Annotated in this window: 55 protein-coding genes (2 of these 55 running past the window's edge); 18 read left to right on the top strand and 37 right to left on the bottom strand. The window is 70.0% G+C overall.

What is annotated here, in order from left to right; all coding sequences use genetic code 11:
• Positions 1 to 281 carry the start of a LysR family transcriptional regulator gene (locus AB8M46_RS15600; protein ID WP_394360557.1) on the bottom strand. 652 nt of this gene lie to the left of the window's left edge, so only the first 281 of its 933 coding nucleotides appear in the window; the start codon lies at positions 279 to 281; its stop codon lies off the left edge, out of view.
• Between the two features lie 101 nt (positions 282 to 382).
• Here AB8M46_RS15600 and AB8M46_RS15595 point away from each other — a divergent pair, with 101 nt between their 5' ends.
• Positions 383 to 1,324: a DMT family transporter gene (locus tag AB8M46_RS15595; protein ID WP_125732239.1), complete on the top strand. Its 942-nt coding sequence runs from the start codon at positions 383 to 385 to the stop codon at positions 1,322 to 1,324.
• Positions 1,321 to 1,665: a hypothetical protein gene (locus tag AB8M46_RS15590; protein ID WP_037332532.1), complete on the top strand. Its 345-nt coding sequence runs from the start codon at positions 1,321 to 1,323 to the stop codon at positions 1,663 to 1,665. Before AB8M46_RS15595 ends, AB8M46_RS15590 begins: the two co-directional genes overlap by 4 nt.
• 77 nt (positions 1,666 to 1,742) lie before the next feature.
• On the opposite strand, the gene AB8M46_RS15585 is transcribed toward AB8M46_RS15590, so the two are convergent.
• The 3 genes from AB8M46_RS15585 to AB8M46_RS15575 are packed head-to-tail and all read right to left on the bottom strand — an operon-like array spanning position 1,743 to position 4,188.
• A complete protein-coding gene (locus AB8M46_RS15585) occupies positions 1,743 to 2,117 on the bottom strand; it encodes a DUF4345 domain-containing protein (protein ID WP_037332534.1) in 375 nt (124 codons plus the stop codon).
• Complete coding sequence (locus AB8M46_RS15580) at positions 2,118 to 2,825, bottom strand: response regulator transcription factor (RefSeq protein WP_085939730.1); 708 nt, start codon at positions 2,823 to 2,825, stop codon at positions 2,118 to 2,120. It abuts the gene before it with no gap.
• Positions 2,826 to 2,832: 7 nt separating this feature from the next.
• Entirely contained in the window at positions 2,833 to 4,188 is a 1,356-nt protein-coding gene (locus tag AB8M46_RS15575) for a PspC domain-containing protein (protein ID WP_378420482.1), read from the bottom strand.
• Between the two features lie 111 nt (positions 4,189 to 4,299).
• Here AB8M46_RS15575 and AB8M46_RS15570 point away from each other — a divergent pair, with 111 nt between their 5' ends.
• Together AB8M46_RS15570 and AB8M46_RS15565 are read left to right on the top strand one after the other, a co-directional pair.
• Entirely contained in the window at positions 4,300 to 5,571 is a 1,272-nt protein-coding gene (locus AB8M46_RS15570) for a PspC domain-containing protein (RefSeq protein WP_394360556.1), read from the top strand.
• Positions 5,564 to 5,806 (top strand): hypothetical protein, encoded by a 243-nt coding sequence (locus tag AB8M46_RS15565; protein WP_125732231.1) that lies wholly within the window; start codon positions 5,564 to 5,566, stop codon positions 5,804 to 5,806. The genes AB8M46_RS15570 and AB8M46_RS15565 overlap by 8 nt, the downstream gene beginning before the upstream one ends.
• Before the next feature lie 294 nt (positions 5,807 to 6,100).
• On the opposite strand, the gene guaA is transcribed toward AB8M46_RS15565, so the two are convergent.
• Positions 6,101 to 7,657 (bottom strand): glutamine-hydrolyzing GMP synthase, encoded by a 1,557-nt coding sequence (gene guaA / locus AB8M46_RS15560; protein WP_394360555.1) that lies wholly within the window; start codon positions 7,655 to 7,657, stop codon positions 6,101 to 6,103.
• 126 nt (positions 7,658 to 7,783) lie between these two features.
• On the opposite strand from guaA, the gene AB8M46_RS15555 reads away from it, so the two are divergent.
• Genes AB8M46_RS15555 through AB8M46_RS15545 form a run of 3 tightly spaced genes read left to right on the top strand, consistent with a single transcriptional unit; the run spans position 7,784 to position 10,864 of the window.
• A complete protein-coding gene (locus AB8M46_RS15555; RefSeq protein WP_037332540.1) occupies positions 7,784 to 8,320 on the top strand; it encodes a DinB family protein in 537 nt (178 codons plus the stop codon).
• A gap of 44 nt (positions 8,321 to 8,364) precedes the next feature.
• Complete coding sequence (locus AB8M46_RS15550; RefSeq protein WP_394360554.1) at positions 8,365 to 9,399, top strand: zinc-dependent alcohol dehydrogenase family protein; 1,035 nt, start codon at positions 8,365 to 8,367, stop codon at positions 9,397 to 9,399.
• Positions 9,400 to 9,418: 19 nt separating this feature from the next.
• Positions 9,419 to 10,864: an aldehyde dehydrogenase family protein gene (locus tag AB8M46_RS15545; protein ID WP_394360553.1), complete on the top strand. Its 1,446-nt coding sequence runs from the start codon at positions 9,419 to 9,421 to the stop codon at positions 10,862 to 10,864.
• On the opposite strand, the gene AB8M46_RS15540 is transcribed toward AB8M46_RS15545, so the two are convergent.
• Genes AB8M46_RS15540 through AB8M46_RS15525 form a run of 4 tightly spaced genes read right to left on the bottom strand, consistent with a single transcriptional unit; the run spans position 10,861 to position 15,191 of the window.
• Positions 10,861 to 12,300 (bottom strand): FAD-binding oxidoreductase, encoded by a 1,440-nt coding sequence (locus tag AB8M46_RS15540; RefSeq protein WP_394360552.1) that lies wholly within the window; start codon positions 12,298 to 12,300, stop codon positions 10,861 to 10,863. The two genes, AB8M46_RS15545 and AB8M46_RS15540, sit on opposite strands and share 4 nt — an antisense overlap.
• Before the next feature lie 37 nt (positions 12,301 to 12,337).
• Positions 12,338 to 13,132 carry an ABC transporter ATP-binding protein gene (locus tag AB8M46_RS15535; protein ID WP_394360551.1) on the bottom strand — a complete coding sequence of 265 codons (795 nt, stop codon included), beginning with the start codon at positions 13,130 to 13,132 and terminating at the stop codon, positions 12,338 to 12,340.
• Entirely contained in the window at positions 13,129 to 14,187 is a 1,059-nt protein-coding gene (locus tag AB8M46_RS15530) for an iron chelate uptake ABC transporter family permease subunit (RefSeq protein ID WP_125732221.1), read from the bottom strand. Before AB8M46_RS15530 ends, AB8M46_RS15535 begins: the two co-directional genes overlap by 4 nt.
• Complete coding sequence (locus tag AB8M46_RS15525; RefSeq protein WP_394360550.1) at positions 14,184 to 15,191, bottom strand: FecCD family ABC transporter permease; 1,008 nt, start codon at positions 15,189 to 15,191, stop codon at positions 14,184 to 14,186. Before AB8M46_RS15525 ends, AB8M46_RS15530 begins: the two co-directional genes overlap by 4 nt.
• A gap of 53 nt (positions 15,192 to 15,244) precedes the next feature.
• On the opposite strand from AB8M46_RS15525, the gene AB8M46_RS15520 reads away from it, so the two are divergent.
• Positions 15,245 to 16,228 (top strand): ABC transporter substrate-binding protein, encoded by a 984-nt coding sequence (locus AB8M46_RS15520; RefSeq protein ID WP_394360549.1) that lies wholly within the window; start codon positions 15,245 to 15,247, stop codon positions 16,226 to 16,228.
• Between the two features lie 19 nt (positions 16,229 to 16,247).
• On the opposite strand, the gene AB8M46_RS15515 is transcribed toward AB8M46_RS15520, so the two are convergent.
• Both AB8M46_RS15515 and AB8M46_RS15510 read right to left on the bottom strand, forming a co-directional pair.
• Positions 16,248 to 16,970: a maleylpyruvate isomerase N-terminal domain-containing protein gene (locus tag AB8M46_RS15515; protein WP_037332548.1), complete on the bottom strand. Its 723-nt coding sequence runs from the start codon at positions 16,968 to 16,970 to the stop codon at positions 16,248 to 16,250.
• Between the two features lie 9 nt (positions 16,971 to 16,979).
• Positions 16,980 to 18,686 (bottom strand): GMC oxidoreductase, encoded by a 1,707-nt coding sequence (locus AB8M46_RS15510; protein ID WP_394360548.1) that lies wholly within the window; start codon positions 18,684 to 18,686, stop codon positions 16,980 to 16,982.
• A 77-nt stretch (positions 18,687 to 18,763) separates the two neighbouring features.
• On the opposite strand from AB8M46_RS15510, the gene AB8M46_RS15505 reads away from it, so the two are divergent.
• A complete protein-coding gene (locus AB8M46_RS15505) occupies positions 18,764 to 19,327 on the top strand; it encodes a DinB family protein (RefSeq protein ID WP_394360547.1) in 564 nt (187 codons plus the stop codon).
• 120 nt (positions 19,328 to 19,447) lie between these two features.
• Here the strand turns inward: AB8M46_RS15505 and AB8M46_RS15500 are convergent, their stop codons facing one another.
• The 3 genes from AB8M46_RS15500 to guaB form a co-directional block, all read right to left on the bottom strand.
• Positions 19,448 to 20,581 (bottom strand): GuaB3 family IMP dehydrogenase-related protein, encoded by a 1,134-nt coding sequence (locus tag AB8M46_RS15500; protein WP_034304399.1) that lies wholly within the window; start codon positions 20,579 to 20,581, stop codon positions 19,448 to 19,450.
• 151 nt (positions 20,582 to 20,732) lie between these two features.
• Positions 20,733 to 21,203, bottom strand: coding sequence for a DUF3574 domain-containing protein (locus AB8M46_RS15495; protein WP_350591984.1), 471 nt, complete (start codon positions 21,201 to 21,203; stop codon positions 20,733 to 20,735).
• A gap of 81 nt (positions 21,204 to 21,284) precedes the next feature.
• Positions 21,285 to 22,796 (bottom strand): IMP dehydrogenase, encoded by a 1,512-nt coding sequence (gene guaB / locus AB8M46_RS15490; protein ID WP_016331163.1) that lies wholly within the window; start codon positions 22,794 to 22,796, stop codon positions 21,285 to 21,287.
• A 135-nt stretch (positions 22,797 to 22,931) separates the two neighbouring features.
• Here guaB and AB8M46_RS15485 point away from each other — a divergent pair, with 135 nt between their 5' ends.
• Complete coding sequence (locus AB8M46_RS15485) at positions 22,932 to 23,318, top strand: DUF5319 domain-containing protein (protein WP_005166667.1); 387 nt, start codon at positions 22,932 to 22,934, stop codon at positions 23,316 to 23,318.
• A gap of 86 nt (positions 23,319 to 23,404) precedes the next feature.
• On the opposite strand, the gene AB8M46_RS15480 is transcribed toward AB8M46_RS15485, so the two are convergent.
• From AB8M46_RS15480 to AB8M46_RS15460, 5 genes are all read right to left on the bottom strand, one after another.
• Positions 23,405 to 24,352 carry an anti-sigma-D factor RsdA gene (locus AB8M46_RS15480; protein WP_378420509.1) on the bottom strand — a complete coding sequence of 316 codons (948 nt, stop codon included), beginning with the start codon at positions 24,350 to 24,352 and terminating at the stop codon, positions 23,405 to 23,407.
• A complete protein-coding gene (locus AB8M46_RS15475; RefSeq protein ID WP_026467317.1) occupies positions 24,353 to 24,925 on the bottom strand; it encodes a sigma-70 family RNA polymerase sigma factor in 573 nt (190 codons plus the stop codon).
• 381 nt (positions 24,926 to 25,306) lie between these two features.
• Entirely contained in the window at positions 25,307 to 25,903 is a 597-nt protein-coding gene (locus AB8M46_RS15470) for a response regulator transcription factor (RefSeq protein ID WP_003073605.1), read from the bottom strand.
• 140 nt (positions 25,904 to 26,043) lie between these two features.
• On the bottom strand, positions 26,044 to 26,883 hold the full coding sequence (locus AB8M46_RS15465) for a hypothetical protein (RefSeq protein WP_394360546.1): 840 nt from the start codon (positions 26,881 to 26,883) through the stop codon (positions 26,044 to 26,046).
• A 9-nt stretch (positions 26,884 to 26,892) separates the two neighbouring features.
• Positions 26,893 to 27,807, bottom strand: coding sequence for a MerR family transcriptional regulator (locus AB8M46_RS15460; RefSeq protein WP_394360896.1), 915 nt, complete (start codon positions 27,805 to 27,807; stop codon positions 26,893 to 26,895).
• A 230-nt stretch (positions 27,808 to 28,037) separates the two neighbouring features.
• Between AB8M46_RS15460 and AB8M46_RS15455 the strand changes: the two genes are divergently transcribed.
• Entirely contained in the window at positions 28,038 to 28,358 is a 321-nt protein-coding gene (locus tag AB8M46_RS15455; protein ID WP_007031108.1) for a WhiB family transcriptional regulator, read from the top strand.
• A gap of 316 nt (positions 28,359 to 28,674) precedes the next feature.
• Here AB8M46_RS15455 and groL read toward each other — a convergent pair whose 3' ends face one another.
• The 3 genes from groL to AB8M46_RS15440 all read right to left on the bottom strand — a co-directional run bounded on the left by groL (position 28,675) and on the right by AB8M46_RS15440 (position 31,540).
• Positions 28,675 to 30,288: a chaperonin GroEL gene (groL, locus tag AB8M46_RS15450; RefSeq protein ID WP_037332565.1), complete on the bottom strand. Its 1,614-nt coding sequence runs from the start codon at positions 30,286 to 30,288 to the stop codon at positions 28,675 to 28,677.
• Positions 30,289 to 30,388: 100 nt separating this feature from the next.
• Positions 30,389 to 30,682, bottom strand: a complete 294-nt coding sequence (gene groES, locus AB8M46_RS15445) for a co-chaperone GroES (RefSeq protein ID WP_007031106.1) — start codon at positions 30,680 to 30,682, stop codon at positions 30,389 to 30,391.
• A gap of 207 nt (positions 30,683 to 30,889) precedes the next feature.
• Positions 30,890 to 31,540, bottom strand: coding sequence for an HAD family hydrolase (locus AB8M46_RS15440; protein WP_394360545.1), 651 nt, complete (start codon positions 31,538 to 31,540; stop codon positions 30,890 to 30,892).
• A gap of 142 nt (positions 31,541 to 31,682) precedes the next feature.
• Here AB8M46_RS15440 and AB8M46_RS15435 point away from each other — a divergent pair, with 142 nt between their 5' ends.
• On the top strand, positions 31,683 to 33,578 hold the full coding sequence (locus tag AB8M46_RS15435) for an N-acetylmuramoyl-L-alanine amidase (protein WP_394360544.1): 1,896 nt from the start codon (positions 31,683 to 31,685) through the stop codon (positions 33,576 to 33,578).
• A gap of 14 nt (positions 33,579 to 33,592) precedes the next feature.
• Here the strand turns inward: AB8M46_RS15435 and AB8M46_RS15430 are convergent, their stop codons facing one another.
• Both AB8M46_RS15430 and xrtP read right to left on the bottom strand, forming a co-directional pair.
• Positions 33,593 to 34,981, bottom strand: a complete 1,389-nt coding sequence (locus AB8M46_RS15430) for a glycosyltransferase (RefSeq protein ID WP_394360543.1) — start codon at positions 34,979 to 34,981, stop codon at positions 33,593 to 33,595.
• Complete coding sequence (xrtP, locus tag AB8M46_RS15425) at positions 34,981 to 35,484, bottom strand: exosortase P (RefSeq protein WP_378420519.1); 504 nt, start codon at positions 35,482 to 35,484, stop codon at positions 34,981 to 34,983. The genes AB8M46_RS15430 and xrtP overlap by 1 nt, the downstream gene beginning before the upstream one ends.
• A 430-nt stretch (positions 35,485 to 35,914) precedes the next feature.
• On the opposite strand from xrtP, the gene AB8M46_RS15420 reads away from it, so the two are divergent.
• From AB8M46_RS15420 to wecB, 3 genes are all read left to right on the top strand, one after another.
• Positions 35,915 to 36,691 carry a choice-of-anchor P family protein gene (locus AB8M46_RS15420; protein ID WP_037332577.1) on the top strand — a complete coding sequence of 259 codons (777 nt, stop codon included), beginning with the start codon at positions 35,915 to 35,917 and terminating at the stop codon, positions 36,689 to 36,691.
• A gap of 21 nt (positions 36,692 to 36,712) precedes the next feature.
• Positions 36,713 to 36,892 carry an LPXTG cell wall anchor domain-containing protein gene (locus AB8M46_RS15415; protein WP_007031099.1) on the top strand — a complete coding sequence of 60 codons (180 nt, stop codon included), beginning with the start codon at positions 36,713 to 36,715 and terminating at the stop codon, positions 36,890 to 36,892.
• 105 nt (positions 36,893 to 36,997) lie between these two features.
• On the top strand, positions 36,998 to 38,149 hold the full coding sequence (wecB, locus tag AB8M46_RS15410; RefSeq protein WP_037332583.1) for a non-hydrolyzing UDP-N-acetylglucosamine 2-epimerase: 1,152 nt from the start codon (positions 36,998 to 37,000) through the stop codon (positions 38,147 to 38,149).
• On the opposite strand, the gene tsaD is transcribed toward wecB, so the two are convergent.
• Genes tsaD through tsaB form a run of 3 tightly spaced genes read right to left on the bottom strand, consistent with a single transcriptional unit; the run spans position 38,146 to position 40,321 of the window.
• Complete coding sequence (tsaD, locus tag AB8M46_RS15405; RefSeq protein WP_037332589.1) at positions 38,146 to 39,192, bottom strand: tRNA (adenosine(37)-N6)-threonylcarbamoyltransferase complex transferase subunit TsaD; 1,047 nt, start codon at positions 39,190 to 39,192, stop codon at positions 38,146 to 38,148. The genes wecB and tsaD overlap by 4 nt on opposite strands.
• A complete protein-coding gene (rimI, locus tag AB8M46_RS15400) occupies positions 39,192 to 39,671 on the bottom strand; it encodes a ribosomal protein S18-alanine N-acetyltransferase (RefSeq protein WP_394360542.1) in 480 nt (159 codons plus the stop codon). The genes tsaD and rimI overlap by 1 nt, the downstream gene beginning before the upstream one ends.
• Entirely contained in the window at positions 39,668 to 40,321 is a 654-nt protein-coding gene (gene tsaB / locus AB8M46_RS15395; protein WP_394360541.1) for a tRNA (adenosine(37)-N6)-threonylcarbamoyltransferase complex dimerization subunit type 1 TsaB, read from the bottom strand. Before tsaB ends, rimI begins: the two co-directional genes overlap by 4 nt.
• Positions 40,322 to 40,720: 399 nt before the next feature.
• Between tsaB and AB8M46_RS15390 the strand changes: the two genes are divergently transcribed.
• Positions 40,721 to 42,142: an acyl-CoA synthetase gene (locus AB8M46_RS15390; RefSeq protein WP_394360540.1), complete on the top strand. Its 1,422-nt coding sequence runs from the start codon at positions 40,721 to 40,723 to the stop codon at positions 42,140 to 42,142.
• Positions 42,139 to 43,470, top strand: a complete 1,332-nt coding sequence (locus AB8M46_RS15385) for a carboxyl transferase domain-containing protein (RefSeq protein ID WP_394360539.1) — start codon at positions 42,139 to 42,141, stop codon at positions 43,468 to 43,470. Before AB8M46_RS15390 ends, AB8M46_RS15385 begins: the two co-directional genes overlap by 4 nt.
• Before the next feature lie 73 nt (positions 43,471 to 43,543).
• On the opposite strand, the gene tsaE is transcribed toward AB8M46_RS15385, so the two are convergent.
• From tsaE to glmS, 8 genes are all read right to left on the bottom strand, one after another.
• The gene (gene tsaE / locus AB8M46_RS15380) at positions 43,544 to 44,008 is read right to left on the bottom strand and encodes a tRNA (adenosine(37)-N6)-threonylcarbamoyltransferase complex ATPase subunit type 1 TsaE (RefSeq protein WP_199754875.1); all 465 of its coding nucleotides are present in this window, start codon (positions 44,006 to 44,008) and stop codon (positions 43,544 to 43,546) included.
• Positions 44,008 to 45,105, bottom strand: a complete 1,098-nt coding sequence (locus AB8M46_RS15375; RefSeq protein WP_394360538.1) for an alpha/beta fold hydrolase — start codon at positions 45,103 to 45,105, stop codon at positions 44,008 to 44,010. Before AB8M46_RS15375 ends, tsaE begins: the two co-directional genes overlap by 1 nt.
• Positions 45,102 to 46,232 carry an alanine racemase gene (gene alr / locus AB8M46_RS15370; RefSeq protein ID WP_394360537.1) on the bottom strand — a complete coding sequence of 377 codons (1,131 nt, stop codon included), beginning with the start codon at positions 46,230 to 46,232 and terminating at the stop codon, positions 45,102 to 45,104. The genes AB8M46_RS15375 and alr overlap by 4 nt, the downstream gene beginning before the upstream one ends.
• Before the next feature lie 28 nt (positions 46,233 to 46,260).
• On the bottom strand, positions 46,261 to 47,352 hold the full coding sequence (locus tag AB8M46_RS15365) for an ABC transporter ATP-binding protein (protein WP_394360536.1): 1,092 nt from the start codon (positions 47,350 to 47,352) through the stop codon (positions 46,261 to 46,263).
• A gap of 4 nt (positions 47,353 to 47,356) precedes the next feature.
• Positions 47,357 to 48,784 carry a xylulokinase gene (gene xylB, locus AB8M46_RS15360; RefSeq protein WP_394360535.1) on the bottom strand — a complete coding sequence of 476 codons (1,428 nt, stop codon included), beginning with the start codon at positions 48,782 to 48,784 and terminating at the stop codon, positions 47,357 to 47,359.
• On the bottom strand, positions 48,774 to 49,589 hold the full coding sequence (locus AB8M46_RS15355) for a DeoR/GlpR family DNA-binding transcription regulator (RefSeq protein WP_378420534.1): 816 nt from the start codon (positions 49,587 to 49,589) through the stop codon (positions 48,774 to 48,776). Before AB8M46_RS15355 ends, xylB begins: the two co-directional genes overlap by 11 nt.
• 266 nt (positions 49,590 to 49,855) lie before the next feature.
• The gene (locus tag AB8M46_RS15350; RefSeq protein WP_394360534.1) at positions 49,856 to 51,295 is read right to left on the bottom strand and encodes an NAD(P)H-hydrate dehydratase; all 1,440 of its coding nucleotides are present in this window, start codon (positions 51,293 to 51,295) and stop codon (positions 49,856 to 49,858) included.
• A 14-nt stretch (positions 51,296 to 51,309) separates the two neighbouring features.
• Entirely contained in the window at positions 51,310 to 53,172 is a 1,863-nt protein-coding gene (gene glmS, locus AB8M46_RS15345; RefSeq protein WP_034305013.1) for a glutamine--fructose-6-phosphate transaminase (isomerizing), read from the bottom strand.
• Positions 53,173 to 53,301: 129 nt separating this feature from the next.
• On the opposite strand from glmS, the gene AB8M46_RS15340 reads away from it, so the two are divergent.
• The gene (locus tag AB8M46_RS15340; protein WP_394360533.1) at positions 53,302 to 54,126 is read left to right on the top strand and encodes a dienelactone hydrolase family protein; all 825 of its coding nucleotides are present in this window, start codon (positions 53,302 to 53,304) and stop codon (positions 54,124 to 54,126) included.
• 50 nt (positions 54,127 to 54,176) lie between these two features.
• Here AB8M46_RS15340 and AB8M46_RS15335 read toward each other — a convergent pair whose 3' ends face one another.
• Positions 54,177 to 54,713 (bottom strand): hypothetical protein, encoded by a 537-nt coding sequence (locus AB8M46_RS15335; RefSeq protein WP_037332627.1) that lies wholly within the window; start codon positions 54,711 to 54,713, stop codon positions 54,177 to 54,179.
• Between the two features lie 29 nt (positions 54,714 to 54,742).
• On the bottom strand, positions 54,743 to 56,356 hold the 3' portion of the coding sequence (locus tag AB8M46_RS15330) for a hypothetical protein (protein WP_394360532.1). It continues 792 nt past the right edge of the window; the window shows 1,614 of its 2,406 coding nt (coding positions 793–2,406); its start codon lies off the right edge, out of view; the stop codon is at positions 54,743 to 54,745.

The raw sequence follows: 56,356 nt of genomic DNA, 5'->3' as shown, positions 1-56,356 counted from the left end.
AGCCTGCCCGTGCGGCCTTCCTTGAGTTCGGTGAGCGCGGCTTCGGCCTTGGCGAGCTGCGTGCTCAGCGTTTCCGCGTGTTCGGACAGCAGCGAACCGGCGGGCGTCGGGCGCACGCCGCGGCCGACGCGTTCGAGCAGTTCGACGCCCGCTTCCCTTTCCAGGGTGGACAATTGCTGGCTGATCGCGGATGGTGTGTAGCCGAGGTTCCGGGCGGCGGCGGTGATCGAGCCGCTGCTGATCACGGCTCGGAGGACCTGCATGCGGCGGACGTCCAGCATGCTCCGATCGTACAGTTCTTCTTAAGGCTCCCTGCAGTTATTTTCGCTTGTCCTTACGCGTCGGTCCGGCGAAGCTGGGCCAGGCACTAAGGAGGACTGGGGTGGGCGAGACGAAGACCCTGCTGCGGATCGGCGCGCTGGCGCTCATGTGGGGATCGAGTTTCTTCTGGATCAAGCTGGGGCTCGGCGCGTTCACGCCGGTGCAGCTGGTGCTGGCGCGGGTGGCGCTCGGTGCGGCGGTGCTGATCGGGCTCTGCTATCTCGGCCGGGACAGGCTGCCGTCGGGGCGGCGGATCTGGGGACATCTGGCCGTCGCGGCGTTCTTCCACAACGCGCTGCCGTTCCTGCTGTTCGCGTGGGGTGAGCTGACCGTCGATTCGGGGATCACCGGCGTGCTGAACTCGACGACGCCGCTGTGGGTGCTGCTGGCCGCTCCGATGATGGGCGCGCGGACGAGGATGACCGCGGTGCGGGTCACCGGGCTGGTCGTCGGGCTCGCCGGGATCCTGCTGATCTTCGCGCCGTGGGAGGCGTCCGGCCTGCTCAGCTGGGGTGCCCTGGCGTGCCTCGCGGCGGCCGCTAGCTACGGTTTCGCGTTCGTCTACGAGGGCAAGTACCTCACCGGCACCGGTGACTCGCCGATGTCGCTGGCCGGCGGGCAGATGCTGCTGGCGACCGGGTTCCTGCTGCTCGCGATGCCGATGGGCGGCTTCGAACCGGTGCGTCTGAGCGCCGGTGCGATCGTCGCGGTGGTGATCCTGGGGATAGGGTCGACCGGGATCGCGTTCGCGCTGAACTACCAGCTCCTCGCGAGCGAGGGCGCCGTGGCGGCGTCGATCGTCGGCTACCTGCTGCCGGTGGTCTCGGTGCTGCTCGGGGCGGTGTTCCTGGCCGAGCCGCTGAACCTGCGGGTGATCGCGGGGATGGTCGTCGTGCTGGGCGGGGTCGCGCTGACCCGGCTCCGCCCGAGGGAGCAAGGGACCTTTGCTACCACTCCGCAGGTCGAGCCCCCTTTGGCCGCCGTCGACAAGGTCGCGCCATGACGGACACGACGACGCTGTGGCGCCCCACCGGACCCGTCGAGCTCGACCTCGTCCGCGAATCGGGCTGGCGCGAGTGGCCGCCGAGACTGCCGGAGCAGCCCATCTTCTACCCGGTGCTGAACGAGGACTACGCGATCAAGATCGCCCGTGACTGGAACGTGCGCCACGACGGCGCGGGCTTCGTGACACGGTTCGAGGTCGAGACGTCGTTCGTCGAGCGGTACCCCGTCCAGCAGGCGGGCGGGAAGACGATCCTGGAGCTCTGGGTCCCGGCCGAAGACCTCGCCGAGTTCAACACGCACATCGTGGGGAAGATCGAGGTCACCCACGAATTCCGCTGACCTGCGTTTCGCGGGCTGATCGCGACGCGGTGGGGCCTGGGGGCTCGCCGGATCGCGTTTAGCCCGCGAAACGCAGGTCAGGGCGTCAGGGCCGCGAGGACGAGCAGAGCGGCGAGGACGATCTCGACCCAGAAGTAGAGCCAGCTCGGGTAGAACCGCTCGGGCCGTTCCGCGAACCGCGCGACCAGCCGCCCGAAGGCCATCCCGGCGAGCGCGACGGCCACCGCGATCGCGACACCCCGCTGGATCCCGCCGACGTCGAAAGCCGCGAACCCGAGCAGCACCGCGACAGCCACCCCGAAGCCGCCGTAGACGGCCCGCACCTCGGTCCGCGCCGTCGCCGACTCCAGCGAGATGCCGAACGGCCGGATCAGCCGCTTCGGCGCGGCGAGCCCGAGCAGGCCCATGCCCAGGAAGAACACGGCCACCAGGCCGAGGAGAACAGGCGCCACCTAGACGAGACGCCGGTCGGAAGCCCAGCGCGAAAGCTCGTACCGGTTCGAGAGCTGCGTCTTCCGCAGGACGCTCGACACGTGGGTCTCGACGGTCTTCACCGAGATGAACAGCTCCGACGCGATCTCCTTGTACGCGTACCCGCGCGCGAGCAGCCGCAGCACGTCACGCTCCCGCGGGGTCAGCAGGTCGAGATCCGGGTCGCTGATCGGCGCGGAACCCGGCCGGTCGGCGAACGCGTCGAGCACGAACCCGGCCAGCCGCGGCGAGAACACCGCGTCCCCGTCCGAGACCCGCACGACGGCGCGCACGAGCTCCTTCGACGAGATCGTCTTCGTGACGTACCCCCGCGCCCCCGCGCGGATCACGGCGATCACGTCCTCCGCGGCGTCGGAGACCGACAACGCGAGGAACACGACGTCCGGCAGTTCCGGCCGGACCCGGCGCAGCACCTCGGCGCCGCCACCGTCCGGCATATGCACGTCGAGCAGCACGACCTGCGGTTTCGTCCGGGCGATACCCGCGACCGCCTCGGCGACCGAGCCCGCCTCACCGACCACACGGACGTCGTCGGTGATCGAGTCCAGTTCGGTGCGCACACCCGCCCGGAAGAGCGCGTGGTCGTCGACGAGGAAGACCTTGACCGGCTCCCGCGTCTGCTGGTTCTCCGTCACGATGCTCCCTCGCTCGCCCTGTCCCGTGAGCATAGCGACCTCACGCCGCGCCCTTCCCCGCCTTGACCGGCATCTCCAGCTGGACCTCGGTTCCTTCACCCGGTGCGGTACGCAGTTTCAGCTTCCCGCCGTGCCGTTCCATCCGCCCCCGGATGGAATCGGCGAGACCGTGCCGGTCGCTCGGCACGACGTCGGGGTCGAACCCCTTGCCCCGGTCGCGCACGAACACCGTGACCGCCGTCGGCTCGACCTCGGCGTACACGCTGACCTCGTCGACGCCCGCGTGCTTGGCGGCGTTCACGATCGCTTCGCGCGCCGCCTGGACCAGCGCGGTCAGCGGCTCGTTCAGCGTCGCCTCCCCCACGACGACCTGCTGCACCGAGATCGCGAACGCGTCTTCGACCTCGCCGCACGCGGCCGCGAGCACTTCGGACAGCTGACCGCTGACGGCCTCTTCCTCGGTCTTCTTGCTCTTGCCGTACCCCGACGGCCCGTACAGCCAGCCGCGCAGCTCGCGTTCCTGACCGCGCGCGAGCCTGGCGACCTCGCGCGGCGATTCCGCCTGTTTCTGGATCAGCGCGAGGGTCTGGAGGACCGAGTCGTGCAGATGCGCGGCGATCTCGGCGCGTTCGTCGGTGCGGATGCGAGCGGTGCGCTCGTCGGAGAGGTCGCGGACCAGTCGCAGCCAGAACGGGACGGTCAGCACGGCGACGCCGAACAGCGTCGCGATCACGGCGACCAGCGCGAACTTGACCTGGTCGATGCTGCCGCTTTCCAGGACGACGACGCCGATGCCGGTCATCACCAGCGCGACACCGGCGACCAGGCGGATCGCGGCCGACCAGCCCCCGCCGCCGAGGAACGCCGTGGCGACCCCGCCCTTGGCACTGATGCGCCAGCGCCGCCGCTGCGACTCGTCGGCCTCGCGCCAGACGACGGCCGCACCGATCATCGCCAGCGCCAGCGGGATGGCGACCCAGCCGCTGATCAGACCGGTCAGCGTGCCACTGGCGACGGCGAGGCCGACACCCAGCGCGATGAGCCCGAAGGCCTGCTGCTTCTCCTTCGGCGCGGACTTCTCCGGCTCGACCTCGCCGGATCGCTGCTGGACGAACACCCAGAGCAGGCCGTACGCGAGCAGGCCCGCGCCGTTCAGGGCGGCCAGCAACGCGAACGCGATCCGGACCCAGAGCACCTTGACGCCGAGGTGGTCGGCGAGACCTCCGGCGACACCCGCGATGGCGCGGCCGGAACGGCGGCGATACATCTTAGGCGGCTCGAACGGTGCCGGGGACAGGCTGCCGGGAACGGGCACCGGAGGGCGCTCGATGATCGTCGGCTTCACCTGTCCGGCGAGCTCGTCGGTGACGGATTCCTGCACGTTCTCCATGGTCACACGGAGTGGGGTACTGATCCATCGGGGAAACCCCTGACTCTTCCCGCTGGGGGAAACCTCAGGGGAGTTCCCGGATGTGGCGAGGGCCCACCGGGGCGCATTCTTTGTGGCATGAGTGGGAGTGAGACACAGTTTCCGAAGCGCGGCCCCGCAGCCGGCTTCGAGGAGACCGTCAAGGATTTCTGGCGGAGCAGGCCGGTCCGGCCGGTGCACGGCCGCAAGTTCGCCGGCGTCGCCGCGGGCATCGGCTACCGGTACGGCATCGACCCGACCGTGGTCCGGGTCGCGCTGGTCGCCGCGACGGTGTTCGGCGGGTTCGGCGTCTTCGTCTATCTGCTGGGCTGGCTGTTCCTGCCGCAGGAAGGCGACCGCGTTTCCGCGTTCGAGGGCCTGATCGGCCGGGGGCGCGCGTCGAGTTCTCCGGCGTTCGCGGTGCTGCTGCTGATCCTGCTGTTCCCCGGTCTCACCTGGACCTTGAGCGGCGGCTGGATGACCGACGGCACCGGGCTGATCGGTTTCGCGCTGATGGCCGTCGCGCTGTACCTCCTGCACCGCAACCGCGGTCAGTTCAACCGGCCGTCGATGCCCGCTCCGGCCCAGCCCGCCGCCGCGTTCTCGATGGCGTCGGCGTCGGCCGCCTCCGCTTCGACGGCGACCGAGGGCGGCTGGGACCCGCTCGCGGCCGACCCGTCCGCTTGGGATCTGCCGAACGCCTCGCCGTCCGGTGGCATGCCGCCGCAGACCCCTCCGCCGCCGCCCGCGCCGCCGATGCCCCGCCGCCGCAAGTCGAAGATCGGCGCCGCGACCTTCGGGATCGCCGTGCTGGTCGGCGGCGTCGGCACCGTCCTCGGCCTGGACGGCGAGCCGTGGTTCACCATGCAGCACGTCGTCGGGCTCACCCTGGGTGTGGTCGGTATCGGACTGGTGGCCGGTTCGTTCGTGCGGGGCGGTCGCGGGCTGATCGGGCTCGCGGTGCCGCTGGCGATCGCCGGGATGGCGCTGACCACGGTGCCGTTCGAGAGCTTCTCCGTGAAGGGCGGCGTCGGCGACCTGACGGCGACCCCTGTCCAGGTGTCCGAGGTGCTGCCGGAATACCACCGCTCGGCGGGGAACGTCGATGTCGACCTGACCAAGCTGCCGGCGGGCGCTTCGGTGACCACGAAGGTCTCCAGCGGTGCGGGCAACTCGACGGTGCTCGTGCCGGCTGGAGCCGAAGTGAAGGTCTCCTGCGAGACGGGCGCGGGCGACGTCGACTGCCTCGGCCAGTCCCGCTCGGGGGTCGGCGAGGACAGCATCGACTTCACTTCGGCGGGTGACAACGGGCAGAAGATCACTCTGCAGGTCAAGAACGGTGTCGGGAACGTGGAGGTGCGTCGTGGCTGAGTACGACTACGACAACTACGACAGCACGCAGACCCAGGCGACTCAGCCGGCGAAGCGCGGGGTGGACGTCATCACCCTGATCGTCGGGATCGCGACGCTGCTGGTGTCGGGCTACGTCCTCTCGGACGGCTCCACGTGGCTCCCGCAGTTCGACTTCCGGTGGGTCATGGCGGGCGGGGCGATCTTCGTCGGCGTCCTGCTGCTCGCCGCTTCGCTGCGCAAGAGCCGCCGCTAGCGGCGCCGCTGACGCTCCACCCCACTCCGAAGGCCCCGGCCCCTCGCCGGGGCCTTCGCCTTGCTCCGCCCCTCCCGCGCCGACCTGCGTTTCGCGGGCTAAACGCGATCCGACGTCGCCACGGTGCCCACCCCCGCCGACCTGCGTTTCGCCCCCTAATCGCGATCCGGGCCGCGGCGGGTGCCCCAGACCCCAGAACGCAGTTCGCGGGCTAAACGCGATCCGGTCGCCCGGGTGCCCCCAGGACGGACAGATCGCGTTTAGCCCGCGAAACGCAGGTCGGGGCGGGCGCGGTCACTCCCACTCGATGGTGCCCGGCGGCTTGGACGTGACGTCCAGGACCACCCGGTTCACCTCGGCGACCTCGTTCGTGATGCGGGTCGAGATCCGCTCCAGGACCTCGTACGGCAGCCGCGTCCAGTCCGCGGTCATCGCGTCCTCGGACGACACCGGCCGCAGCACGATCGGGTGCCCGTAGGTCCGCCCGTCACCCTGGACACCGACGCTGCGGACGTCGGCCAGCAGCACCACCGGGCACTGCCAGATCTCGCCGTCGAGCCCGGCCGCGGTGAGCTCCTCGCGCGCGATGGCGTCCGCCGCGCGCAACGTCTCGAGCCGCTCGGCGTCGACGGCGCCGACGATCCGGATGCCGAGCCCCGGGCCGGGGAATGGCTGCCGCTGCACGATCGTCTCCGGCAGCCCGAGCTCCAGCCCGACGCGCCGCACCTCGTCCTTGAACAGCAGGCGCAGCGGCTCGACGAGCTCGAACTGCAGGTCGTCGGGCAGCCCGCCGACGTTGTGGTGGCTCTTGATGTTCGCCGCGCCCTCACCGCCGCCGGACTCGACGACGTCCGGGTACAGCGTGCCCTGGACCAGGAACTTGTAGTCGCCCTCGGCCTTGAGGTCGCGCTCGGCCTGCTCGAACACGCGGATGAACTCGCGGCCGATGATCTTGCGCTTCTCCTCGGGATCGGTGACCCCGGCCAGCGCGTCGAGGAACCGGTCGCGCGCGTCGACGGTCACCAGGTTCACCCCGGTCGCGGCGACGAAATCGCGTTCGACCTGGGTGCGCTCGCCCGAGCGCAGCAGACCGTGGTCGACGAACACACAGGTCAGCCGGTCACCGATGGCCCGCTGGACCAGCGCGGCGGCCACGGCGGAGTCGACGCCGCCGGACAGCCCGCAGATCGCCCGGCCGTCGCCGACCTGCTCGGCGATGCGCTTGACCTGGTCGTCGACGATGGACGACGTCGTCCACCGCGGCTTGATGCCCGCGATGTCGTGCAGGAACCGGCGGAGCACCTCCTGGCCGTGCGGCGAGTGGTGCACCTCGGGGTGGTACTGGACGCCGGCGAAGCGGCGCTCGACGTCTTCGAACCCGGCGACGGCGGCGCCGTCACTCGAAGCGGTCACGGTGGCGCCCTCGGGGGCTTTGGTGACGCTGTCGTTGTGGCTCATCCACGCGGGCTGGTTGCTCGGGAGGCCGGCGTGCAGGACGCCGCCTTCACCGGCGACGCGGACCTCGGTGCGGCCGAACTCGCGGATCCCGGTCGGCTCGACGGTGCCGCCGAGGGCCTGCGCGAGCACCTGGTGGCCGTAGCAGATGCCGAGGATCGGCACGCCCGCGTCGACCAGCCCGGGAGCGAGGGCGGGCGCGTTCTCCGCGTACACGCTGGAAGGACCACCGGAAAGGATGATCGCGGCGGGGTCCTTGGCGAGGATGTCCTCGGCGGTGGCGGTGTGCGGGACGACCTCGGAGTAGACCTGCGCCTCACGCACCCGGCGCGCGATCAGTTGCGCGTACTGCGCCCCGAAGTCCACGACGAGTACCGGACCGGTGGGACTGGGCACCTGAAACCTCCAGATCAGAGCAGTACGCTTCCCCACCATCGTCCCAGGTGGGCCCGGTCACCCCGCCGCCAACCCCCTCACGATTCAGGACAGCGGATGACCGCGACGCGGCCTAGCGTCCGGGACATGGGCATCGACTGGAGCAAGGAACTCTCCGAACAGCTCGACTGGCACTGGAAGAACCACCTGCGCCCTCGGCTGGACACCCTCACCGACGACGAATACCTCTGGGAACCCGTCGAGGGCTGCTGGACGGTGCGGCCGGGCGAGAACGGCGACGTCACGATCGACTGGGCGTATCCGGAGCCGTCCCCGCCGCCGGTCACGACGATCGCCTGGCGCCTCGCGCACATCATCGTCGGCGTCTTCGGGATGCGGAACGCGTCGCATTTCAACGGCCCGCCCGTCGACTATCAGACGTTCCCCTACGCGGCCTCCGCCAAGGAAGCGCTGGAGCAACTCGACGACGCCTACGCGCGCTGGCGTGACGGCGTCCGCGCCCTCACCGCCGAAGGCCTCGAACGCCCCTGTGGCGAGGCTGAGGGCCCGTACGCGGAGTACCCCTTCGCGGCCCTCGTCCTGCATATCAACCGGGAGGCCATCCACCACGGCGCTGAAATCCTCCTGCTGCGCGACCTCCACCGATCGCGTTTAGCGGGCTGAACGCGACGCGCCCATACTGGGGCCAGCCGAGGAAAGGACCCGTCTTGCGAGCGACACTCATCTACGGCGCCGGTGACGTGCGCGTCGAGACCGTCCCGGACCCGAAGCTGAGCGAACCGACCGACGCCCTCCTCCGCGTCGTCCGTTCCTGCATCTGCGGCAGCGACCTCTGGCCGTACGGCAGCATGCCCGCACGCGACCGCGGCGTCCGGATCGGGCACGAGTTCCTCGGTGTCGTCGAAGCCGTCGGCTCCGACGTCACCACGCTCAAGCCGGGCGACCTGGCCGTCGCACCCTTCGTCTATTCCGACAACACGTGCCAGTTCTGCCGCGAAGGCCTCCACACCTCCTGTCTGCACGGCGGCAACTGGGGCGCGAAGGGCGTCGACGGCGGTCAGGGTGAGGCCGTCCGCGTCCCGCAGGCCGACGGCACGCTGGTGAAACTGCCGCACACCGAGGACGACGATCTGCTCGCCTCGTTCCTCACGCTCTCCGATGTGTTCGCGACCGGCCACCACGCGGCGGTCAAGGCGGGCGTGAACGAGCGCACCACCGTCACTGTCATCGGTGACGGCGCCGTCGGTCTCTCCGCGGTTCTCGCGGCGAAACGCCTCGGCGCCGAGCGCGTCATCCTGATGGGCCGCCACCGGACCCGCACGGACCTGGGCCGTGAGTTCGGCGCGACGGACGTCGTAGCCGAGCGCGGCGACGAAGGCATCGAGAAGGTGCGAGAGCTGACAAGCGGTGAAGGCACGCACACCGTCCTCGAATGCGTCGGCACGAAGCCCGCCTTCGAGATGGGGGTCGGTGCTGTCCGCCCCGGCGGCACGGTGAGCCGCGTCGGCGTGCCGCAGTACGCCGAGGGCCCGATCGGCCCCGCGCTCTTCCGCCGCAACATCACCGTCACCGGCGGCGTCGCCCCGGCCCGCCACTACATCCCCGAGCTGCTCGAAGACGTCGTCGAGGGCAAGTACCAGCCGGGCAAGGTCTTCGACCGGACCATCGGGCTCGAAGAGGTTCCCGACGGCTACCGCGCGATGGCCGACCGCGAGGCGCTCAAGGTGCTCGTCAAACCCTGACTGGAATACCTTGTCACCCATGGACATGATCACCCCGGAGCCGCGCCCCGCCTGGATCGCCGGACGCCCCGAGCAGGGCGCTTCGACGCTCACCGTGCATCACCCCTTCGACGGAAGCGAAGTCGCCACCGTCGCGGTGCCCGGCCCCGATCAGGTCGAGCGAGCGGTGAGCGCGGCGGTGAGTGTCGCGAAGGAGTTCCGGCGTTCCCCGGCGCACAGCCGCGCCGCGGCGCTCGACCACGTTTCGCGCGTCATCGCGGGCCGGTCCGAGGAGATCGCCGAGGTCATCACCGCCGAGAACGGCAAGCCGCTCAAGTGGGCCGAAGCCGAGGTGCGGCGCGCGGTGTCGGTGTTCCGGATCGCCGCCGAGGAGGCCCGCCGGTTCAGCGGTGACCTGCAGCGGCTGGACACCGATCCGGCGGGCGAAGGCAGGCTGGCGCTCACCCGTCGCGTCCCGCGCGGCCCGGTGCTGGGGATCGCGCCGTTCAACTTCCCGCTGAACCTGGTGGCGCACAAGGTCGCGCCGTCGCTCGCGGTCGGCGCGCCGATCATCGTCAAACCCGCTCCTCGGACGCCGCTCGCCGCGCTGATCCTCGGTGAGATCCTGGCCGAGACCGACCTGCCGGAGGGCGCGTTCTCGGTGCTGCCGCTCGGCAACGAGGAGACGTCGGCGCTGGTCGCGGATCCCCGGCTGCCGGTCGTGTCGTTCACCGGTTCGGGTCCGGTCGGCTGGTCGATCGCGGACGCCGCGCAGCGCAAGCACGTCGTCCTCGAACTCGGCGGCAACGCGGCCGCGGTCGTGCTGCGCGACTGGCCGGATCCCGAGGGTGCGGCGGAGCGGATCGCGACCTTCGGCAACTACCAGGCCGGGCAGTCCTGTATCGCCGTGCAACGCGTCATCGTCGAACGCGAGGTCGCCGAAGAGTTCGTGCCCGCCTTGGTGGAAGCCGTGCAGGCCCAGCGCACCGGCGACCCGTACGACAAGAACACCGACGTGGGCCCGGTCGTCGACGAGGCGGCCGCGGAGCGGATCGTGGCCTGGATCGACGAGGCCGTCGCCGCGGGCGCGAAGATCCTCACCGGCGGCAAGCGTGACGGAGCCACGGTGGAGCCGACCGTGCTCACCGACGTCCCACCGTCCACAAAGGCCTGGGCGGAAGAGATCTTCGGCCCGGTCCTCGCGGTGTCCATTGTGGATGGTGTCGACGAGGCTTTCGCGTCGGTCAACGAATCCGCCTACGGCTTGCAGGCCGGCGTGTTCACCCGCGACGTCCATCTCGCCTTCTACGCGTCGACCGAACTCGAAGTCGGCGGCGTGATCATCGGCGACGTCCCGTCCTACCGCGCGGACCAGATGCCGTACGGCGGAGTCAAGGGATCGGGTGTGGGCAGGGAAGGTGTTCTCGCCGCGATGAACGACCTCACGGAGGAACGGGTCACCGTCTTCACCGGCATCGACCTCTAATCCGGCGTGACGGCCTGCGCGAATCCGAATACCTTGTCCGGGTCGTAGGTTTTGGCCACCTGCTTGAGACGGGTGGCATTGCCGCCGTAGTACGCCGTCATCCAGTCGGGCAGGGCGGGGTCGATGTAGTTGACATAGCCCCCGCCCAGCCCGAGCCCCGTCACCACTTCCGCGACGGAATCCGTTGCCGCGGAACGGTTACGCGTATCCGCCTGACTGTAGATCTGCACACTGCCGATCGCCTTCCGATGCCAGAACGCGGTGGCGTCCGGCGCGACGTCGGCGACCGCACCGCCGAGGCCGTCGACCAGGAGGTCCATTCCGCGCCTGCCCTTGAGCACGGACGTCAGCTTCGCGGGATCGGCCGGTTCTTCGAGTATTCGCGATGAGGCCACAAAGGACTGTCGGCTTTCGCTGCCGGAGAAGTACTTCATCGCGCCGAGATAGTCGAGCTGCTTCACGGAACGCGTCGCACCAGGGAATCCGTTCAGCAGCTTGCCCAAGGAGGCGGAATCGCCCACGTAGCAACCGGCGATGCGCGCGCCGACCGGCGTTCCCCCGGACAGCACGACGTTCGCCCACAACTCCGGCGGTGCTTCGGGAAGCCACCGCTGCCACTCGGCGAGCACGTCGTTCGCGCTCCCGGCCGGGAATCGCAAGGAGAACACCGAAACAGCCGAAGGCGCCGGGTCGGTGCGGAACGTGAACGAGGTGACGACCCCGAAGTTGCCACCTCCCCCACCGCGCAACGCCCAGAACAGCTCGGGCTCGGAATCCGCCGACGCCGTCCGGAGTTTCCCGTCCGCCGTGACGACTCGCGCGGACACCAGGTGGTCACAGGTGAGACCGTATTTCCGGGCGAGGACACCGATTCCGCCACCGAGCGTCAGCCCGGCGATCCCGACACTGGGACAGGAACCCGCGGGAAGACAACGTCCCGCGCCGCCGAGCGTCGCGTAGACGTCCTTCAGTTTCGCACCCGCGCCGATCACGACCTGTTCACCTTGGACGTCCACTGAGGACATTCCGCCGAGGTCGATCATCAAGCCACCGTCGGGAACCGAGTAGCCGGCGTAGCTGTGGCCACCACTGCGAGCGGCGATCGGAACCCGCCGTGCCGCGGCGGAAACGGCTTCCTGCACGTCCTCGGGTTTGACGCATTTCGCGATCGCTGCGGGCTTGAGCCCGTCGAAAGCCGGATTGAACACGCGTTTGGCGTTGTCGTAGCCGGAATCCCCGGGCAGGAGAAGGGAGATCTTGTTCCGCAGCGCGGCCCAGTCCGGCGGACCGGACGGCGGCGTGACGCCGGTGCTCGGCGGCAGCGACGTGCCGGGCGCGGAACTGGGCGCCTGCGCGGGAGGCGCGGCCGAGCACGCCGTCGCGGCCACTCCGGCCACGGTCGCACCGGCGAGTTTGAGGAACGCCCTTCTCTCCATGCCCGTTAGACGCACAGCGGACGGGCAGGTTGCGACGCTACGCCCGAAGGTGGGCACTCACCGGCACGACCAGCGGTGTCCCGGACACCGGATCCTCCATGACCTTCGCCGACAGGCCGAAGATCTCGTCGAGGAGCGGTTCCGTGAGCACCTCGGCGGGCGGGCCCTGCGCGACGATCCGGCCTTCGCGCATCGCGACCAGTTTGTCCGCGTACCTGGCGGCGAGGTTCAGATCGTGCAGCACCATCACCACGGTGGTCCCGCGTTCCTTGTGCAGCCGGTACACCAGGTCCAGCACGTCGATCTGGTGCGCGAGGTCGAGGTAGGTGATCGGCTCGTCGAGCAGGAGCAGCCCGGTCTCCTGGGCGAGCGTCATCGAGATCCACGCCCGTTGCCGCTGCCCGCCGGAAAGCTGGTCGACGACCCGGCCCGCGTACTCGTCCATCCCGGTCAGCCGCAGCGCCCGCTCGATCGCCTCGTCGTCGGAAGACGACCACTGCCGGTACCAGCTCTGGTGCGGATGCCGCCCGCGCCGGACCAGATCGGAGACGGTCAGCCCTTCGGGAGCGGACGGCGTCTGCGGCAACAGGCCGATGATCTTGGCGACCTCACGGGTCGGCAGCTTGTCGATCCGCTCGCCGTCGAGCAGGACCGCGCCCTGGCGCGGCTTGAGCAACCTCGCCAGCGCACGCAGCAAAGTGGACTTACCGCAGCCGTTGGGGCCGATGATCGCGGTGACGGTCCCGTCGAGGACGTCGAGGTCGAGCCCGGTCACGACGGGCGTTTCGCCGTAACCGAGTTCCAGCTCCCGGGCACGCAGTCTGGCGTTCACGCGCGCTCCTCCTTACGGCTGCGGATGAACAGGAAGATCAGGTACGGCGCACCGAGGATCGCCGTCAGCACGCCGACCGGCAGCCCGGACAGGACCGGTGTCACGCGCACCACGAAGTCCGCGCCGACGGTCAGCAGCGCGCCGAGGAGCATCGATCCGAACAGTGGCGGCTGCGCCGAGCGGACCAGCCGCAAGGCGATCTGCGGGGTGGCCAGTGCGACGAAGGTGATGGGCCCGGCGGCCGCGGTGGCGACGGCGGCCAGCGCCGCGGCGAGCAGCAGCAGGGAACCCCGGGCGGCGTCGACCCGGATCCCGAGGCCACGCGCGGTGTCGTCGCCGAACTGCAGCCCGCCGATGGTGTGCCCGGCGATCAGCGTGACCGGCGCGAGCACGGCCAGCGCGAGCAGGACCGGGCCGACCGATTCCCAGCCGACGTCGGCGAGGCTGCCCACGATCCACGTGGTCGCGCGCGCGGCGTTGTCGACGTCTCCGACGGTCAGCAGCCAGTACACGAGGTTGTAGCCGACGGCGGACAGCGCGATACCGATCAGGACGAGGCGGTAGCCGTCGATCCCGCGCCGCCACGAAAGGGCGTACAGCAGGATCCCCGCGACCACACCGCCCGCCAGCCCGGCGAGCGGGACGCCCAGCGTGCTCGCCAGGCCGCTGACCTGGCCGCCCGTGCCGCCGGCGACGATCACGCCGACCGCGCCGACCCCCGCGCCCCAGGTGATCCCGAGGATGTCCGGGCTGGCCAACGGATTCCGGGCGATGGTCTGGAACAGCGCACCCGAGAGGCCGAGCGCGGCGCCGACGCCGATCGCGGTCAGCGTGCGCGGCATCCGCAGGTCGAAGATGATCCCGCGTTCCCGCGCGGTGCCGCCGCCGAACAGCGTCTTCAGGACGTCGCCGAGGCCGATGTGGGAGGTGCCGATGCCGATGTTCAACGCCGCGACCAGTACCAGCGCGATCGCCGCGAGGGTCGCGACGGCGAGTGTCCTCGGCCGGACCGTCCAGGCCGCCGGGCCGAACGAGATCACCTTGGGTGCGGTCATATCCGGGCCAGGCCCTTCTTGCGGACGAGGTGGACGAACACCGGCACGCCGAGGACCGCCAGCATGATGCCGACCTCCAGGCTGTCCGAGGCGATCACGCGGCCGAGAAGGTCCGCGGCGAGCAGCAGGATCGCGCCGAGCACCGCCGAGAACGGCACCAGCCAGCGGTAATCGGGTCCGCTGATCGCCCGCGCGAAATGCGGGACGAGCAGGCCCAGGAACGCGATCGGCCCGCAGGCGGCGACGGCGGCGCCGGTCAGCAGCGTGATCGCGGCGACGCCGAGCAACCGCGTCCGGCCGACCCGCCGCCCGAGCGCGACGGCGACGTCGTCACCGAGCGCGAGGGTGTTCATCCCCGGGGTGTTGATCACCGCGAGGAGCAGGCCCGCGGCCACGAACGGGGCGATCTGGCCGATCATCGCGGGGTCCCGGCCCGCGATCGAACCCACGTGCCAGAAGCGGTACGTCTCCATCCCGCGGTCGTCGCCGAGGACGATCGCGGAGATGACGCCGTTGAGCAGGGCGCTCACCGCGGCTCCCGCCAGCGCGAGCGTCACCGGTGTGGCGCCGCGGCCGCCGACGGCGCCGAGCAGGAACACGACGGCGCTCGCGACGAGTGCGCCCGCGAAGCCGAACCAGATGAACGCGTAGAGGTCGTCGATGCCCAGCACGACGACGGCGAGCACCACCGCGAACGCCGCGCCCTGGGTGACGCCGAGCAGACCGGGGTCCGCGAGCGGATTACGGGTGTGTCCCTGCATGAGCGCCCCGGCCGCGCCGAGCGCGAGTCCCGCCAGGACACCGAGCAGCGTTCGCGGCACCCGCAGCGAACGAACGATCAGGTGATCCGGCACACCGGTGGGATGGAAGATCGCGTCCCAGACCACACCCAACGGAATCGAACGCGCACCGAGGGCGACGCTCGCGACGCAGATCACAGCCAGAAGGGCGAGGAGCAGGGCTCCCGCTGTCGCCTTTCCAACACGAACTTCCACTGTGGACATCCGCCATCCTATGCTCCGGTTAGGAAAGCCTAACCGCACAGAAAGAGTGACCCATGACCCCACCCCGGCGCGCAGCCGTCGCCTTCGCCGTGACCGCCTGCCTGGCACTCTCCGCATGCGGTGGCGGGGCACAGGAATCCGCCTCCACCGGCACCGGCCAAAGTGGATTCCCGCGCACCATCGAACACGTGATGGGGTCGACCACGATCGACAAGCAGCCCGCCACCGTCGCGGCGCTGGACTCCAGCTACGTCGACGCGACGCTGGCGCTCGAGACGAAGGTCGTGGCGTACACCAAATATCGCAACTACGACAAGCTGCCGGACTACCTGGGCGACGACCGCAAGTACGCCGAGGGCGCCAAAGAGATCGGCGCGCTCGAAAGCCCGGACATCGAGAAGCTGTACGACATCAAGCCGGATCTGATCGTTTCGGCGAAGGTGCGTCACGAGAAGTTCTACGCGGAGTTCGGCAAGGTCGCGCCCACGGTGTTCAGCCAGACCACCGGCGCCACCTGGAAGGACAACATCCGGATGCTCGGCAAGGCGCTGGGCAAGGAAGCCTTGGCGGAGCAGAAGATCAAGGCCTACGAGGAGCGTGCCCGCAAGGTCGGTGACGCGATCAAGGCCAAGCTCGGCAAGTCCGCCGCCGTGTCGGTGGTCCGCTTCGTCGAAGGGGAGCCGACCGTGCGGCTGTACAGCAGCGCGTCGTTCCCCGGCACCGTGATGGCCGACGCCGGGCTACAGCGGCCCGCCGGGCAGCCGGACAACAAGGCGAAGATCTCCAACGACCTGAGCCAGGAAGAGATCGGGAAACTCGACGCCGAAGCGATCTTCGTCGCCACCTATGCCGACGAGACCAAGCAGGCCGAGAGTCCCAAGACGAAGTTCCAGTCGAACCCGCTTTGGGGCACCCTCAAGGGAAAGGTGATCGACGTCAACGACACCACGTGGTTCACGTCGGTCAGCCTGCAGGGCGCGCACGCGATGCTGGACGACATCGCGAAGCAGTTCGGCGTGGACTCGTTCCGCGCATAGTCCTTTGTAGACCGTGCCGTCACAGCCAATGCGGCAGCGGCGGCGCGGTACCGTCCAAAGTGGATCCGTCGCTGCGGCCGGTGATCCACGCCAGGACGTCACCCGGGGAGCCGGTCAGCGTGACCGGCTCTCCGGCGCCCATCCGCCATTCGTGACGCGTCCCGTCTTCGCCAACGGCGACCAGCAGGACGGAGGGCAGCTCGCCGCCGTACATGCCGATCGCGTTGCCGACGACGATCTCGAACTCGTCGCCGAGCAACTCCGCGACCCGGCCGAAGTCGTAACCGAGATCGAGATCCGCCAAGTGGATGGCGGTCTCGGAAAGCCTGAGCCACAGCACGAACTCCGCCGGGATCTCACGTCCCTGCCGGGCGCGCACGCGGACCGGCCACGCGTCGTCCGGCATGCTGGAGGCGACTTCGACGAACCGTGCCGCGGACGCGACGACGTCTTCGGCGATCTCCTCGGCGGACCGGTACGCACCCTTCTCGATGTCGTCGTCCCTGGCCGCCTCACCGGCGTACATCGGCGTCTCGACACCCGATTTCGCCCAGGTGAGCAGGTTGACCAGGCCGTCGGCGTTGCGCGCCAAATGGGACAACAGATGCGCGCGCGTCCAACCGGGCAACGCACTGGGGGCGTGCACGGCCTCCTCGTCCATCTGTCCTACTACGCGCGCCCATTCTTCGTGGAGGGCGCGGACGCGGTTCAGCAGCGCGTGTGCGCGTTCGGAGGCTGTCACTCCCCCAACTTAGCGCCGAAGTGCCGCCGGCGCGGCCGCCGGAACCGCGGGATTCTTCGGCGCGATCGGTTCGAGCCGCGCGTACGGCGCGTCCTGCGACGGCCTGCTGTCCTTTTCACCCTTGTTGGGCCAGAACGAGAAGGCCCGCTCGGCCTGCGCGGTGATGGTCAGCGAGGGGTTCACGCCGAGGTTGGCCGTGATGGCCGATCCGTCCACAATGGACAAGCCGGGATAGTTGAAGACGCGGTGGTACGGGTCGATCACGCCGTTGTCGGGCGCCGTGCCGATCGGGGCGCCGCCGATGAAATGCGCCGTCAGCGGGATGTCGAAGATCTCGCCCCAGGTGCCGCCCGCCATGCCGCCGATGCGCTCGGCGGTGCGGAGGTTGGCCTCGTGCCCGGCGGGGATGAAGCTGGGGTTCGGCTCGCCGTGGCCCTGTTTGGACGTGTACTTGCGGCGGCCGAAGAGCCCGCGCTTCGTGTACGTGGTGATGGAGTTGTCGAGGCTCTGCATCACCAGCAGGATCACCGTGCGCTCGCTCCAGCGGTAGCCGTTGAGCAGCTTCACGGTCTGGACCGGGTGCTTGACCATGAAGTTCACGGCCTGGCGCCAGCGCGGGACCGCCGAGTCGCCTTCGGTGGCGATGGTCTGGAGCAGGCTCATCGCGTTGCTGCCCTTGCCGTAGCGGACGGGCTCGATATGCGTGTTGTCGTCGGGGTGGATCGACGACGTGATCGCGACGCCGCGGCTGAAGTTCCGCTCCTCGTCCACCGAGGTGCGGGCGGCGCCGATGATGGCCTCGGAGTTCGTGCGGGTCAGTTCGCCGAGACGCGGCGAGAGCTTCGGCAGCTTGGCCGTGTCGCGCATGCTGTGGAGCAGGTTCTGCGTGCCCCACGTACCGGCCGCGAGCACCACCTGCCCCGCGGTGAGCTTGTGCCGGAACTTGCGCGAGGTGGTCCCGGTCTTCTTGATGCTCACCTCGTACCCACCTGCGTTTAGCGGGCTAATCGCGCTCACGGTGGTGAGGGGGATGACCTTCGCGCCGTCCTTCTCCGCGAGGTAGAGGTAGTTCTTGACCAGCGTGTTCTTGGCGCCGACACGGCAGCCGGTCATACAGGCGCCGCATTCGGTGCAGCCGGTGCGCGCCGGGCCCGCGCCGCCGAAGTACGGGTCCTCCGCGCGCTCCCCCGGCTTGCCGAAGTACACGCCGACGGGGGTCGGGTGGTACGACTCCGGCACGCCCATGTCCTCGGCGACGCCCTTCATGACGACGTCGGACGGCGTGACGCTGGGGTTGGTGACGACGCCCAGCATCCGGCTGGCCTGGTCGTAATGCGGGCCGAGCTCGGCCTCCCAGTCGGTGATGTGGGACCACTGCGGGTCCACGTAGAACGGCTTCAGCGGGCGGTACAGCGTGTTCGCGTAGACCAGCGAGCCGCCGCCGACGCCCGCGCCGGCGAGCACCATGACGTCCTTGAGCATGTGGATGCGCTGGATGCCGTAGCAGCCGACCTGAGGCGCCCAGACGTAGCGGCGAAGGTCCCAGGACGTCTTCGCGAACTCGTCGTCGGCGAAGCGGCGGCCCGCCTCGATGACGGCGACGCGGTAGCCCTTCTCGGTCAGGCGCAGGGCGGCGACACTGCCGCCGAACCCGGAGCCGACGACGATCACGTCGTAGTCGAAGTCGTCTTCAGTGGTGGTGTTACTCGCAGTCACACCCTCGACTGTAACCCCGGCCACCCCTTCTGACCAGAGGTAAGTTACTCGCCGGTTACCTTCCACTCGGATGGTGCATGCTCGGAGTCGTGATCGACGATTTCGCGAAGGAATACCTGCACAGTGACCTGCGAGAGATCCGTGAAGCGATGCTCCGGAAGCTCGACGGGCTCTCCGAGTACGACGTCCGGCGTCCGCTGACTTCGACGGGGACCAACCTTCTCGGCCTGGTCAAGCACCTGGCGGCGTGGGAGGCCCGCTACTTCGGCGAGGTCTTCGATCGGCCGTTCCCCGGGGCGATCCCTGAGCGCGGGACGGACCTGTGGGCGACCGAACACGAAACCCGCGAGGAGGTCATCGGCCGTTACCGGCGCGTCTGGGAGCACTCCGACGCGACGATCGCCGCGCTGCCCATCGACGCGCCCGGGCGCGTGCCGTGGTGGCCGCGTCCCGACGTGATGCTGTTCAACATCCTCGTCCACATGCTCACCGAAACCAGCCGGCATGCCGGCCACGCCGACATTCTGCGAGAGCAACTGGACGGCTCCGTCGACCTGGCCCCCACCAAAGACCCGGCCTTCTGGAAATCCCGCCACGCCGAAATCACCCGCGCCGCCCAGGCGGCCTCAGAGCGCCTTTAGCGGGCTAAACGCGACACTGGTGGGGCACATGGGGCAGGTGTGACTATTGGGGCACGTGAGCAAAGAACGGCCCGGATCGCGTTTAGCGGGCTAAACGCGATCCGGGCCGGGAAGCGAGCATCAGCGGCGAACGGTCAGGCCCACCCGCTGGAACTCCTTCAGGTCCGAGTAGCCCGTCTTCGCCATCGCGCGGCGAAGCGCGCCGAAGAGGTTCACGACACCCTCAGCGTCCGAGGACGGCCCGAACAGCAGCGTCTTCAGGTCGACGGCGTAGTCCGGCCCCAGCGCCACGCGCGAACGCGGCAGCGACGGGTGCGCGGCCGCCGACGTCCAGTACAGCCCCTGCCCCGGCGCCTCGGAGGCGGCGGCCAGCGGCGCGCCCAGCATGACCGCGTCGGCACCGCAGGCGATGGCCTTGGCGATGTCGCCGGACGTGCTCATCCCACCGTCGGCGAGGACGTGGACGTACCGGCCGCCGGTCTCGTCGAGGTAGTCGCGGCGCGCGGCCGCGGCGTCGACGATCGCGGTCGCCATCGGCGTCCCGATCCCGAGCACACTGTCGGTGCTCGTCACGCCGCGGCTGGCCCCGTGGCCGACGATGACGCCGGCCGCGCCGGTGCGCATCAGGTGCATCGCGGTGCGGTAGTCGCTCACGCCGCCCGCGATCACCGGGACGTCGAGCCGCCCGATGAAGTCCTTCAGATCCAGCGGCTCGGCGTCGCGCTGGACGTGCTCGGCCGAGATGATCGTGCCCTGCACGACGAGGATCTCGACGCCCGCCGCCAGCAGATCCGGCGTGAGCTCGGCGGCGTGCTGCGGGCTGACCCGCGCGGCCACGGTGACCCCGGACTCGCGGACGGTCTTGATCGCCTCGGTCAGCAGGTCCAGCCGGATCGGGGCGGAGTGCAGCTCCTGCAGCTCACGCACGATCGCGGTCGGGTCCTCGGTGTCCTCGGCCGCCCGGACGAGGCGGAAGATCGCGTCCTCGACGTTCGGGTGCCGCGCCCAGAGCCCTTCGGCGTTGAGGACGCCCAGCCCACCGAGCTCGCCGACGGCCACCGCGGTTCCCGGCGACACGATCGCGTCGGTGGGGTGCGTGACCAGCGGCAGCTCGAACCGGTACGCGTCGATCTGCCAGGCGGTGGACACGACCGAAGACGACCGGGTGCGCCGCGACGGCACGATCTCCACGTCATCGAGGTCATACGCCCGCCGCGCGGTGCGGCCCATGCCGATCTCGACCAGATCCCGCACGTCAAGTCCCTTCTCACCGACGACCGTTACACCCCATTGTCGCTAGGCCGCGTGGGTGACCTGCGCACGGGGCACCCGAACCGGGCCGGAAGTCACACCAGCCCCAGGTGCCCCACCCGTTTCGCGTTTAGCCCGCTAAAGGCGCTCGGGGTCAGAAGGAGACCTTTTCGACGGAGTCGGTCCGGAGGACGGATTCCTGCGCGAAGGCCTTCTTGTAGTCGGTCCGGATCTCCTCGATCTCGCGGTTCGCGTCGCGATCGGTGAACGGGTACACGACGACGATCACCTTCGATTTCTCCCGCGAGATCACCCCGTCCGAACCGCGCCACTGGCCGCGCCCGGTCAACTCGGTGAACCCGTCCGGGAACCTCGGCGTGACGGCCTTGTCGGTGAACGCGGTGAACTCCGCGTCGGTCAGCTCCCCGCCGCCCGGCTTCGTCGTCCCGAAGTACAGCTCGGTGCGCTTCCACAGCTCACCCGGCGACGCCTGGAGAGCGGCGGCCTCGGGTGCGGACGGCGCGGCGGAAGCGGTGGGGACGGCGGAAGCCGCCACCCCGCCGCCGAGCCCGAGGGCGGCGGCGGCGAAGACGGCGAGCGCGGTTCGGCGCGACGTGAAAGACATCGGGTTCCTCCCAGGAGACTTGATCAGCGGGCCAAGTCTCCCGGGAACGGAACCGGATGGGTAAGTGTCCTAAGGGGCGGACTAACGGGTGGTGTAGTTCGGCGCCTCGACGGTCATGGTGATGTCGTGCGGGTGGCTCTCCTTGAGCCCGGCCGCGGTGATCCGCACCAGCTGCGCCTCCTGCAGCTCGGGGATCGTCGACGCACCCGCGTAGCCCATCCCCGACCGCAGCCCGCCCACCAGCTGGTGGACGACGTTCGCGAGCGGCCCGCGGAACGGGATCCGCCCCTCGATGCCCTCGGGGACCAGCTTGTCCTCGCTCAGCACGTCGTCCTGGGCGTAGCGGTCCTTCGAGTACGACTTCGCCTCGCCGCGCGACTGCATGGCGCCCAGCGAGCCCATGCCGCGGTAGGTCTTGAACTGCTTGCCGTTGACCAGGATCAGGTCACCGGGCGATTCGGCGGTGCCCGCGAGCAGGCTGCCGAGCATCACCGTGGACGCGCCGGACGCGATCGCCTTCGCGATGTCACCCGAGTACTGGATGCCGCCGTCGCCGATGACCGGGATCCCGGCCGGGCGCGCCGCCTGGTCGGCCTCGTAGATCGCGGAGATCTGCGGCACGCCGACCCCGGCGACGATACGGGTGGTGCAGATGGAACCGGGGCCGACGCCGACCTTGATCCCATCCGCGCCCGCGTCCACCAGCGCCTGCGCGCCGGCCCGGGTCGCGACGTTGCCGCCGACGATGTCGACGGTTTCGCCCAGTTCCTTCTTCAGCAGCGCGACGGTCTCGACGACGGCGCGGGAGTGCCCGTGCGCGGTGTCGACCATCAGCACGTCCACCCCGGCGTCGGCCAGCGCCATCGCGCGCTTGTGCCCGTCCGGGCCGACCCCGACGGCGGCGCCGACGATCAGGCGGCCGTTGGTGTCCTTCGAGGCGTTGGGGTACTGCTCGGTCTTGACGAAGTCCTTGACCGTGATCAGCCCGCGCAGCTTGCCCGCACCGTCGACGATGGGCAGCTTCTCGATCTTGTGGCGGCGCAGCAGCCCGAGCGCGGCCTCCGCGGTGACGCCGACCTGCGCGGTCACCAGCGGCGGCTTCGTCATCACCTCGTGCACCGCGCGGGTGTGGTCGACCTCGAACCGCATGTCGCGGTTGGTGATGATGCCCACCAGCGTCCCGGCGGCGTCCGTGACGGGCACGCCGGAGATCCGGAACCGCGCGCACAGGGCGTCGACCTCGGCGAGGGTGTCCTCGGGCGAGCACGTGACCGGGTCGGTCACCATGCCCGCTTCGGAGCGCTTGACGACCTCGACGGCGGCCGCCTGGTCGTCGATCGGCAGGTTGCGCTGCAGTACGCCCATCCCGCCCTGGCGCGCCATCGCGATGGCCATCCGGCCTTCGGTGACCGTGTCCATGGCGGCGGAGACCAGCGGGATGTTCAGGGTGACGTTGCGCGAGAGCCGGGTGCGGGTGCTGACCGCACTGGGCACCACGTCGGACTCGGCCGGCAGCAGCAGCACGTCGTCGAAGGTCAGCCCGAGCATGGCGAACTTGCTCGGGACGGGGGCGGTGACGCTGTCGCTGGTCATAGCAGGCGAAGGGCCTTCCTGGCGGTGATGGAGGGAAGCCGCCGTGGCTGGTGGCATCGTGGCGGGGGCCTGCTCCTCATGATATCCGGGCCGGGCGGCCGCCCGGCCCGGGTGGGCGCCCGGTAGCGTGCAGGCGTGCCGCAAGATGCGTTGCCCCCAGACCCGTTCGCGGATGACCCGGACGACCCGGCCCGCGCGTTCATCGACGACGCCGACCGGCTCGACGAGCCGATCAGCGACGAAGAGCGCACCGAGTTGCTGGCCGACCTCTCCGATCTCGCCGTGTACCAGGCGCTTCTCGAGCCGCGCGGAGTACGCGGGATCGTGGTCGACTGCGGTGAATGCGACGAACCCCACTATCACGACTGGCATCTGCTGCGCGCCAGTCTCGAGCAGTTGCTCGCCGACGGCCGCATGCGGCCGCACGAGCCCGCGTTCGATCCGAACCCCGGCGACTACGTGAGCTGGGACTACTGCCGCGGCTTCGCGGACGGTGTCACAGCCAACGAAAGCGCCTACTGAGCGCCTTTAGCGGGCTAAACGCGATCTGAGACCCCGAAGGGCCTGGTGAGAGAGATCTCACCAGGCCCTTTCGGCGTTCTGGGGTGTTACGGCGTATCGACGGCGGCCGCGGGAGCCTGCGCTCCGGCACCCGGCGACGGTTCGTTCCGCGAGCCGCCCGGGTCGTTGCCCGAGGCCGGCGGCGTGGTCGACGTCGTGGGCGGCGGAGGCTCACTGGTCGTGGCCGGCGGAGTCGGCGAGGGAGTCGTGGTGCCCGGCAGCGACGTGCCGGGGTTGCCGCCTCCCGGCAGCGACGTCGGCGGAGCCGTCGGCTGCGTGGTGGGCTGCGGGGTGGTCGCGACCGGCGTCTGCGAAGGCAACTGCTGATCCGGGGGCAGCGGCTGCTGACCGGGGTTCTGCAGCTGAGCGCTCAACTGACGGTGCTGTTCGAGCAGCTGATCGCGGTTCTCTTCGTCGGTCACCTGGTTCAGCGCGGCCTGGGCCTCGTCGAGCGCCTTGCGTGCGTCGTCGAGGCGCCCGCCGGCGAGCGCGAGGTTGGCCTTCTCGAGATCGAGTTTGGCCGCCGCGGCGGCCTCGACCGACCGGGCGTGGTCGGCGTAAAGCACCTTGGTCAGGCCCCAGAGAGTGTCACCAGGCTGCGCGTCCTTCGCGGCGAGACCGGTACCGGCGAAGGCGATGGCCAGGACGGCCGCGGCGGCGGCCACCGGGACCAGCAGCCGGCGTCTTCCCCCGTGTTTACGGGCGAGCGCGGCGGTCTTCACGGTGACGACGGCGGTGTCGACGTCGACGAGTTCCGCCAGCGGCTCACTGTCGATGTCACGACGCCAGGCCAGCAGCAGGGCGTTGAGCTCTTGATCGCCGAGGTCGTCGGCCATCTTCGGATCCGAGCCGCCGAGCGCGTCGAGCAGCGCGTCATCGGCCTGGACGGCCGACAGATCAGCTGCGAACTCGGCTTCCGAGGGCGTCAGCCCTCTATCGAAAGCCGTCAGTTCACGATCGGTCCCAGGGGAGAACCGATGGTCGCGATCGGTCACTCAGATCACCTCCTCAGCGGCCAGAACCTTACGTAGGCGCGCGAGGGCGCGATGCTGGGCCACCCGGACGGCGCCGGGGGTGGACCCCACGGCCTCTGCCGTCTCTTCGGCGGACAATCCCACGACAACCCGCAGGACCACGATCTCACGCTGTTTGTCGGGAAGGACGCGCAGCAGCTGCGACATGCGCTCGTTCAGCTCGCCTTGGAGAGCACGCTGCTCGGGACCGACGCCGCCCTCGACCTCGTCGGGGACTTCGGCGACCGGTTCGGCGCGGTTGCGGGCCGCGGCGCGATGCGCGTCGGCCACCTTGTGCTGGGCGATCCCGTAGACGAAGGCCAGGAACGGGCGGCCCTGATCACGGTACGAAGGCAATGCCGTGAGCACCGCGAGACACACCTCCTGAGCAACGTCGTCTGCGGAAGCGAACGAACGCTCCTGCCTGCCAACCCGAGCGCGGCAGTACCGCACTACCAAAGGACGGATGGCCGCCAGCAACCGCTCGACCGCTTGAGGATCACCCTCAACAGCAGCGGCGACCGGCTCATCCAGTCCGTCCCCCACATTGGCCATCGCAGACAACAGTCCCAGTGTTACGTATAGGCGTGCAAAGAGTCCGGTGTGTGACTTCGGAGACCACTACCGGTGACAGCTACCGTACCGCCCGGGTCCGACACCTTCGCTGACGGCCGTCGTCGGCGCGCCGCCTTTCCGGCGAGCACGCTGAACCCGGGTCTTCCTGGTTCCCTTCGCTCGTAGTCGAACTTTCAACGAGCCGGAACGCAGTGGGGTACGACGGTCCGCCCGGAGGCGGACTCGCTCGGGCAAGAGTGCCCGAGCGTCGAACATAAAAGCGCGAAGCGTGACAGGGAACACAGGTACGGGCCAGGGGTTCTCCCCCGGCCCGTTCGTCACCCGTTCTGCAATCTGACCGATGAAATCAGGAAAGCGTTGTCAGGAAACAAGTCCACGGCGGAATCCGTGGGCGACCGCCTGAGCGCGGTCACGAACGCCGAGCTTGCGGAACAAGCGGCGCGCGTGGGTCTTCACGGTGTCTTCGGACAGGTACAGCTCGCGGCCGATCTGTCCGTTGCTCTTGCCCTGGCTCATCCCGCGGAGCACCTGGAGCTCGCGCTCGGTGAGCTGGACACCGGGGTCGGACGGCTGACGCGGCGCCGGCACCGAGGTGCTGGCGAGGGTGTGCGCCAGTGCGGCGACCAACTCGGGACGCGAGGCGTCCCAGCGCAGGTAGCCGCGCGCACCGCCGGCGATGGCGGCGGCGATGCTGCCCGCGTCGTCCGGGGCGCCGAACACGATCACGTTCGCTTGGGGGTTCGCAGAGACGAGCCGCCGGGTGGCTTCGACGCCAGTCGGGACAGCGCGCTGGGTTCCGACCAGCACGACGTCGACCGGCTGACGGGAGTACCGGGCCAGCAGCTCGTCACCGTGCGCTACGCAGTCGATGCGACTGACCCCTGGGACCGCGGACATCACTCGAGTGAGCCCTTCGCGGACACTGCGTCGGTCGTCGCAGATCAAGACCGTCGTCACGGGGTTTCCTTCCTGCAGCCGGGTGACATTCCACTTCCCCTATCGGACGCTTTAGCCCGAACCTTGACACGATCCGGTGGCTTTTTTTGAAAGTTCTTAGCCCGGTTGCCGGAATGGGCCCTCCAACAGGCTAGACGCCCTCAGAGGGGGACCCACGGAGATTCCCGGGCGAGCCACCTCCCGCAAGGATCCGCATGCCGTAACACTGCGTGCAACAGTTCGGCACTTCTGGATCGATACTCATCGGCGTGTCCTGCCCCGAAGTCCGCCTCGAGCAGGCATGCCACCCACAGAAGTGAATTGAATTCGTATTTCTCGGCGGTTTCACGCGCGCTCTCTACCAGCGCTTTCGCGCGATCCCGCTCAGCGGAACCACCATTCGCGATCGTCACGGCGAGTACCAGGCTCGATTTGACGACATGTCGGCACGCGCCCCTGGCGCGCGCGGTTTCCCACGCCATTTCCGCCGGTGCGGTGGCCGCCCCGGAAATGTTACCCGCCAGTTCGATTTCCGCGCCCACCCAACCGGCCCTGGTCCGGGTCCGCCAGTTGCCGCAGTGCACGTCCGCCCGCGCGACCAACCGCCGGGCGGCGGTCAGCCTGCCGCGCCCGAGGTTGTCCGCCGCGAGCCCCAGGAGGGCGTCCGCTCGCGCGCCCTCGGCGTCGAGACCGTCTGGGTCGGGCTCGCCTGACGGCTCCGCGATCGCCAGCGCGAGCGCCTCGCCGTCGAGGACGAGCGCCGCCGCGTGCCCGCCCAACTGCCGCCGATGCGACGCCAGCGTGCTCGCGGCCAGCGACGCGAACACCGGGCTGCCGTTCGCGCGCAACTCGTTCAGCAGCGTCGCCGCCGCCGCATACCGGCCGCGGGCACCGAGCCCGATCGCGGCGAGCAACCGTCCGCGAGGCGACACGGGCACCGCGAACGGGTCCGGCGGCGGCACGCCGTCACCGAACGCGGCGGACCGCAAGGACGATTCCATGCGTCCTTTCTATCGCCTCGCACCGACAAGAACGTGCTCGATCCGGTCGGCGGCGGTCGTCAGTTCGCCGAGCAGTTCGATCTTGTCCGGGAGGGTGGCGGGATCCCAGCCGGGACCGCACGCGAACAGCCTGCTGCGCTGACGGCCGCGGGACACCCTGGCGAACAGGCGCGGGTCCGCGGTCGCCCGACGGCCGGACCACAGGACGACCGCCGCCGGGACGCTGCGGCGGACGGTCACCGCGAGCACTTCGGCTGGCAGGGACGCCCCGAAGAGCTGGGCGCCGATCCGACGTCCCGCCAGTGCCGCGGCGAGCGCGTACATCGGCATGTTGTCGCGCTCGTCCGGGACGCAGGTCAGCAGGACCGGGCGTTGGTTACGCGGCTCGCGGAGCACCGGCGTCGCGCGGACGAGGGCGGCGTACACGCATTCGGCGAGCAGGTACTCGACCTCCGCTCCGGCGCTCACCCCGCGCCAGCGCGCGCCGAGCGCGGTCAGGACCGGCGACACGACACCGGTCCAGGCGGGCAGGACGCCGAGTTCGCGGATCGTGTCGGCGAGCATGCGCTGGACCGCGCCGAAATCCATCGCGAGCGCGGCCGTGCTCAACCGCCTGGCGAGCCGGGACGGGACGTCGTGATCTTCGGAGGCCGGCGCGGCGACCTGCTCCGCCACTTGGACGACGGTGGATTCCGGAGGCTCCGTCGCCATCCTGGGCATCTGCTCGAGGGCGTACTTCGCCGCTTCGGCCGTCGAGGCGCCGCGAAGGAGCGCGCGCTGCATCAGTTCGAGACGGCCGATGTCGGAGCTGCCGTAGCGGCGGTGACGGCCGTTGGTGTGGCGGCTCGGCCCTACGCCGTATCTGCGGTCCCAGGTGCGCAGGGTGGACGGTGCGACCCCGAGCCGGCGAGCGACGGAGGCCACCGGCAGGGTGGGTTCTTCACTGCTCGTCCGAGATCCCACTCGACCCAATATCCAGGCAGGCCGGGGCAGGGGCAACCGGAGCGGAAAGTACGGCTCACACATCCGGGGGATGCCTAACGGCTGAATCGTCTTGAATCTCTTGAACAAGTATTGGCGCGCTTCTAACGTTACCGCCGTTGCACCGAATGGAGTATCCGCAGCGCAGCAGAGCAGGTAAACGCTTCGACCGGATGACGGAGGCGGTCAGGATGGCGGACACACGCAGGCTCCCGGGGCCCAACGCGGATGTATGGGACTGGCAGCTCGAAGGGTCGTGCCGAGGCATGGACAGCGCGTCCTTCTTTCACCCTGACGGCGAGCGCGGGCCGGCCAGAGCCCGCCGCGAGGCGAGGGCCAAAGCCGTGTGCCTGGCCTGCCCGGTACTGGCGATGTGCCGGAACCACGCACTCGCCGTGCATGAGCCGTACGGGATCTGGGGCGGGCTGTCGGAATCGGAACGCGAGCACATCATCAAGGCGGACAAGCGCACATTGAGCATGTCGAACGGCTGATCCGGCCGGGTCGGCAACGCGGAAGGGCGGCATCCGGGTGGGGTGCCGCCCTTCCGCATGTCCGGGCACCGGAGCGCGTTTAGCCCGCGAAACGCAGGTGAGCGGGGCCGGATCGCGTTTAGCCCGCGAAACGCAGGTCGGCGCGGGGATCCCGTCAGATCGCGGTTAGCCCGCGAAAGTCGCTCTGCCCGCGGCCGCACCCCTCCCGCACCCGGATCGCGTTTCGCGGGCTAAACGCGATCCGGGTGCGGGAAGGGCGGGACAGCAAAACGGGGCGGCACTCCGAGTGGAGTGCCGCCCCGCTTCAGGGGTGGAACTAGTGCGCGTGGCCGTGACCGGCCGCGGCGGGCTCCTCCTCGACCGGCTTCTCGACGACGGAGCTCTCCGTCGTGAGCACGAGCCGCGCGATGGAAGCGGCGTTCGCCACCGCGGACCGGGTCACCTTGACCGGGTCGACGATGCCGGCGGCCAGCAGGTCGGTGAGCTCACCGGTGGCGGCGTTGAAGCCGTGCCCCCACTTCTGCTCCTGGACCTTGTTCACGATGACCGCACCCTCGTGGCCCGCGTTGGTCGCGATCCAGAACAGCGGGGCGGACAGCGCGTCGCGGACGATGCGCACACCGGTCGCTTCGTCGCCCTCGAGGCCGAGGCCGCCGTCGAGCTCCTTGACCGCGTGCACGAGAGCCGAGCCGCCGCCGGGCAGGATGCCCTCTTCGACGGCCGCCTTGGTCGAAGCCACGGCGTCCTCGATGCGGTGCTTGCGCTCGTTCAGCTCGGTCTCGGTGGCCGCGCCGACCTTGATCACCGCGACACCGCCGCCGAGCTTCGCCAGCCGCTCCTGCAGCTTTTCGCGGTCCCAGTCGGAGTCGGTGTTCTCGATCTCCTTGCGGATCTGCGCGACGCGGCCCGCGATGTCGTCCTTGGTGCCGGCACCGTCGACGAGCGTGGTGTCGTCCTTGGTGACGACGATCCGGCGGGCGTTGCCCAGCTGGGCCAGCGTGGTCTCGGACAGCTTGTGCCCGATCTCGGCCGAGATGACCTCACCACCGGTGACGACCGCGAGGTCGTCCAGGAACGCCTTGCGGCGGTCACCGAAGAACGGCGCCTTGACCGCGACGGCGGTGATCGTCTTGCGCAGCGAGTTCACCACGAGGGTGGACAGCGCTTCGCCGTCGACGTCCTCGGCGATGATCAGCAGCGGCTTCTTGGCCTCGACGACCTTCTCCAGCACCGGGAGCAGGTCGGCCAGCGACGAGATCTTCTCGCGGACGAGCAGGATGTAGGCGTCCTCGAGGATCGCCTTCTGCTCCTCCGGGTTGGTCGCGAAGTGCGCCGACAGGAAACCCTTGTCGAACTGGACACCCTCGGTGATCACGAGCTCGGTCGCCAGCGTGGACGACTCCTCGATCGTGATGACACCGTCTTCGCCGACCCGCTCGACGGCCTCGCCGAGCAGGGCGCCGATGGCCGCGTCACGCGAGGTGACGGTGCCGACCTGGGCGATGTTGTCGCGACCCTTGACCGGGGTCGCCTTCTCCTTGAGGACCGCGATGACCTTCTCCGCGGCGGCCTCGATGCCACGGCCGACGGCGGTCGGGTTGGCACCGGCGGCGACGTTGCGCAGGCCGACCTTCACCAGCGACTGCGCGAGCACGGTCGCGGTCGTGGTGCCGTCACCGGCGACGTCGTTGGTCTTGGTGGCGACGCTCTTGGCGAGCTGGGCGCCGAGGTTCTCGAACGGGTCGTCGAGCTCGATCTCGCGAGCGACGGTGACGCCGTCGAGGGTGATGGTCGGGCCACCGAACTTCTTGTCGAGCACGACGTGGCGACCGCGCGGGCCGAGGGTGACCTTGACCGCGTCGGCGAGCTTGTTCACCCCGCGCTCGAGCGCGCGACGAGCGTCCTCGTCGAAACTGATCTGCTTGGGCATGGCCTGTTCCGCTTACCTTCCAGTTCTAAAGCTCGGAAAACACGAACGCCCCGTTCCCCGGCAATGCGGGGCCCGGGGCGTCATGCGCTGAGAGCGGACGTCAGTTGATGACGGCCAGCACGTCGCGAGCGGAAAGGATCAAGTAGTCCTCACCGTTGTACTTCACTTCGGTGCCGCCGTACTTGGAGTAGATGACGACGTCGCCGACGGAAACGTCGAGCGGGACGCGGTTGCCCTTGTCGTCGATGCGGCCCGGGCCCACGGCCAGAACCTTGCCCTCCTGGGGCTTCTCCTTGGCGGTGTCGGGGATGACGAGGCCGGAAGCGGTCGTCTCCTCGGCCTCACTCGTCTGGACAACGATCTTGTCCTCGAGCGGCTTGATGTTCACGCTCACCGGGTTGACCTCCACGGTCGTCGAAAGCGTTGGCAGGATTAGTTACGGCTCCTACCACCCCCGCCGTCGCGGGTGCCGGGGCGTGTTCGGGCCGTGCAATTAGCACTCTAGCCATGTGAGTGCCAGCTTCGCAAGGAGGGTCCGCTCACCTTGTCCGCGAGCCCCTGACCGGCCGTTTTGTTCCGCCCTGGTTCCGCCGGAGCGCGTTTAGCCCGCGAAACGCAGGTCGGCGAGGTCGGTCACCAGGGCATCGGGGTCAAGGGCCGCGAGGGCCCGGCGCTTCGCCGGCGTCTTCGCGAGAGCGATCGAGGCGACACCGGCGGCGCGAGCGGCCAGGATGTCCGCCGCCGAGTCGCCGACCATGACGCACTGCCCCGGCGACGTGCCGAGTGCCTTCACCGCCGCGTCGAGGAGCGCGGGTTCGGGCTTCAGCCGCGCCGGGTCGCTCGACGTCCGCGCGCTGATCCCGCGAACGAGCTCGGCGAGATCGTGCAGTCCCAGAAACGCCCTGACCGCGTCGACGGAGTTGTTGCTGACGACCGTCACCGTGAAGCCCTGCGCACGCCAGTCACGCAGCACGTCCGCGACCCCGGGTGCCGGCGGGACCTGCGCGACCGCCTCCCCTTCAAGGCGGCTGAGCTGCCGCTCAACGACGTTCGCGGTGTTCGGCCCACAAGAGACCGCGAACCGGAGTACGTCGAACGGATCGGCCGAGGCGATCACCTCGGGTTCGACGAGGCGTTTCAGCCTGTCGGCCACCTCGCTCGCCGACAGCCGGGCGAACACGTCGCACACCGGACCGTCGAAGTCGAGGAAGACGTGGTCCTTCCCCCGCAGAAGCTCCCGCACCTCACCCATGCCCCCCACCTTGCCACCGACCTGCGTTTAGCCCCCTAATCGCGATCCGGAGGGGCCTTACGGACCAAGCAGGTTTCTGGTTAGGTTCCGACCATTGGGGTCGGTCCTGTTCAGCAGACCTAGTCACTGGGGGTATACGCCCATGCCGCGTCCCTTCCGTCCCGTTTCCCTCGCGCCGCCCCGGCGCCGGTCCAGACGGACCGCCGGGCTCGCGATCCTCAGCCTCACCGCCGGGCTCCTCGCCGCCGTCCCCGCTGAAGCCGCTCCGGCGGATCAACAGCGTCAGCGGGACTTCGCGGCCGCCGCGCGGGAGTTCGGCGTTCCCGAGAACGTCCTGCTCGGCGTCTCGTTCCTGGAGTCCCGCTGGGATTTCAACGCCGGCACCCCGAGCACGTCCGCCGGCTACGGCCCGATGCACCTGACCGACCTGCGCGAAGCGGGCACGGGCACGCATCACGACGACGGCGAAGAGGATCCGCGCGGGGACGACGCCCGCACGGCGAAACTCCCGGTGACGCCGGCGCCGAAGCCTCCCCCGCCCGGTCTCCAGACCATCGACGAGGCGGCCACGCTGATCGGCCAGGACGTCGAGACGCTGCGCACGAACACCACGCAGAACATCCGCGGTGGCGCCGCCCTGCTGGCGAAGTACCAGCGCGAAACCGGCGACTGGAGGGCCGCCGTCGCGCGCTACAGCGGCGCGAAGGACGCGGAGGGCGCGCAGTCCTTCGCCGACGAAGTCTTCGACACCATCTCCAAGGGCGTCAGCCGCAGGACCGACGACGGCCAGAACGTCACCCTCGCCGCGTCACCGGTGAGCCCGGCGCGCGCCCAGGCCGAAGACCCGAAGATCGAGTGCCCGAAGAAGGTTTCGTGCCTTTCGGTGCCGGCGCCGTACCAAGAGCTGCCGAACAACGACTACGGCAACCACGACAAGGCGGACCGGCCGAAGAGCCAAAAGGTCGAATACATCATCATCCACGACACCGAGGGCTACTGGGACACGGCGATGGACCTCGTCCGTGACCCGACCTACGTGAGCTGGCACTACACGATCCGTTCGTCGGACGGCCAGATCGCGCAGCACGTGCCGACCAAAGACGTCGCCTGGCACGCGGGCAACTGGTACGTCAACGCGAAGTCCGTCGGCATCGAGCACGAGGGCTTCGCCGCGAAGGGCACTTGGTACACGGAGGCGATGTACCGCACCTCCGCGAAGCTCGTCGGCTACCTCGCGCGGAAGTACGACATCCCGCTCGACCGCGCGCACATCCTCGGCCACGACAACGTCCCCGGCACGATCCCGTCGACCATCAAGGGCATGCACTGGGATCCGGGCCCGTACTGGGACTGGGCGCACTACTTCGACCTGATGGGCGCGCCGCTCTCCGGTTTCGGCCGCCCCGGTTCGCCGCTGGTGACCATCACGCCGGACTTCGCCACGAACCAGCCCGCGTTCACCGGCTGCGAGACCGCGGGAAAGCCTTGCCCGGCAAGGGGTTCCGGTTCGGTCGTGCTGCGCAGCGAGCCGAATGACGCGGCACCGCTGCTGAAGGACATCGGCCTGCGCCCGGACGGTTCGGCGAGCACGATGGCCGTTTCCGACATCGGCAGCCGCGCGGAGACCGGCCAGCGTTACGTGGTCGCCGAGCGGCGTGACGGCTGGACGGCGATCTGGTACCTCGGCCAGAAGGGCTGGTTCCGCGACCAGCGCACGACGAGCCCGGCGTTCGGCCTGGTCGTCACGCCGAAGCCCGGCCTGGCGACCGTGCCGGTGTTCGGTCGCGCGTATCCCGAGGCGGGGGCGTACCCGGCGAACGTGCCGGTGCAGCAGGTGATCCCGCTGCCGTACACGTTCTCCGCCGGGCAGCGATACTCGCTCGGCAACGTCCTCGGTTCCGAGTACTACTCGGCGACGACGTTCGACCCGGCGAACCACGTGGTCGTCAAGGGCAAGACGAAGTACGTGCAGATCCAGTTCGGACACCGCATCGCCTTCGTGAAGGCGGACGACGTCCGGATCCTGCCCGCCGTCTGAAGCCGTCCCCGGGGTCAGGAGTCCAGCGCGACCTTGACCCCGGGGGCGTGCTCGGTGTTCCGCCGCGTCTTCGACCAGCCGTTGCGCCCGCGCACCAGCCGGAACAGCGCCCGCCACGACGTGATGTAGAACGTGTAGATGTACAGCGCGTAGGCGAAGCCCATCCCCAGTCCACGTAGGACATTGCGACTCTTCAGGCATTTGAACTGGTAGATCGGGCCCCACACGATGAACGGCAGCAGCCCGAACGAGCCGTAGATCGCGAACAGGATCCACGCGCCGTCGTCGGCGAACCAGGTCCACACCTGCGCCGGATCCCCCGCGGTGCTGAAGAGCAGCAGGATGAACGGGATCGGGTACAGCAGCGAGCCGAGCAACTGCATCCACGGCTGCGCGAGGTAGTACATCATCTCCGCCGCGCCCAGCGTGCTCACGTGCGGTGAATCCCAGATCCGCCGCAGATACCGCGAACACTGCATCGTGCCCTGGCCCCAGCGCGTACGCTGCACCAGGAATCGACGCAGGCTGTACAGACCTTCCTGTTTCACATGGGAATCCGGCGTGTAGCCGGTCCGCCAGCCCGCGGTCAGCAGGTGCACGCCGAGTTCGAAATCCTCCAGCAGCGAACCGCGCCACGGCTGCTCGTCCGATCCGGCGATCGAGTCCAATGCGGACAGTCGTGTGAACTGACCGTTGCCGCCCATGGAGATCGTGCCGGTGAACCCGCGCGAGGTCTGGATGGCCGCGATGGCCGTGCGGAACTCGAGATCCTGCATCTGGGCCAGTTTCAGCCCGAACGCGCGGGAGAACCAGCTCTTCCCCGGCGGACGGGTGCCCGCGTTGCCCATCCAGACGTCGAGTTGCACGGCGCCGATCGTCTCGTCGCCGAAGAGATGGTCCGCGGCGCACACCTCGAGGCAGTTCTCCGCCGGTCGTCCGTCCGCGTCGACGACCACGACGACCACGTCGTCACGGCTCGCGTCCGGCCCCATCCAGTCGTTGAGCGCCTGATAGGCCGCGTTGAGCGCGTCGCCCTTGCCCGTCCTCGCTTCCGGGCGGCGGCGGGGGACGAGGTGCAGATACGGGTCGTAGCCGCCGTTGCGCCGCCAGATCGACCGGACCACCCGGGCCGTGCGGTCTTCGGAGTCGTCGTCGACGACCCAGACGTGCGCCTGCCGGAACGTCGAACGCAGGTACCGCACGGTTTCCCGGATGACGGTCTGTTCGTCCCGGCAGGGAACGAAGAAGTGCCAGGTGAAGTCGTCGGCGTCGCCGACGGGGGCGGGTTTGCGCCGCAGGTACGGCACGACGATCACGACGACGTACACGATGAACGCCACGCTCATGGTGAGCGCGAAGGCCTGCGTGATCGCGAGAAGGATCTTGATCGAGCCGCCGCCCATCAGGCGGTCCCGCGTTCGGCGCGGGGCTTGCGGGTGCTCAGCCAGACGAACAGGACGAGGGCGACCGCGCCGCCGAGGACGCTGACCATCGAACCGAGCAAGGTGTGACCCCAGTAATAACCCTCGTCGATACCCATCACGTTCACGAGACCGACGATGGCCAAAACCCTCATCTGATTGACAAGAATGACGACGATCGCGGAAATGAGCAACGAAGTGAAGAGCCTCTTCGCATTTCCCGGACGGAAATACAACATGACGGCGGTCACCAGCAGCAGCGGCAGCAACATGAATGCCGACGAGCATTCCGGAGTCATTCTTAACCCGAGTGGAGTATCGCCCGACAACCCAAAGTAGACAGTCTCGCGTTCACCGGCGACGAAGACACCCGATGTGGTGATGACCCGCAGTATCAGGCCCGAGAGCTGGACCTCGAACACCCTGTACAGACGTTCGGCCAGCACGAGGCCGACCGCGACGGCGATCACCGCCGGCACCGCCATACGCAGGGTAAACCGGTGGTGACTCGGCAAAGGAGCGCTCGCAACGGCCACGGTGACCCTCTCAGGAAAGACGCAGCAGACGACGGGGATCCGGCGCAGCGGACAGGAACTCGCCGACGAGCGTAAGTCAGCGAGAACCGGCCCTTTCGACCGGGGTTCGCATTTCCAACGTGATCATGGGCCCTTTCGGCACGATCGTGGAAAAACTGACTAGGCCGAAAGGGTGAAGCATCCGGCGACCTGCGGGAAATGTCCGCAAGACCACCTGATCCGGTGATCCTCGCAGTTTTCTGTTCAATTTAAGAAACACTCGGCGATAGACGATCCGCGAGCCGAGTCAGGCCAGCTGAGGATTCGTCCGCGACGGTTGTGCCTTCGTGCCGACCGCAGATCCAGAGAAACTCCCCCACGAATCAATTCGGAGGACCAGTTGAAGAACACGCACCTCTTGCGACGAGGCGGAGTACTCGCCGCTGTGGTGGCGAGCGTGGCTCTCGCCGGTGCGGTGCCCGCCTCGGCGGCCCCCGGCGACGGCTCCGCGTATGGCGTCAAGGTCGATGTGAAGCTCCTCGGCCTCGACGCGGTGAAGGCCGGGCCGCTCGCCGAGGCGAAGACCTCCGGGCCGACCACCAACAGCCTCGCGAAGGCCGACCTCACCGGTGTGCTGACCGCGGGCGCGATCAACACCGAGGCCAAGCGCGACGACAACTCCGGTGCCGTGACGGCCAAGGCCAGCACCGCCGACGTCGGCTTGCCGCTGCTGAAGGGTGCCCTCGGCGACGTCGGCGTCAAGGTCGTCGAAGCCACCTGCACCGCGACCCAGAAGGGTGTGCAGGGCGCTACCAACCTGGTCGGCGCGAACTTCGGCAGCGCGGGCGCGGTCGACGCGACGCCCGCCCCGAACACGCAGATCAAGGTCGGCCTCGGCACGGTCAACGTCGCGACGATCATCCTGAACGAGCAGATCAAGAACCCCGACGGCAGCCTCACGGTCAACGCCATCCACGTGAAGCTGCTGGGGGACGCCCTCACCCCGCTCGGTTCCGGCGACGTGATCGTCTCGTCGGCGACCTGCGGTCCGGCCGGTCTGCCCGTGCCGCTCGCTTCGGGCGCGGGGCTGTGGATCGGTCTCGGCCTGCTCGGTGCCGTCGCCATCCCGGTCGGCATCCGCGTGGTCCGCAACCGGCGTCCGGCGACCACCGCCTGACCTGGGTGAAGTGAGGTCGAAATGTACAAGTTGCCTGGCGCCGGTGTCGGCGTCGCCGGTGGCGGGGTGGGTGCCCTCGCCGCCACCGGGGCCGATGTCGGCTGGTGGCTGGCCGTCGGCGTGATCCTGCTGGTTCTCGGAACCATCGCGGTCATCGCGGGCTACCGCCGCACGAAACGGCTCGGCGAGATGGGGAGCTGACCCTCCCCTGGACGGAACGGCCGCCGGCGTGGGCCCCTCGCACGCCGGCGGCCGGCACCCGCGTTGTGCGGGACACTCGAAAACGTGGATGAGGAGCGCGAACGCGTGGATGTGATGTTGCTGGCCGGGACGCGGCCGGAGGCGGTCAAGCTCGCGCCGCTGGCACTGGCACTGGCGGAGCACCCGCACCTACGGCCCTTCGTCGTCCACAGTGGACAGCATCCGGGCATGGTCGAACAGGCGCTGATCCCGTTCGGCCTGCCTGTCGACGCCTGGCTCGACACTCCACCCAGGACCACCGGCACCCAGGCGGAACTGGTCTCCGGCCTGCTTCCCGCGCTCGACGAGGTGCTGCGCCGGGTCGCACCGGCCGCGATCGTCGTCCAGGGCGACACGACGACGGGGCTCGCGGGCGCGCTCGCCGCGTTCTGGCAGGGAATCCCGGTCGTGCATCTGGAAGCGGGACTGCGCACCCACGACCTCGCCGCGCCGTTCCCCGAAGAGGGGACGCGGCAGATGATCTCGCGTATCGCCGCCCTGCACCTCGCGCCGACGCCGGGCGCCGCGGCCGCGCTGCGCACGGAAGGTGTTCCGCGCCAACGGATCGCCGTCACCGGAAACACCGTCGTCGACGCCGTGATCGCGATCGCCGAACGTGATCTCCCCGCACGGGACACCGCGCTCGCCTTGCTGGAGATGGAAATCGCCGAGGCGGGCGAGCGGCTCGTCCTCGTGACGTCGCACCGGCGCGAGTCGTGGGGCGAGCCGTTGAGCCGCACGCTCGCGGCCATCGAACTGATCGTCGCGGAACACAGCGACGTCCAGGTGCTGTTCCCGGTGCACCCCAATCCGGCCGTGCGGGATCAGGTGACGGCCGCGCTCGGCGGGACGCCGCGGGTGACGATCACCGAGCCGCTCGAGTATCCCGATCTCGTGCGCGCGCTGCGGCTCGCCGAGCTCGTCCTGACCGATTCCGGTGGCATCCAAGAGGAAGCGCCGACGTTCGGTACACCCGTCCTCGTGCTTCGCGACGTCACCGAACGACGCGAAGCGATCGAGGCCGGCTGTGCCTGGCTGGTCGGGACGGACACCGGTCTCATCGCCGACACCGCCGCGAAGATCCTGCGTGGCGACCTTCATCCGACGCACGCCGGAAACCCTTACGGAGACGGCCATGCCGCCGCTTTGTCGGTGGCGGCGCTGGAGGAGCTGCTCAATCTCGCCCCGGCGCCGCGCACCGCCGCCGAATCCCGCTAAATCGAGACGATCTGCACCGGCAGGGCCGGGTTGGCGGAGAAGTCGAGTGAGGCTCGCGGTCGTCCGGCGGCGACCACGTGCGCGCCGAGCGCGGCGATCATCGCGCCGTTGTCCGTGCAGAGCCTCGGCCGCGGGACACGCAGGGTGATCCCGGCTTCGGCGCAGCGCTCGGCGGCGAGTTCGGACAGTCGCGAATTCGCCGCCACACCACCGGAAATCACCAGCGTGTCCACGCCGTGTTCCTTCGCCGCGCGGATCGCCTTCATGGTGAGGACGTCGGCGACGGCCTCCTGGAACGACGCGGCGACGTCGTCGACAGGAATGTCCTCGCCACGACGTTCGGCGCCCTCGACCCAGCGCGCGACGGCGGTTTTCAAGCCGGAGAAGGAGAAGTCGAACTTGGCGTCGCGCGGCCCGGTCATCCCCCGGGGGAACGCGATGGCCGCGCCGTCGCCGTTCTTGGCGGCCTTGTCGATGGGCGGGCCGCCCGGGTACGGGAGCCCGAGGACGCGGGCGACCTTGTCGTAGGCCTCGCCCGCGGCGTCGTCCACAGTGGACCCGAGCTCGGTGATCTCGGACGCGATGTCGTCCACCAGCAGCAATTGCGTGTGCCCACCGGAGACGAGCAGGGCGAGACAGCGCTCGGGCAACGGGCCGTGCTGGAGCGTGTCGACGGCGATGTGCCCGGCGAGGTGGTTGACGCCGTAGAGCGGGATGTCGAGCGCGGCGGCGTACGCCTTGGCGGCGGCGACGCCGACGAGCAGCGCACCGGCGAGACCGGGCCCGGCGGTGACCGCGATGGCGTCCACATCGGACAGTTTCAGCCCGGCCTTGTCGAAGGCGCGTTCGACCGTCGGGACCATCGCCTCCAGGTGCGCGCGGCTGGCGACCTCGGGCACGACGCCGCCGAAGCGGGCGTGCTGGTCGACGCTGGAGGCGACCTCGTCGGCCAGGAGTTCGACCGTGTTGTCGTCGTGCAGGCGGACGAGACCGACACCGGTCTCGTCGCACGAACTCTCGATGCCCATGATGATGCGCGGCATCAGCCCGCCACCTCGTCTCGGACCTGGGCCCGCGGGCGGACCATCGTGTAGGCGTCGGCGCCGGAAGGCTGGTAGTAGCGCTTCCGGAGGCCGACGCGTTCGAAACCGTGTCGCTCGTAGAGCGTGATCGCCGCGTCGTTGTCGGTGCGGACTTCGAGGAAGACCGGCGCGGCGAGCTCGTCCGCGCGGCCGAGGAGCGCTTTCAGCAAGATGGTGCCGATGCCCTGGCGCTGGTGGGCCGGGTCGACGCCGATCGTGTGGATGCTCGCCTCGTAGTCGCCGCGGCGGCCGACGACGGCGAGCCCGGCGTACCCGATGACCTCGTCGGTTTCATCCGGACGGGCGACAAGATAGTGGCCGCCGGCGTCGAGCTCCGCGTGGAAGGCGTAGGCCGTCCAGGGCGAGTCGCCGGGGAAGAGGATCTTCTCTATCTCGACACAGCGCGGGATGTCCTTGCGACGTAAGGGTTCCAGCCTCACGGCGTGGTCACCTTCTTGCGCGCGGCCGGTTCGACGGCGTCGGGGCGGCGGAGGTAGAGGGGGGTGAGCGGCGCGGGCTCTTGGCCGAAGTCGGCTGCTTTGACCAACCCGAGAGGCGACGGGAAGCGCGGTTCGATCGGCTGGACGCCGAGGGTGTCCGCGTAAAGGAGGGCGCCGTCGCCCGCCGCGACCTTGATGGTGGTCTCGAGGTCGGCGGGGCGCTCGACGTGGGGACCGTCGGTGCGGGAGCCGTCGGCGGCGTACGCGGCCCAGTAGACCTCGCGGCGCCTCGCGTCGGTGAGGACGAGGAAGGGCGCTTCGCCGGGGGCGACGTCGGCGGCGATGGCGTCGAGGCTGCAGACCGGGTAAGCGGGGATGCCGAGGGCGTGGGCGAGCGACGCGGCGGTGGCCATACCGGCGCGAAGGCCGGTGAAGGGGCCGGGGCCGACGCCGCAGACGATGGCGTCGAGGTCGCGAAGCGTGACGCCCGCGGCCTTGACGGCTTCGAGGGCGTGCGGCGTGATCAGCTCGCCGTGGGCGCGCGGGTCGACCGTGACGCGGTCGCCGCGTGACTCGAGGGCGTCGCCGTCCAGGGCGACGAGGCCCGCGGTGACCGCCGGGGTCGAGGTGTCGATGGCCAGTACCAGCACGGTTACCCAGCCTACGACCAGCGCCCCGGAGCGCGTTTAGCGGGCTAAACGCGATCGGGTGGCGTGGCCGCTCCGCTGGCACCGGAGCGCGTTTAGCCCGCTAAACGCGATGCGCACCGGGCCTGCCACCGGAGCCCGCGCCCCGCCCGCCGGATCGCGATTAGGGGGCGAAACGCGATCTGGCTCCCCCGCCTGCGGATCGCAGTTAGCCCGCGAAAGGCGATCCGGCGGGCCTCCGCCTTCCGGACCCACAGATCGCGATTAGGGGGCTAAACGCAGGTCGGGCGGGGCGTGTGAAGCAGGTCGCAGGGCGGGGGCGGCCTGCGCGGTACGGTTCTGAAAGCGGGGTTCCTTGGCTCCAAGCGCCCCGGCCGGCGGAGTCGAGCAGGAGGTCACACGGTGCCCGATCGGTTGTTCCCCACGCTGGCGAGCGGCCCCGACAAGGAGGCGCTCCGCTTCGGCGACACCTCCCTCACCTACGCCGACGTGGCGGCCATCGCCGGCACGCTCGCCCGCGACCTGCCGGACGGCCGCGTCGCCGTCTGGGCGACGCCCTCGGTGCACACCAGCGTCGCCGTGATCGCCGCCCTGCTCGCGGGCGTCCCCGCCATCCCGCTCAACCCGAAGATCGGCGAGCGCGAACTCGCGCACATCCTCACCGACAGCGAACCCGTCATCGTCCTCGCAGAGCCGGGCGTCGACCTGCCCACCGGTCTCGACGGACTGCCGCGACGCGACATCGTTCTCGAAGGCGCACCGGTCGATCTCCCCGCGGAACCGGACGCCGAAACCCCGGCACTGATCGTCTACACCTCCGGCACCACCGGCCCGCCCAAGGGCGTCGTACTCCCCCGGCGCGCGATCGCGACCACCCTCGACGCGCTCGAGGACGCCTGGGAGTGGACCGCCGACGACGTCCTCGTCCACGGACTCCCGCTGTTCCACGTGCACGGCCTGATCCTCGGCATTCTCGGGCCGCTCCGGCGCGGCGGCTCGGTCCGGCATCTCGGTCGTTTCTCCACCGAAGGCGTCGCGCGCGAGCTCGCCACCGGCGCGACGATGATGTTCGGCGTCCCGACGATGTACCACCGCATCGCGGGCGAAGTCGGCGAAGACCCGTCGCTCGCCAAGGCGCTGAGCAGCGCTCGACTGCTCGTGTCCGGATCGGCCGCGCTGCCCGTCCACGACCATCAGCGCATCACCGCGGCGACCGGCAGGCGCGTGATCGAGCGCTACGGGATGACCGAGACCCTCATGAACACCAGCATCCGCGCCGACGGCGAGCACATTCCCGGAACCGTCGGTGTCCCGCTGCGCGGCGTCGATCTGCGCCTCGTCGACGAAGCGGGCGAGCCCGTCGAGGAGGTCGAGACCGTCGGCGAGATCCAGGTCCGCGGGCCGAACCTGTTCACCGAGTACCTCAACCGTCCCGACGCCACCGAAGCCGCTTTCGACGACGGCTGGTTCAGGACCGGCGACATGGCGACTCGCGACGCGGCCGGATACGTGAAGATCGTCGGCCGGAAGGCGACCGATCTGATCAAGAGCGGTGGCTACAAGATCGGTGCGGGCGAGATCGAGAACGCGCTCATGGAGCATCCCGGTGTCGCCGAGGTCGCCGTGACCGGCGAGCCCGACGACGATCTCGGCGAGCGCATCGTGGCCTGGGTGGTGCCCGAGGGAGAACGTCCGGCGGAGTCGGAGCTCGCCGACCATGTCTCACGCCTGTTGTCGCCGCACAAACGGCCTCGAGTGGTCCGCTATCTGGAAGCGTTGCCGCGCAACGACATGGGCAAGGTCATGAAGCGGGCGCTCGGATGAGCAGGCCCTCGGCGCGGTCTGTCATCAAGGAGATCGCGACCGGGTTCGAGGATCTGGACGTTCCGCGTTCGGAGGAGCCGGACGACGGGCCGATCGGCTGGCCGGACTATCGCTCGGCGCGCGAGGCCGCCGAGGAACGGACCGGCGAGAGCGAGTCCGTGCTCTGTGGGACCGCCATGATCGGCGATGTCGAGGCGGTGGTGATCGCTTTCGAGTTCGGTTTCCTTGGCGGATCGATCGGCAGGCGGACCGGTGATCGCGTCGAGGCGGCGTTCGCGCGGGCCGTGGCTTCCCGGTTGCCGGTGGTGTCGCTGATCGCGACCGGCGGCAGCCGCATGCAGCACGGGATGCGGGCGCTTTCGCAGCTGCAGCGCATCGCGCGGGCGGCGGCCGGGGCCCGGTCGGTGCCGCAGATCTCGGTGCTGCGCGATCCGACCACAGGTGGCGGCTGGGCGACGCTCGGTGCGAGCGCCGACGTCGTCCTCGCGCTACCCGGGGCGCAGGTCGGCTTCGCCGGTTCTCGCGTACGGCCCGCCGACGCGTCCCCGGAGGCGTACTCGGCGGAGGCGAAGCTCGCGTGGGGCCAGGTGGATCAGATCGTGACGCCGGCCGAACTTCCTTCGGCCTTGGAACGGTGGCTGCGCCTGCTGACTTCGTCGACTGCGGAAGCCGCCGAGCCGCCCGGAGCGCTCGGATCCACGGACCTGCCCGACAGTGGATGGGACGCGGTCCAGGCGGCACGCTCCGCAGAGCGACCGAGGGCCGCGGAGTACCTCGACGCGTACTTCGACTGGAGAGAGGAGCTCTCGGGCGACAGGTGCGGCGGAGTCGACTCGGGTGTCTTGTGCGGCTTCGGCTGGCGAAGCGGCCGAGCGATCGCGTACGCGGCACAGTGCGGAACGGCGACGCTGCCTGCGGGGTTCCGGACCGCGGCGCGTCTGGTGCGGCTCGCATCGAGGCTCGGGATCCCGGTGCTCACCCTCGTCGACACTCCCGGAGCGGCGAACGACGAGGCGGCCGAGCGGGCCGGTGCGGGCGCGGCGATCGCGGAGTTGTTCGAGGCGGTCGCGAGCGCGGTCGTGCCGATCACGACGCTGGTGATCGGCGAAGGCGGGTCCGGGGGCGCGCTCGCGTTCGCGGCGCCAGGGTCGACCTGGGTGACACCCGACGCGTACTTCTCGGTGACGTCGCCCGAGGCGGCCGCGGCGATCCTCAAGCTGCCCGCCGACGAAGTCCCCGCACTCGCCGACCGGCTGCGGCTACGCCCCCAAGACCTGGTCGACCTGGGAATCGCGCGTTCCGTCGTGCGCCCCGCGGATCGCGTTTAGCCCGCGAAACGCAGGTCGCCCCGCCCAGATCGCGATTAGGGGGCGAAACGCAGGTCGGCCGGCCGGATCGCGATTAGCCCGCTAAACGCAGGTCGGGCGTGCGGGTGGCCCAGGTGCCGTGGGGCTCCAGGGTGACCAGGCGGACATCGTCTTCCCGGCGCTCCAGGCGTACGACGAGGTAGTCGTCCGACAGGCGCTCGGCGGCTCCCTCGCCCCATTCGACGACCAGCGCCGACCGCTCCAGTTCGGTGTCGAGGTCCAGGTCGTCCAGCTGCGAGAGATCCCCGCCAAGCCGGTACGCGTCGACGTGCACCAGCGCGACCCCGGCCGCACCCGCCGGATGCACCCGGGCCAGCACGAACGTCGGCGAGCTGACCCGCCCGCCGACGCCGAGACCGTCCGCGATCCCGCGGGTCAGCGTCGTCTTGCCCGCCCCGAGCGGCCCGGACAGCAGCACCAGATCGCCCGCGCGCAGCGAACGTCCGAGCTCGCGCCCGAAGTCCATCGTCGATTCGGGAGTCGGGAAAGCGAAATTCATCAGCGTTGCCACCACCAGGTCCGCCGTTCGGAAGTCTCACCATCGGTGCCCGTGCATCGTTGCACCAAGTCGATCAGGTGGCTGTTCACCAGTTCGGGTTGTTCCAGCTGCACCATGTGCCCCGCGCCGCGCACGCGCACCAGCTCCGCGTCGGGCAGCTCCGCCGCGATCCGCTCGGCGTGCGCGATCGGCGTGAACCGGTCGGAATCCCCACCGACGACCAGCACGTGCGCGTGCTTCAGCCCGGCGAGCGCGGCGTACCGGTTGTGGCTGCCGAGCGTGTCGACGAAGTTCACGAGCCCGCGCACCGGCGTCACTTCGAGCATTTCCAGCATGAAGTCGACGAGCCGCGGAGACACGTCCCGGCTGCCGAAAGCCAGCCTGCGCACGGCTTGCCGGGTCAACTGCCCGCCCGCCGCGCGCACGAACTCGACCAGCCCAGGCTGCCAGCCGGCGAGCCCGCCGACGCCTCGTGTGAGCGGGTTGTACTTCGAAAGCAGCGAACGCGGCAGCCCCCGCGCGCCGACCTCGCCCGCGGCGGTCGCGATGAACGCGACGCCGCAGACCCGATCGTCGAACAGTTCGGGATGCTCCGCGGCGAGCTCCATGATCACCATGCCGCCCATCGAGTGCCCCATGAGCACGATGGGCCCGTCCGGCACCACCGAGCGCAGGACCATGTCGAGGTCGCGCGCCAGCTGCTCGATGGTGCTGGTCTCGGCGGTCGCGGCGCCGGATTGCCCGTGCCCGCGATGGTCGTAATAGACCTGACGCACCCGCGGCAGCGTCAGCGACGCGAGGTCTCGCCGCTGAAAGTGCCAGCAGCGCTTCGACAACGCGAAACCGTGCACGCCGACGACGGTCAGCTCCGGTTCTCCCCCATCGGCCGGATCGATCTCCTCGACCGCGAGCGGCGTGCCGTCCTCCGCCGCCACTGTCGACGTCCGGTCCGGTTCCAAGTCCCCCAACGGCTCGTCCACGAACGGATCCTCACTCTGCCGCCGCTGCTGTGCGGCGACGGCGATCGCGGCGGCGGTGCCGGTGGCCACCGCACCGACGCCGCCGACGATGGCCAGCAGTCTTCGTGAAGGTGTCACGAGCCTGCCTCCAGATACGTCCGGTGGACCCGCGGGCGGTACATCGAAGTCACGATCTCGTAGTCGATAGTCCCCAGCTTGTCGGCCCATTCCCGCGCCGTGGGCCCGTCCTTGCCGAACAGGATCACCTCGCTGCCGATGGACGGCTCGTCGTCTCCGCAGTCGACGATCAGCTGGTCCATGCAGACGCGGCCGACCACCGGCCGACGCTTTCCGGCGAGGAAGACGTCCATGCGCCCGGACAGCGACCGCGGTACGCCGTCCGCGTAGCCGACCGGGACCAGGGCGAGGGTGGTGTCGCGCTCGGCCGTCCAGCTGTGGCCGTACGAGACCGATTCGCCGGCCGGGATCCGTTTCGTGAGCACGACCGACGATTTGAAGGTCATCGCCGGGCGCAGGTCGTCTTCGGTGGGCACCGGGTTCAGCCCGTAGATCGCGATCCCGGGGCGCACGAGGTCGAAGTGCAGGTCGGGCCTGGTCAGCACGGCGGCGGAGTTCGCGATATGCCGCATCGGGTTCAGACCGGCCGCGCGGGCGATGTCATAGGCCTCGTCGAACCGCTTCGCCTGCGCGTCGATGGAGGGGTGGCCCGGCTCGTCGGCGCAGGCGAGGTGCGACCAGATGGCGACGACCTCGATGAGCGGCTCAGCGGCCGCCGCGGCCTTGACCAAGGCCGGCCATTCCGCAGGTGGGCAGCCGTTTCGGCTGAGCCCGGTGTCGATCTTGAGGTGAACCCGGCAGATCGCGTTTAGCCCGCTAAAGTCGCGTGCCCGGCGCACGCCGTCGACCACGCGGGCCAGCTCGTCCAGGGAGCTCACGGCGACGTCGATGTCTTCGGCGACAGCGGGCGCGAAGTCGGCTTCGGGGGTGTCGAGCCAGCTGAAGAGCCGGACGCCGATCCCGGCCCGGCGCAGCGCGAGCGCCTCACCGAGGGAGCAGGTGCCCAGCCACGTAGCGCCGCCCGCGACGGCGGCCCGGGCGACCTCGAGGGCGCCATGCCCGTAGCCGTCGGCCTTGACCACGGCCACCGTCTGGGCCGAGGGGGCGCGGGAAGCGAGCAGGGCGACGTTGTGCCGGATGGCGGACAGGTCGATGACGACCTCGGCACGCGGGAAACTGGCGGTCATAACGACCACCAGTTTCCCACGAACCGGCTCAGGACAGGCGCGCCCCGTCGGTGGCGGAGAACACGTGCAGCTCGTCGGGACGGATCCGCAGGTGCAGGGTGTCGCCCATGGCCGGCGGTGTGCGCGGGTCCACACGGGTGACGACGTTCGACTTCGCGCCCTCGGCGTCGGTCTCGGCCAGCTTGCCGTAGACGTACGCGTCCGAGCCGAGCTCCTCGACGAGGTCGACCTTGATCGGCAGGGTGCCGTCTTCGCTGGTGGTCACCTCGAGCGACTCGGGGCGGAAGCCGAGGGTGACCGTGTCGCCTTCGGCCTTGGCGAGGATCCCGCGGGTCAGCGGCACCCGGGCGCCACCCAGTTCGGCGCCGTCTTCGGTGAGCTTCGCGGTGACGAGGTTCATCGCGGGCGAGCCGATGAATCCGGCGACGAAAGCGTTTGCGGGCTTGTCGTACAGGGCACGCGGGGTGTCGCACTGCTGCAGGAGACCGTCCGAGAGGACGGCGACCCGGTCGCCCATCGTCATGGCCTCGACCTGGTCGTGCGTGACGTAGACGGTGGTGACGCCGAGGCGGCGCTGCAGCGCGGCGATCTGCGTACGGGTGGAGACACGCAGCTTCGCGTCGAGGTTCGACAGCGGCTCGTCCATGAGGAAGACCTGCGGCTCACGCACGATGGCGCGGCCCATCGCGACACGCTGGCGCTGACCACCGGAGAGCGCCTTCGGCTTGCGGTCGAGGTACTGCTCGATGTCGAGCAGCTTGGCCGCGTCGAGCACCTTCTGCTTGATCTCCGAAGCCGGGCGGCCCGCGATCTTCAGCGCGAAGCCCATGTTCTGACCCACGGTCATGTGCGGGTACAGCGCGTAGTTCTGGAACACCATCGCGATGTCGCGGGCGCGCGGCGGCAGCTGCGTGACGTCGCGGTCGCCGATCCACACGGCGCCTTCGTCGATGTCCTCAAGGCCGGCGAGCATCCGCAGGCTGGTGGACTTGCCACAGCCGGAAGGCCCGACCAGCACGAGGAACTCGCCGTCGGCGATCTCGAGGTCGAGTGCGTCCACGGCGGGCCGCTCGGAGCCCGCGTAGCGCCGGGTCGCCTTGTCGTAGGTGATCGTGGCCATCGGTTCAGTCCTCTTTCGGTTTCGCGGAAATGCCGTGCCCGAGTTCGCGGGCTTCGAGATGCCGCTGCTGGATCCGGCGCCCTTCGGCGCGGTCCGCTTCGGTCGGCTCGAGTGGGGTGTAGCCGTGCTGTTCCTGCCAGCGGGGAGGTTCCGTGCTGGAAGCGAGGGCCCAGGCCGCCTGCCGCGCGGCACCGACCGCGACGTACTCGGCGACTTCGGGGATGACGACGGGCACGCCGAACACGATCGGCGCGACCGCGCGGACGGCGGCCGACTGCGCGCCACCGCCGATCAGGAGGACACGACGGACTTCGAGCCCCTGTTCGCGCAAGGCGTCGAGCCCGGCGGCCAGACCGCACAGCATGCCTTCGACGGCCGCGCGGGCGAGGTTCTCGGGCGTCATGTTCGCGCGGGTCAGGCCGAAGAGCGTGCCGTTGGCGTCCGGGAGATTCGGCGTCCGCTCACCGTCGAGGTACGGCAGGAAGGTGAGGCCGCCGGAACCGGGCGTGGCGCCGAGCGCCAGCTTGTCGAACTCGGCGAGCTCGACGCCGAGCATCGCGGACGTGGCCGTGAGCACGCGCGCCGCGTTGAGGGTGCAGGTCAGCGGGAGGAACCGGCCGGTGGCGTCGGCGAATCCCGCGACGATGCCGGTGGGGTCGGCGCTCGCCGTCTCGGAGACGCCGAACACGGTGCCGCTGGTGCCGAGAGAGACGACGACGTCGCCGGGGACGAGTTCGAGACCGAGGGCGGCGGCCATGTTGTCGCCGGTTCCGGCCGAGACCAGGATCCCGTCCGGGGTGTGGCCCGCGGCTTCGGAGGGGCCGATGACCTTGGGCAGTTCGGGAGTCCGGCCGCCGAAGGCGTGCGCGAGGAGGTCTTGGCGGTATTCGCCGGTGGCGGGCGAGAAGTATCCGGTGCCGGAGGCGTCGCCGCGGTCGGTGACCGGCTCGGCGCCGTCGCCCAGCAGCCGCCAGGTCAGCCAGTCGTGCGGGAGCAGGACGCGGGCGACGCGATCGGCCAGTTCGGACTCGTGCTCCGCCATCCAGCGCAGCTTCGTGACGGTGAAGCTGGCGACCGGCAGTGAACCGACGGACTTCGCCCAGTTCTCGGCACCGAGTTCGGCGCCGAGGTCTTCGGCCGCCTTCGCCGACCGGGTGTCGTTCCACAGCAAGGCGGGCCGGACGACCTCGCCGGCTTCGTCGAGGGCGACCATGCCGTGCTGCTGACCACCGATGCCGATGGCGCCGACACCGTCGAGGAGGCCGTCCGTGGCCTCACGGAACGCGTCCCACCACGCGGCGGGCGCGACTTCGGTGCCGTCGGGGTGCGAGGCGCGGCCGGTGCGGACGATCTCGCCGGTGTTCGCGTCGCAGACGACGACCTTCGTCGACTGGGTCGACGAATCGATTCCGGCGACCAGGTCAGAACTCATATTCCGGCCCCTCCGGTGCGCATTCGACCTGCTCGATGGCGGTCCCCGCGGTCAGCGCCGCCTCGATCTCCTCGGTCGGCGTCTCTTCGTCGGTGATCAGGAGGTCGTAGTCGCCGATGTCGCCGTACGCGTAGGTGGCGGTGCGGCCGAACTTGGAGTTGTCGACGACCAGAACGTTGCGGTCGGCGGTGCGCAGCGCGGCCTTCTTGAGCTCGGCGTAGTCCTGGACCGGGTGGAACAGGCGGCCGACCGCGACCGCGGCGACCGAGACGAACGCTATGTCGGCGTGCGTGCGGTCGAGGAACGCGACGACGTCCGGGCCGGCGCACGAGTCGAACTCGTGGTGGTAGCGCCCGCCCGCCAGGACGACCTCGACGCTCTTGGCGGGCCCGAGGATGCGGGCGGCTTCGAGCGAGTTGGTGATGACGGTGAGGTCCTCGACCTGGCCGAGACGGCGGACGAGCGGGAAGAGCGTCGTCGAGTCGTCGACGAAGACCGTCTGGCCGGAGTGGACGTGCGCCGCGGCGGCCTCGCCGAGCGCGTCCTTGGTGGCCTGGTTGAAGGTGTCGCGGAAGCGGGCGGCCGACTCCATGGTCGTCGCGGGGTAGGCCTCGACCTTGCCGCGGAGTTTGCGGAGGAGACGGCGGTCGGCGAGGTCGTCGAGGTCGCGGTGCATCGTCATCAGGCTGACGCCGAAGCGGGTGGTGAGGTCGTCGATGCGGACCTCGCCGGTGGCGATGACGTGGTCGAGGATCTCCTGGCGTCGCTGCTCGACGGCGGCGTCCGAGGGCCTGGTCTTAGACATGGGCGACACCGTTCACGACCCGGACCATCGCGGTCTCGGCGGGGTGGGTGTCGGCGCTCACACCTGCTTCTTACCAGATTATTCGCCCGGAGTTAACACGTAACTCGATAACTCCCGCATTTTTTCCCGCTCGCGTCGCCTGCCCCGCCGACCTGCGTTTTGCGGGCTAACCGCGCTCTGATGGCGCCCGCCTGCAGAATGTGGGTATCTGAGGGCGCGCGACCGCAGAGCGCGGTTAGGGGGCAAAACGCAGGTCGGGGCCCTGGTCAGGAGGTCAGGGAACGGACGGACCGGAGGGCAGCGGGGATCGCGCCGAGGATGCCGGAGGCCGAGGTGGGGGCGCCGTCGGCGGCGAGCGCCCCGGCGAGCGAGTGGACGTGCGCGGCCGCCCCGGCCGCCAGCCACGGATCGAGCCCGGCGGCGAGCAGCGCGCCGACCAGACCGGACAATACGTCCCCCGAACCCGCGGTCGCGAGCCACGAGCCCCGCGGCGTGTTCACCAGCGCACGCCCGTCCGGCGCCGCGACCACCGTGCAGTGCCCCTTCAAGAGCACGACGGCGTCGTACTTCCGCGCGGCCGCCCGCGCCGCCGCGACCCGGTCCGCCCCCGGCGGCGAACCCATCAGCCGCTCGAACTCCCCCGCGTGCGGAGTCAGCACGAGCGGCGTGTCCGGATCACGCGCGTCGAGCACGTCGGGCGAACGCGCGATGATCGTCGTCGCGTCGGCGTCCGCGCACACCGGCACACCGCGGCCGAGCACGAACCGCAGGACGTCCCGCCCCTCGTTCCCGGTACCGATCCCCGGCCCGACGACCCACGCCTGCACCCGGCCCGCGTCGGTCACCGAACCCGTCGCGATGACCTCGGGCCACTGCCCGCGCACCACGTCCGCGGCATGACCGGCGTACCGCACGAGCCCGGACGTCGCCCGCACCGCCGCGCCCGCCGCGAGCACGGCCGCGCCCGGATACGTCGCCGACCCGGCCGCCACCCCGACCACGCCCTGGCTGTACTTGTCGTCGTCCGGCCCGGGCACCGGCCACGCGGCGGCGACGTCCGCCGTATCGAGTCGCTGCAGATCCGGCTCGGTGAGCCGCAGCCCGATGTCCACCAAGGAAACCTCACCGCAGGACGCGGGTGCGAGGGCGTGCACCGGCTTGAGCGCGCCGAACGTGACCGTCCGGTCGGCCACGACCGCCGGACCGTCGACGGCGCCGGTGTCCGGATCCACCCCGCTCGGCAGATCGACCGCGAGCACGGGCGCGCTCACGTGCTCCAGCAGCGCGGCGGCGTCCGGCCGCAACGGCCCGCGCGCCGAGATCCCGACGATCCCGTCGATGACGAGGTCGGCCCGCCGAATCCACTGTGGACCGTCCTCAAGGGACACAACCCTGCCGCCGGATCGTTTCAACGCGGCCAAACCCGGGCCGTGCGCGCGTTCGGGCTTCAGCAGGATCGCGGAGACGGCCACATTGCGGCGACGCAGGAACGCGCCGGCCCACAGGGCGTCACCGCCGTTGTTCCCCGACCCGACGAGCAACGTCACCCGCCGCCCGGACACCGAACCCGTGTGTTCGGCCAGCATCTCGGCGGCGTGCACCGCGAGACCGAAAGCCGCGCGCCGCATGAGCTCGCCGTCGGGGGTGACGGCGAGCAACCGGTCCTCCGCCGCGCGAATCCGTTCCGTGGTCCAGATTCCCTGCACGACGCCTCCGGTCTCTATTCGACGGTGACCGACTTCGCCAGGTTACGCGGCTTGTCGACGTCGTACCCGCGCGTGCGGGCGATCTCGGCGGCCAGCACCTGCAGCGGCACCGTGGAGACCAGCGGCTGCAGCAGGGTCGGGACGGCCGGGATCTCGATCAGTTCGTCGGCGAACGGGCGGACGGTCTCGTCGCCCTCCTCCGCGATCACGATCGTGCGCGCGCCGCGCGCCTGGATCTCGCTGATGTTCGACACCAGTTTGGAGTGCAGCACCGCGCGTCCCTTGGGCGACGGCATCACCACGACGACGGGCAGGCCTTCTTCGATCAGCGCGATCGGGCCGTGCTTGAGCTCGCCGGCCGCGAAGCCCTCGGCGTGCATGTACGCCAGTTCCTTGAGCTTCAGCGCGCCTTCGAGGGCGACCGGGAACCCGACGTGGCGGCCGAGGAAGAGCACGGCCTTCGAGTCGGCGATCCGGCGGCCGAGGTCGCGGACCTGGTCCACAGTGGACAGGACCTTCTGCACCGCGGCCGGCATCGCCTCGAGTTCGGCGAACTCGCGGGCGACCTCGTCCGGGTACTTGGTGCCGCGGGCCTGCGCGAGGGCCAGGCCGACCAGGTAGTTGGCCGCGATCTGCGCGAGGAACGCCTTGGTCGAGGCGACACCGATCTCCGGACCGGCGTGCGTGTAGAGGACGGCGTCGGACTCGCGCGGGATCTGCGCGCCGTTGGTGTTACAGACGGCCAGGACACGGGCCTTCTGCTCGCGCGCGTGGCGGACGGCTTCGAGGGTGTCCGCGGTCTCGCCCGACTGGGAGACGGCGACGACCAGCGTCGCGCGGTCCAGCACCGGGTCGCGGTAGCGGAACTCGCTGGCCAGCTCGACCTCGACCGGGAGGCGGCACCAGTGCTCGATCGCGTACTTGGCGACGAGGCCCGAGTGGTACGCGGAACCACAGGCGACGACGAAGACCTTGTCGACGTCGCGCAGGTCCTGGTCGGAGATGCGCTGCTCGTCGAGGATGATCCGGCCGCCGTCGAAGTGGCCGCGCAGCGTGTTCGCCAGCGCCTCCGGCTGCTCCTCGATCTCCTTGAGCATGAAGTACTCGTGGCCGCCCTTTTCCGCGGCCGAGAGGTCCCAGTCGACGGTGAACGGCTTGGCCTGGGCGGCGTCGCCGTGGAAGTCGGTGACCTCGTAGCCATCGCGGGTGATCACGACGAGCTGGTCCTGGCCGAGCTCGACCGCCTCGCGGGTGTGCTCGATGAACGCGGCGACGTCGGAGGCGACGAAGTGCTCTCCCTCGCCGACGCCGACGACCAGCGGCGACGAACGGCGGGCGGCGACGACGGTGTCCGGCTGGTCGGCGATGGTCACGACCAGGGTGAACGCGCCCTCGAGACGACGGCAGACGGCCGCGACGCTGGCCGCGAAGTCGCCCTTCGTGTCGCCCTCGGTGTACGCGCGGGCGATGAGGTGCGCGGCGGTCTCGGAGTCGGTGTCGCTCGCCATCTCGACGCCTTCGGCCTCGAGCTCGGCGCGCAGGGCGGCGAAGTTCTCGATGATGCCGTTGTGCACGACGGCGACGCGCTGGGAGGCGTCGCGGTGCGGGTGCGAGTTGCGGTCGACCGGGGCGCCGTGGGTGGCCCAGCGGGTGTGGCCCATCCCGGCGGTGCCGGTGAAGGCGTCCCTGCCGACGGTGTCGAGCTGGGTCTCCAGGTTGGCCAGGCGGCCCGCCTTGCGCTCGACGTTCAGCGCGCCGGCGCCGTCGAGGACCGCGACGCCTGCCGAGTCATAGCCGCGGTACTCCATCCTGCGCAGGCCGCCGATGACGACGTCCAGGGCCGGGCGGTGTCCGACGTATCCCACGATTCCACACACGGCCACCAGCCTAACGACGGGAATCCGGCCCCCTCGCCCGGGCGCCCGCGCGTCGCGTTTCGCGGGCTAAACGCGACGCGCAGGGCGGCGCGCGGGCCGGACGGGGGTGCGGGCAGTAAGGTCACGACCATGGCCAGCAAGCCCAAGCAGCTGCTCGCGGAGCTGTCCCACCCAGGTCCGCACGACGTTCTGCGCGGCAACCTCGCCCTGGTCGGACTGCCCGGTGTCGTGTTCACTCCCCGTTCCGGGCTCGGTCTGCCCGCGATCGCCTTCGGGCACGGCTGGCTGCAGCCGACCGGGAGCTACCGGCATCTGCTCCGGCACCTCGCGAGCTGGGGCATCGTCGCGGCGGCTCCGGCCACCCAGCGCGGGCCGCTGCCTTCGCACCGGCTGCTGGCCGGCGACCTGCTCACCACGCTCGAACTGATCACGACGGTCCGCCTCGGACCGGACGGCATCAGCGTCGACCCGGCGAAGCTCGGCCTGGCCGGGCACTCGACCGGCGGTGGTTCGGCGGTGCTGGCCGCCGCGCAGGCGGCCGAGAACGACGAGCGGCCCGGGATCCGCGCCGTCGCGACCATCACTCCCGCGCAGACGCTGCCGCCGGCGACGGTGTCGGCCCGGTCGGTGACCGCGCCCGGCCTGCACCTCGCGGCGAGCGAAGACCTGGTCGCGCCGCCGGTCGCCCACGCCGAGGCCATCGCCGACGCGTGGGGCGGCCCGGTGCAGCTGCGCAAGCTCGGGAAGTCTTCGCACCTCGGCGTCACCGAAGGCAGGCACTGGAGTCAGCTGTTGCTGCACGGGAAGCCGCACCGCGGCACCCAGCAGCTGGCGCGGGCACTGTTCACCGCGTTCTTCCTCACACATCTGACGGGGACGACGAAGTACCAGCCCCTGCTGGACGCCGACGTCAAACGCGCCCCCATCGAGCTCCAGGACGAGCCCGCCGCCTGACCGCCCGGATCGCGTTTAGCGGGCTAAACGCGATCCGGGGGTGAAACAGGTCAGTCGACCATCCACGAGTTGTTCGAGAAGTCGTCGTCGTCGAAGCCCTTGTCGTCACGGGCGTGACGACCCCGACGGCGCGCGGGCGTGCCCGGCGCTTCAGGCGCCGCGGCACTCGGAGCGGGCGTCGGCGCCTGAGGCGGGACGTCCACCGTCGCCGGCATCCCGGGCACCCCGGGGGCGATCGGAGGCGGCGGCGGAGGCGCCACCGGCCGCGGCGCGTCAGGCCGCGCCCCGAACTCGGCGAACCGGGCGTCCGGCTTCTCGTCGTCCTCGATGTCGAAGCCGATGGTGTGGCTGCGGTCGGCGGTCGTCTTGCCGGTCAGCCAGCCGCCCGCCTCCTTGCTCCGCTTCCCCAGCTCCTGCATGTGAGCGGCGTACTTGTCGTGGATGGCGGCGTCCTTCTGCATGGTCTCCACCGCCTGGGCCTTGGCGTCGGCGAGATGCCGCTCACGCAGCCCGCGCTGCTCCAACTGCTCCGTGATGGCGGCGTCCTGCCTGGACATGGCGGCCGCCAGCCGGTCGACAGCGCTCATCGGTCCTCCCTCGTTCCCCGGTCAGGCGATCATCGCTCGTAGCTGATCGAGCGGTCGCCACCCTCGTCGTCGAGCGATCCGCTGATCCGGCCGCCCGCACCACTGGTCTCGAAAATGCCACCCTCGACGCGGTACTGGCTCGACCCGCGTTGCGTGTCACCCCCGCCACCGCCGGCCGCGCCGCCCATGGCGCCCATGCCACCCATCATGCCGCCCATTCCGGCGGGCGAGCTTCCGGCGCCGGCACCGCCGGCACCCGCGGGCGCCGGATCCATCCCGCCGGGAGCCATCCCGAGACCGCCTTCGGCCCCGGCCGGCAGCGCGCCGCCTCCGGACTGCACACCCGCTTCCAGCGACCCGGCTTCGTTCAGCGAGCCCGCCGAAGCACCCTCCATGGGGCTCCCGAGCGCGCCTTCGAAGCTGCCGCCGCCTCCGCCGCCACTGGCGGTCGGCACGGTGCCGTCGCCACCGGCACCCGAAGCGCCACCACCACCGGCGGCTTCAGCTCCCGCGGACGCCCCGGCGGTCCCTTCGGCGCCGACACCGACCTCGACTCCGCCAGGAGCACTGAAGCCGCTGCCACCGCCACCGCCGGGAGCCATCCCGGCCTCGGCCGGGGCGGGCATCGTGCGGATGTCGTCGGTCTTGCCGGGCTGCGGGTTGCCGGGATTCCGGTCGTCGAGACCGTTCTTGAGGTCGTCGCCGGGCTTGAGTTCCTTCTTCTCACCCTTTTCGTCGAGGGTGTAGGTGGTCGGCTCGCCCTTGCCGTCGTCGACGGTCACCACGGTCGGGCCGTTCGGACCGTCCGGCTGCTCGGCGGTGATCTTGAGGTTGCCGTCCTGGATGTGGATCTTGCCGTCCGGGCCGGGCCGGTAGACGCCGTCGGGGCCGGGCTCGCCTTCCTTGACCGTGCCCTTCGGCCCGAACTCGCCGTCCTTGCCGTCCTTGCCCTCTTCGCCGGGCTTGCCGTCCTCGCCCTTCGGGTCGTCGAAGTCGAGCTTGTAGTCCTTCTCGTTGCCCTTGCCGTCGTCGACCTTGATGTCCATTTTGCCGTCTTTATCCGGCTCGGTCATCTCGATCTTGTTGTCGCCCTTTTGGACGGTCATGGTGTCCTGACCGTCGATGCCGTCCTTGATCGCCTCGCCAGTCGCGGGGTCGATCGGGTACGGCTTGCCGGTCTCGGGGTCGATCTCCAACGGCTTGCCGGTGACCGGGTTGGTTCCCTCGGCGGGCTTGTCCTCGGGCTTCGGCGTCTCGGGGACCTCCGCGGCAGGCGGCGTGCTGGCACCGCCACCACTGCCGCTGCCACCTCCGCTCCCGCTGCCACTTCCGCCACCGCTGCCGCCGCCGGTGTTCCCGCCGCCGCCGGTGTCGTTGCCCTTGCCCTTGCCGTCGTCGGCGGGCGGCTTCTCGGATCCGGGCGCGGGGAACGGGTTCGTGTAGTCCTCCATGAACCGCGAAAGTTCGTGGTACTGCGTGTTGATCGTCTCGGTCGCGTTCTTGCAGAGCTTCTTGAAGTTCTCGTACCGCTCACCGAATTCGGTGGCGAAAGAACCCTTCAGCCACTGCTTCGCGGCCCCGATCGCGTAATCCTTGTTTTCGTCGTTCAGCTTGCAGTCGTCGTGACGCAGCCGTTCGGCGAG

Origin of the sequence: Amycolatopsis sp. SB7-3 (assembly GCF_041021335.1) — a bacterium.
Classification (GTDB): domain Bacteria; phylum Actinomycetota; class Actinomycetes; order Mycobacteriales; family Pseudonocardiaceae; genus Amycolatopsis; species Amycolatopsis japonica.
This window is presented reverse-complemented; position numbering and strand designations above follow the sequence as displayed.

Coding starts and splice junctions, on each gene's coding strand:
- AB8M46_RS15340 (WP_394360533.1), top strand. CDS start 53,302: ATGGCCAGCAAGCCCAAGCAGCTGCTCGCGGAGCTGTCCCACCCAGGT.
- xylB (WP_394360535.1), bottom strand. CDS start 48,784: ATGAGTTCTGACCTGGTCGCCGGAATCGATTCGTCGACCCAGTCGACG.
- AB8M46_RS15545 (WP_394360553.1), top strand. CDS start 9,419: ATGGACATGATCACCCCGGAGCCGCGCCCCGCCTGGATCGCCGGACGC.
- AB8M46_RS15430 (WP_394360543.1), bottom strand. CDS start 34,981: ATGGGCGGCGGCTCGATCAAGATCCTTCTCGCGATCACGCAGGCCTTC.
- tsaD (WP_037332589.1), bottom strand. CDS start 39,192: ATGCCGCGCATCATCATGGGCATCGAGAGTTCGTGCGACGAGACCGGT.
- AB8M46_RS15435 (WP_394360544.1), top strand. CDS start 31,683: ATGCCGCGTCCCTTCCGTCCCGTTTCCCTCGCGCCGCCCCGGCGCCGG.
- alr (WP_394360537.1), bottom strand. CDS start 46,232: ATGACCGCCAGTTTCCCGCGTGCCGAGGTCGTCATCGACCTGTCCGCC.
- AB8M46_RS15525 (WP_394360550.1), bottom strand. CDS start 15,191: ATGTCCACAGTGGAAGTTCGTGTTGGAAAGGCGACAGCGGGAGCCCTG.
- AB8M46_RS15355 (WP_378420534.1), bottom strand. CDS start 49,589: ATGTCTAAGACCAGGCCCTCGGACGCCGCCGTCGAGCAGCGACGCCAG.
- AB8M46_RS15505 (WP_394360547.1), top strand. CDS start 18,764: ATGCTCGGAGTCGTGATCGACGATTTCGCGAAGGAATACCTGCACAGT.
- AB8M46_RS15455 (WP_007031108.1), top strand. CDS start 28,038: ATGACGGAGGCGGTCAGGATGGCGGACACACGCAGGCTCCCGGGGCCC.
- guaB (WP_016331163.1), bottom strand. CDS start 22,796: ATGACCAGCGACAGCGTCACCGCCCCCGTCCCGAGCAAGTTCGCCATG.
- AB8M46_RS15530 (WP_125732221.1), bottom strand. CDS start 14,187: ATGACCGCACCCAAGGTGATCTCGTTCGGCCCGGCGGCCTGGACGGTC.
- AB8M46_RS15385 (WP_394360539.1), top strand. CDS start 42,139: ATGAGCAGGCCCTCGGCGCGGTCTGTCATCAAGGAGATCGCGACCGGG.
- AB8M46_RS15590 (WP_037332532.1), top strand. CDS start 1,321: ATGACGGACACGACGACGCTGTGGCGCCCCACCGGACCCGTCGAGCTC.
- AB8M46_RS15555 (WP_037332540.1), top strand. CDS start 7,784: ATGGGCATCGACTGGAGCAAGGAACTCTCCGAACAGCTCGACTGGCAC.
- AB8M46_RS15465 (WP_394360546.1), bottom strand. CDS start 26,883: ATGGAATCGTCCTTGCGGTCCGCCGCGTTCGGTGACGGCGTGCCGCCG.
- AB8M46_RS15335 (WP_037332627.1), bottom strand. CDS start 54,713: ATGAGCGCTGTCGACCGGCTGGCGGCCGCCATGTCCAGGCAGGACGCC.
- AB8M46_RS15570 (WP_394360556.1), top strand. CDS start 4,300: ATGAGTGGGAGTGAGACACAGTTTCCGAAGCGCGGCCCCGCAGCCGGC.
- AB8M46_RS15540 (WP_394360552.1), bottom strand. CDS start 12,300: ATGGAGAGAAGGGCGTTCCTCAAACTCGCCGGTGCGACCGTGGCCGGA.
- AB8M46_RS15580 (WP_085939730.1), bottom strand. CDS start 2,825: ATGCTCACGGGACAGGGCGAGCGAGGGAGCATCGTGACGGAGAACCAG.
- AB8M46_RS15415 (WP_007031099.1), top strand. CDS start 36,713: ATGTACAAGTTGCCTGGCGCCGGTGTCGGCGTCGCCGGTGGCGGGGTG.
- tsaE (WP_199754875.1), bottom strand. CDS start 44,008: ATGAATTTCGCTTTCCCGACTCCCGAATCGACGATGGACTTCGGGCGC.
- AB8M46_RS15520 (WP_394360549.1), top strand. CDS start 15,245: ATGACCCCACCCCGGCGCGCAGCCGTCGCCTTCGCCGTGACCGCCTGC.
- AB8M46_RS15495 (WP_350591984.1), bottom strand. CDS start 21,203: ATGTCTTTCACGTCGCGCCGAACCGCGCTCGCCGTCTTCGCCGCCGCC.
- AB8M46_RS15365 (WP_394360536.1), bottom strand. CDS start 47,352: ATGGCCACGATCACCTACGACAAGGCGACCCGGCGCTACGCGGGCTCC.
- AB8M46_RS15440 (WP_394360545.1), bottom strand. CDS start 31,540: ATGGGTGAGGTGCGGGAGCTTCTGCGGGGGAAGGACCACGTCTTCCTC.
- xrtP (WP_378420519.1), bottom strand. CDS start 35,484: ATGGCGGTGCCGGCGGTGATCGCCGTCGCGGTCGGCCTCGTGCTGGCC.
- AB8M46_RS15475 (WP_026467317.1), bottom strand. CDS start 24,925: ATGGCCAATGTGGGGGACGGACTGGATGAGCCGGTCGCCGCTGCTGTT.
- groL (WP_037332565.1), bottom strand. CDS start 30,288: ATGCCCAAGCAGATCAGTTTCGACGAGGACGCTCGTCGCGCGCTCGAG.